Raw genomic sequence first — 55,725 nt, 5'->3', positions numbered from 1 at the left:
GCGCAGGAATCCATCATGGCCAACATCGACGAACTCAAGAATACCGGCCTCAAGGCCACACTGCCGCGACTGAAGATCCTCGAGATCTTCCAGACCGGGAGCCAGCGCCACATGACGGCCGAAGACGTGTTTCGGGTGCTCCTGAACGAGCACTCCGACATCGGCCTGGCCACCGTCTACCGCGTGCTGACGCAGTTCGAGCAGGCCGGCATCCTCGAGCGCAGCCACTTCGAAAGCGGCAAGGCCGTGTACGAGCTCAACGAGGGCACGCACCACGACCACCTGATCTGCACCTCCTGCGGCAAGGTCGAGGAGTTCTACGACGCCGAGATCGAGCGCCGCCAGCAGATGATCTCCAAGGACAAGGGCTGGATCCTGCAGGACCACGCCATGTCGCTCTACGGCCTGTGCGCAGATTGCGCCAGTAGAAGGTAAAGCCCCCCCGACGCGGTCTCTTCCGCGAAGCAGCTCAGTCCTGGCCGGCTTCCATGGCCTTGTGGTGGCGGGCGACGAAATCGGCGTACGTGTCGATGCCGCGCAGCTGCAGGATCGAATTGCGTACCGCGGCCTCCACCAGCACCGCGATGTTGCGCCCGGCCACCACCTGGATGATGACCTTGCGCACCGGAATGCCGAGCACGTCCTGCGTGAGCGGGGCCGAGGGCATGCGTTCGTAGTCGCGCTCGAAGCTGTCGCGCCGTACCAGGTGCACGATGAGCTTGAGCCGCATCTTCCGCCGCACCGCGGTCTCGCCGAAGATCGCGCGGATGTCGAGCAGGCCGATGCCGCGCACCTCGAGCAGGTTCTGCAGCAGGTCGGGGCAGCGCCCCTCGATGGTGTTCTGGTTGATGCGGTAGAGGTCGACGGCGTCGTCGGCCACGAGGCCGTTGCCGCGCGAGATCAGTTCGAGCCCGAGTTCGCTTTTGCCGAGCCCCGATTCGCCGGTGATCATGACGCCCATGCCGAGAATGTCCATGAACACCCCGTGCATCGAGGTGCGTTCGGCGAAGTGCTTCGACAGGTAGGCGCGCAGCAGGTCGATCACGAAGGCCGAGGACTCGCGCGTGGCGAACAGCGGCAGCTGTGCGCGCTCGCAGATCGACAGCAGCTCGTCGGGCGCGGCCTGGCCGTCGGCCAGCACCAGCATCGGCGGCTCCAGCGTGACGATGCGGGCGATGCGCCGGGCGCAGTCTTCCTGGCTGCCGCGCGTGAGATAGGCGACCTCGCGCGCACCGAGGATCTGCACGCGGTAGGGATGGATGTAGTTGAGGTAGCCGACCAGGTCTGCCGCCGACTGGGCGCGGCTGATGACGTCGGGGTCGAACTGGCGCTCCGAGGCGCCGAGGCCGGCGAGCCATTCCCAGCGGAGCGAGCCGCGGAACTCCTCGAACATGGCGTCGGCGCTGATGACGGTGGGCTTCATGCGTTCAGGGCAAGGCGCTCATCGGCGCTGCGGTGGGGGGCCGGCCAGAATACCAAGGAACCGACCGGGCGGGCCGGCGCGGCTCACGCGACTTGCGTCGACTGCCAGCTGGCAATGAGCCCGTGCAGCTCGGCTGCGTCGGTGCTCGACTTGATCCGCTCGCGCAGCGACGCGTCGCTGAGCAGTTCGGCAATCTCGGAGAGGATCTCGAGGTGCTTCTGGGTCGCGGCCTCGGGCACCAGCAGGAAGATCAGCAGCCCGACGGGTTGCTCGTCGGGTGCGTCGAAACCGATCGGATTCGCCAGCTGGAACACCGCGGCCATGGGCGCCTTGAGGCCCTTGATGCGCCCGTGCGGGATCGCGACGCCATGCCCCAGGCCCGTGGAACCGAGGCGTTCACGCGCGAAGAGGCTGTCGGTGATGAGCGCGCGGCCCAGGCCATGAAGGCCCTCGAACAGCAAGCCGGCTTCCTCGAAAGCACGTTTCTTGCTGGTGGCGTCGACGCTCACGAGCACTTGAGCGGGCGGCAGGATGGACGCGAGTCGGTTCATAGTGGGAGCGGGGGCGATTATGCACCCGCTCGGTGAAAACCCCCAGTCCCCCTGGTTACTTTCTTCCTACAAATCGTCGAAAGTGGGCGCGGATTGTGTAAAGAATCCCTTCAAGCCGACAGCAAAAAGCCGCCCGGAGGCGGCTCGGCGACACGGGCCGCGGGCCCGTTTGCGCAGGACTACATCAGGCGCTTGGGCGCAGCGTGATGGTGGTCCTGCAACCGGTCCTTGTGGCGCACGACCTGGCGGTCGAGCTTGTCGACCAGATCATCGACGGCCGCATAGAGATCAGCATGGCTCGACTCCGCGAACATGTCACTGCCCTTGACGTGAATGTTGCACTCCGCCCGTTGGCGGCGTTCCTTTTCCTTCTGCTTTTCCACCGTGAGGATCACCTTCACGTCGACCACCTGGTCGAAGTGCCGCGTGATCCGGTCCAGCTTGCTGGTGACGTAGGTGCGCAAGGCAGGCGTGACGTCGAGGTGATGACCGCTGATCGTCAAATTCATGAAAGACCTCCTGAGAATTGACGGTTGGGAAAATGGCCACGCTGCGGAATGAAGCGTGACCGACGGAAATGAGTTAGGTGCGGGAGTCGGGAAAGAGAAGAAGGTCGATTCACTATGCCGAAGCTGTCACACCATTGCAATAGCAGAGTTGCCCGGGTGGCGGTCTGGCGCCGGCCGTGGCCCAATCCGCTATGGATCGGATAGCTGCCAAGCCTGCCGCCCCAACGCCGCGGCGATCGGCAGGTCACGTGTTTCAAGCTGTGAGAGGGTGCTCAGTGACCCCTGCGCACGAAGGGCCAAAAGCGCGCCAGCCCCGCGACGCTCACTGCCAGGCGGCCCGCATGCGGTTGCGCAGATCGATCACGGCCGCGGGCGGGGGCACAGCGGGCGGGCGCACCGGCGGCGGGGGCCAGGTCTGCTGCTCGAAGCCTTCGAGATCGCGGTCGGAGATGAAGCGCGTTCGGTTGGCGTAGAGATGCCGATCGCCGCGCACGGCCTGCTGCGTGACGTAGAAGCGCTGCGGCACCAGCAGGTGCAGGTGGTCGCGGGCCCGGGTCATGGCCACGTAGAGCAGCCGCCGTTCCTCTTCGAGTTCGTGCGCGCCCTGCGCCACATCGGCAGGCAGGCAGCCGTCGACGACGTTGAGCACATGCACCGAGTTCCATTCCTGCCCCTTGGCCGAATGGATGGTCGACAGGATCAGGTAGTCCTCGTCGAGCAGGGGCGGACCGGGCCGGTCGCTCGTGGCCTCGGGCGGATCGAGCGTGAGCTCGGTCAGGAAGCGTTCGCGCGAGCCGTAACCCGACGCCAGCCGCGCCAGCTGCTCGATGTCGGCGCGCCGCACGCCGGACGGGTCGTCATAGAGCCGCTCGAGATGCGGCAGGTACCAGCGCGCCGCCAGGTCCACGTCGGCAGGCCAGGACAGCGACGGATCGCGCAGGGCCGCGTAAGCCTCGGCGAACACGGCCCATTCGGCGCGCGCGGCGGCCGGCGGCACGAAGCCGCGCACCACCGCCGCCGGATCGGCCGCGCCCTCCATCGCGTCGAGCAGCCGGGCGCCCGTGGCGGGCCCGATGCCCGGGATAAGCTGCGTGACGCGAAAGCCCGCCATGCGCCCGCGCGGGTTCTCGGCGAAGCGCAGCACCGCGAGCAGGTCTTTCACATGGCCGGCCTCGAGGAACTTGAGGCCGCCGTACTTCACGAACGGAATGTTGCGGCGCGCAAGCTCGAGTTCGAGTGCCGCGCTGTGCGTGGAGGTGCGAAACAGCACCGCCTGCGACTTGAGCGCGAGCCCGCCCTCGCGGTGTTCGAGCACCTTGTCGGCCACCCACACCGCCTGCTGCGCCTCGTCGGGCACGAGCACCAGCTGCGGCCGCCCGGCCGAGGGCTTGTCGGTCCAGAGCGTCTTGGCATGCCGCTCGGCGGCCTGCGCGATGACGCGGTTCGACACGTCGAGGATCGGCTGCGTCGAGCGGTAGTTGCGCTCCAGCGTGACCACGCGCGCGGCCTGCGAGAACTGCGACGGGAAGTCGAGGATGTTGCGCACCGTGGCGCCGCGGAACGAGTAGATCGACTGCGCATCGTCGCCCACCACGGTCACGCCGCGCCCGTCGGGCTTGAGCGCCTGCAGGATCGAGGCCTGCAGCAAGTTGGTGTCCTGGTACTCGTCGACCAGCACATGGTCGAAGCGTGCGCCGATCAGCACTGCGAGCGAGGGCTCGGCCACCATCTCGGCCCAGTAGAGCAGCAGGTCGTCGTAGTCGAGCACGTTCTGCTGCTGCTTGGCCTCGACGTAGGCACCGAACAGGCGCTTGAGCTCTGCCTCCCACTCGGCGCACCAGGGAAAGGCCTCGGCCAGCACGCGCTCGATCGGCGCACGCGTGTTGACGCAGCGCGAGTAGATCGACAGGCAGGTGCCCTTGCGCGGAAATCGGTTGGCGGTGGACGACAGGCCGAGCGCGTGGCGCACCAGGCCCATGAGGTCCTCGGCATCGCCGCGGTCGTGGATCGTGAAATGGTCGTCCAGGCCGACGTGGGCCGCATATTCGCGCAGCAGCCGCGCGCCGATGCCGTGGAAGGTGCCGGCCCAGGGCAGCGCGGGTGGCTTTTCGGAACGCAGGCCGAGCACGCGCGCCAGCACCTGCCCGGCGCGCCGTTCCATTTCCTGCGCCGCACGGCGCGAGAAGGTCAGCAGCAGCAGGCGCTGCGGATCGACCCCATCGGCGATCAACCGCGCCACCCGGTGCGCGAGCGTGCTGGTCTTGCCGGACCCGGCGCCGGCGATCACCAGCAGCGGCCGGTCGTCGCGCCCCGCGACGGCGCCGACGCCGTGCTCCACCGCGGCGCGCTGCGCGTCGTTGAGGGCCGACAGCGCGGCAGCGAGGCGCTCGGCCTGGGTGGCGGCGGTGGCGGGGAGGACGGGAGGCGCAGTGGTCTGCATGGGTGCAACTCTACTGTATGTCCATCCAGATCGCCCGCGTCGTGACACAGGGCCGATGACATAATCGCGGCCTTGCTGCCACCCGAGACCGCACCATGGAAACCGCTCCGTCTCTGCAGCTTTCAACTCCCACCTGCTGACGCCTTCTGCGAAGCGCCGGCGCGGGGCCGGGATTTGAAAGCGCCCCTTCCCTGCCCCTCCGCCACAGCCATTTCAAGGGAGTGAGCCCATGCTCAATATCTTCACGCTCGCCAACGGCCGCCTTGTCCAGGAAGAGATCGAGGCCCTCGAGGAGCTGTCCAAGTTCCAGCCCATCTGGGTCGACCTCGAGTCGCCCACGCTCGAGGAAAAGCGCTGGATCAAGCAGTACTACGGCCTCTCGATTCCCGAAGACGCGATGGACGAGGACATCGAGGAGTCCGCGCGCTTCTACGAGGAAGACAACGGCGAGCTGCACATCCGCTCCGACTTCCTGATCGACGACGACGAGGATCCGCGCTCGGTGCGCGTGGCCTTCATCCTGAACCAGCACAACACCGAACTCCGCAGCTGCGGCGTGCTGTTCTCGATCCACGACGAGGACGTGCCGGTGTTCCGCCTGCTGCGCATGCGCGCGCGCCGGGCGCCGGGCCTGATCGAGGACGCGAAGGAAGTACTGCTCAAGCTCTTCGACGCCGACGCCGAATACTCGGCCGACACGCTCGAGAACATCTACGACGAGCTCGAGATCGCGGGCAAGAAGGTGCTCGAAGGCAACGTCAGCGACGAGCTGGCCGGCGAGGTGCTCGGCGCCATCGCGCGCCAGGAAGACCTGAACGGCCGCATCCGCCGCAACGTGATGGACACGCGCCGCGCAGTGAGCTTTTTGATGCGCAGCCGCATGCTCAACGCCGAGCAGTTCGAGGAAGCGCGGCAGATCATGCGGGACATCGAATCGCTCGACAACCACACGGCCTTCCTGTTCGACAAGATCAACTTCCTGATGGATGCGACCGTCGGTTTCATCAACATCAACCAGAACAAGACCATCAAGATCTTCTCGGTCGCGAGCGTCGCATTGCTGCCGCCGACGCTGATCGCGAGCATCTACGGCATGAACTTCAAGTTCATGCCCGAGCTCGACTGGGCGATCGGCTACCCGTATGCGCTCGCGCTGATGGCCGCGAGCGCGCTGGGGCCGATGTGGTACTTCCGCCACCGCGGCTGGCTCAAGTAGGGCCTGCTAACCCTGGGCAAGGGGTCGCGCTGCGAGCCAGCCGCTGACGAGCGCGAGGCTGTAGCGGCTCGCCACCTCGGCGACGAAGCGCGCGAAGTCGCCATGCGCCGCGTCGTCGGCGCGGTCGGATATGGTGCGCACCGCTGCGAAGGGCACGCCGTGGTCGTGGCACGCCTGGGCCATCGCTGCGCCCTCCATCTCCACCGCCAGCGCCTCAGGCAGGTCGCGGCGCAAGGCGGCGCTCTCGGCGCTGGTCGACACGAAGCGGTCGCCGCTCACGACCAGGCCGCGGTGCAGTTTCGGCGCACGCAGGCCGAAGGCATCGACCGCATGCCGCCCCAGCAGCGCCACGGGGTCGCGCAGCATGCCCTCGGCCGCCGCGGCAATGCCGTCGCTGATCGACGCATCCGCGGCGAAGCGCGACAGCCCCATGAGCGGCACTTCGTACTTCGGGAAGATCGGCGAGGCATCGAGGTCGTGCTGCAGCAGTTGCGTGGCGACGACCACGTCGCCCACCGCCACGCCCGGTGCCAGCCCGCCCGCCACGCCCGTGAACACGATCGCGCGCACGCCGAAGCGCTCGATCAGCACCGTCGCGGTGATCGCCGCGGCCACCTTGCCGATGCGCGACAGCACCGCGACGACCGGTTGGCCGTGCAGATGGCCGAGCCAGAAATCGCGCCCGGCCGCGCGCACGCGCTGTTCATCGGGCATCTGCGCGAGCAGCGCGCCGAGCTCCTCGTGCATGGCCGCGACGATGGCGACGGGGCCGCTCATCGGTCGGCGGCTACTTTTTCGCGTCGCGCAGCTCGCGGCGCAGGATCTTGCCGACGGGCGTCTTCGGCAGGTCGGTGCGGAACTCGATCACCCGCGGCTGCTTGTAGCCCGTGAGGTTGGCGCGGCAGTAATCGCGCACCTGCGCCTCGGTCAGCGACGGGTCCTTCTTGACGATCACGAGCTTCACGGCCTCGCCGGTCTTCTCGTCGGCCACGCCCACGGCCGCGCACTCGAGCACACCGGGTATCTGCGCCACCACGTCTTCGACCTCGTTCGGATAGACGTTGAAGCCCGAGACCAGGATCATGTCCTTCTTGCGGTCGACCACCTTGAAATAGCCGCGCTCGTCGACCATGCCGATGTCGCCGCTCTTGAAGTAGCCGTCGGCCGTCATGACCTTGGCCGTCTCGTCGGGACGCTGCCAATAGCCCGCCATCACCTGCGGGCCCTTGATGGCGATCTCGCCGGGCTGGCCCGGCGGTACTTCGCGGCCCTCGTCGTCGAGCAGCTTGAGCCAGGTGGCCGGCAGCGGCAGGCCGATGGTGCCGGTGAAGGCCTTGCTGTCGGTCGGGTTGCAGGTGGCCGAGGGCGAGGTCTCGGACAGGCCGTAGCCCTCGCAGATCGGACAGCCGGTCTTCTCGAGCCACAGCTTCGCGACCGCGGCCTGCACCGCCATGCCGCCGCCCACCGACACCTTGAGGTTCTTCCAGTTGACGGTGTTGAAGTCGGGGTGGTTCGCGAGCCCGTTGAACAGCGTGTTGACGGCCGGAAAGCTGTGGACCGTGTGCTTCGAGAGTTCTTTGAGCACGCCCGCGAGGTCACGCGGATTCGGGATCAGGATCAGCTTGCCGCCCGTGCGCATGCTCAGCATCATGCCCACGGTGAACGCGAAGATGTGATACAGCGGCAACGCGCAAACGCCCGTGGGCTGCTCGCCCGCCGGCACCTGCGCCATCACGGGCTCGTTCCAGGCTTCGGACTGCAGCACGTTGGCGATCACGTTGCGGTGCAGCAGCACGGCCCCCTTCGAGACGCCCGTGGTGCCGCCGGTGTACTGCAGCACGGCCACGTCGTCGGGCCCGATGGCGGGCACCTGCAGCGTGCGGCTCGCGCCCTGGTCGAGCGCGTCGTTGAAGCGCACCGCGCCGGGCAGGCTGAAGTGCGGCACGAGCTTCTTCACGTTGCGCACGACGTAGTTGACGATCGCGCCCTTCAGGAAGCCGAGCCGGTCGCCCATGGCGGCCAGCACGATGTGCCGGACCGGCGTGGCCGCGATGCACTGCTGCAGCGTGGTGCCGAAGTTCTCCATGATGACGATGGCTTTCGAGCCCGAATCCTTGAGCTGGTGCTCAAGCTCACGCGGCGTGTAGAGCGGATTCACGTTCACCAGGATCAGGCCCGCGCGCAGGATGGCCGCCACGGCCACCGGGTACTGCGGGCAATTGGGCATCATCACGGCCACGCGGTCGCCCTTGGCGAGCCCCAGGCCCTGCAGGTAGGCCGCGAAGGCCTTGCTGAGCTTGTCGGTTTCGCCGAAGCTGACGTCCTTGCCCATGAAGCTGTAGGCCGTGCGGTCGGCGTACTTGGTGAAGCTCTCTTCCATGAGCGCCACCAGCGACGGGTACTGCGAAGCATCGATATCGGCAGGCACGCCTTGCGGGTAGCTGCTGAGCCAGGGACGGTCGGACATGGACTTGTCTCCTCCAAATCGGGTTATCTGAGATGGCAACGAAAAGCGGCGCACTGGAGTGCGCCGCAAAGATCTTGCGCGGATGGGCCTATTCGATGGCCTTGCCCATATCTTCCACTACTTTCTTCGCGTCCCCAAAGACCATCATGGTCTTGTCCATGTAGAAGAGCTCGTTGTCCAGGCCCGCATAACCTGCCGCCATCGAGCGCTTGTTCACGATCACGGTCTTGGCCTTGTAGGCCTCGAGGATCGGCATGCCATAGATCGGGCTGCCCTTGGTGTGGGCGGCCGGGTTCACCACGTCGTTGGCGCCGAGGATGATCGCGACGTCGGCCTGGCCGAACTCGCCGTTGATGTCTTCCATCTCGAACACCTGGTCGTAGGGCACCTCGGCCTCGGCCAGCAGCACGTTCATGTGGCCCGGCATGCGACCCGCGACCGGGTGGATCGCGTACTTCACGGTGATGCCCTTTTCGGTGAGCTTGGCCGCGAGTTCCTTCACCGCGTGCTGCGCGCGTGCCACCGCCAGGCCGTAGCCCGGCACGATCACGACCGTCTCGGCATTGCCGAGCACGAAGGCCGCGTCGTCGGCGCTGCCGGTCTTCACGGGGCGCTGTTCCTTTGCGCCGCCCGTGGCGGCTGCGGCATCGCCGCCGAAGCCACCGAGGATGACGTTGAAGAACGAGCGGTTCATGGCCTTGCACATGATGTAGCTCAGGATCGCGCCCGAGGAGCCCACCAGCGAGCCGGCCACGATCAGCATCGCGTTGTTCAGGCTGAAGCCGATGCCCGCCGCCGCCCAGCCCGAATAGCTGTTCAGCATCGACACCACCACCGGCATGTCGGCGCCGCCGATCGGGATGATGATCAGCACGCCCAGCACGAAGGCCAGTGCCAACATCGCGAAGAATGCGGGCCAGTTCTCGGTGAACATGAACACCAGGCCCAGGGCCACCGTCGCGAGCCCCAGCACGAGGTTCAGCATGTGCTGGCCCGCGAACTGCACCGGGGCGCCCTGGAACAGGCGGAACTTGTACTTGCCCGAGAGCTTGCCGAAGGCGATGACCGAGCCGCTGAAGGTGATCGCGCCGATCGCCGCGCCGAGGAACAACTCGAGCCGGTTGCCCGCGGGGATCGGGTCGCCGCGCAGCGTGATGCCGAAGGCGTACGGCTCGGCCACGGCCGCAACCGCGATGAACACCGCGGCCAGGCCGATCATGCTGTGCATGAAGGCGACCAGTTCGGGCATCTTGGTCATCTCGACCTTGTTGGCCATGAAGGTGCCGAGTGCGCCGCCGATGACCAGCGCGACCAGCACGTAGCCCAGCCCGCCGAGGTTGCCCGCCGAGAGCTTGTAGATCAGCGCACCGGTGGTCAGCATGGCGATGGCCATGCCGGTCATGCCGAAGACGTTGCCGCGGATCGAGGTGGTGGGATGCGACAGGCCCTTCAAGGCCTGGATGAAGCAGACGCTGGCAACGAGGTACAGCAGCGTGACGAGGTTCATGCTCATTGGGCGGCTCCCGACTCGGCCTTGGGCGCCGCGGGCGCGACCTTCTTTTCCTTCTTCTTGAACATCTCGAGCATGCGCCGCGTGACCAGGAAGCCACCGAACACGTTCACTGCCGCGAGCGCCACCGCCAGCACGCCCATGGTCTTGCCGAGCGGGGTTTCGGTCAGCGCGGCCGCGAGCATGGCGCCCACGATCACGATCGCCGAGATGGCGTTGGTCACCGCCATGAGCGGCGTGTGCAGCGCGGGCGTGACGGTCCAGACCACGTGGTAGCCCACGTAGATGGCCAGCACGAAGATGATCAGGTTGATGACGGTATGGGAAACGATGTCCATGGGCTTCTCCTGGGCCGGCGTTGTTGTTTACTTCTTCGTGACCTGGCCGTCGTGCGCGACGCGGCAGGCAGCGACGATGTCGTCCTCGAGGTCGATCTTGAGCGCGCCCTCCTTGGTGACGATCAGCTTCAGGAAATCGAGCACGTTGCGCGCGTAGAGCGCCGAGGCATCCGCCGCCACCAGCGCCGGGAGATTCGTCTCGCCCACGATCGTGACGCCGTGCTTGACCACCGTGCGGTCGGCTTCCGAGAGCGGACAGTTGCCGCCCACGCCGTCGGCGCCCTTGCCGGCGGCGATGTCGACGATGACCGAGCCGGGCTTCATCGACTTCACCATCTCTTCGGTAATGAGCGTCGGTGCCGCGCGACCGGGGATGAGCGCCGTGCTGACGACCACGTCGGCCAGCGCCACGCGCTTGGCGACCTCGGCCTGCTGGCGCGCGAGCCAGCTCGGCGGCATGGGCCGCGCGTAGCCGCCCACGCCTTCGGCCGCGTCCTTTTCTTCCTGCGTCTCGTAGGGCACGTCGATGAACTTGCCGCCGAGCGACTCGATCTGCTCCTTGACGCTCGGACGCACGTCGGAGGCCTCGATCACGGCGCCGAGGCGCTTGGCCGTCGCGATCGCCTGCAAGCCCGCGACGCCGACCCCCAGAATGACGACGCGCGCCGCCTTCACGGTGCCCGCGGCGGTCATCAGCATCGGGAAGAAGCGCTGGTACTTGTCGGCCGCGATCATCACGGCCTTGTAGCCCGCGATGTTGGCCTGCGAGCTCAGCACGTCCATGCTCTGCGCACGCGTGGTGCGCGGCGCGGCCTCGAGCGCGAAGGCCGTGAGGCCGGTGGCCGCCAGGCGCTGCAGGCCGGCCGCGTCGAACGGGTTGAGCATGCCGATCACGACCGTGCCCGGCTTCATGAGCGCGGCTTCGTCGTCGCCGGGCGAACGCACCTTGAGCACCATCTCGGCGCCGAACGCAGCGGCGCGGTCGACGATCTCGGCGCCGGCGGCCTGGTAGGCCGCATCGGTGACGCTGGCCGCCACCCCGGCCCCTGACTGCACCCGCAGGGCATGCCCCGCAGCGACTAGTTTCTTCACCGTCTCGGGCGTGACGGCCACGCGGGTTTCGCCGGCCGTCGTTTCGGCTGGCACGCCTATCAGCATAGAGATCTCCTCAGGGCAGGGGGCAATACGGAACGCGGGCTGAGCTTACAGCAAGATTACACCGATCACTGTCGCTTAAATCTGCCGTCTGTTCCCGCGTTGATGACCGCAGTCATTGCGTTTGCAGCTACATAAATGCTAGCGACTTGATGCGCGCGACGACCGCCGAGGTGCCGCCCAGGCCTGCGCTGCCATCAGCCCCGGGGGCGCGAGTTGAACTGCGCATTTGTTTGCAGTGATATGCAAAAACTCTGTTACCGAGGCCGAAATTCCCGAAATTGCGAATTAGTTGCGGGCCGCATTTACCCCTCCAGATGCAGATAGATACACTCCGCGCTGAAAAGCCCGTAGAGGCAGGATTGCACTAGAAAAGGGGACGGAATGCGCATCGCAGTACTTGACCAAGAGTCCGATCAGCGCCAGCTGATCAACGAGGCTATTGGCGGCCTCGGGCACGAATGCCACAGCTACAGCGAAGGCGGGCAGTTGCTGCAGATCCTTCGGCGACAGACCTTCGATCTCATCATCCTCGAGCGGTGTCTGCCCGATATCTGCGGACTCGAAGTCGTCCGGATCGCGCGCACCGAACTCAAGAGCCGCGTCCCGGTCCTCGTCGTGACCAGCCGCTGCGGCGAGGCCGATGTGGTCGAAGGCCTCAATGCAGGCGCCGACGATGTCATGGCCAAGCCGGTGCGCGCGCACGAGCTCGAGGCGCGGGTCACGGCCCTGCTGCGCCGCTCCTATCCGGCGCAGCACGAGCCCGAGCTCGTGTTCGGCCCCTACCATTTCTACCCGCCCTCGCGCACCCTCAAGGTCAGGGGCCAGCCAGTGGCACTCAAGAACCGCGAATACGAACTCGCGCTGTTCCTGTTCCAGAACCTCGGGCGATTGCTGTCGCGCGAATACCTGCACGAAGCGGTCTGGGGCGTCGGCGTGGAGGCGCTCTCCCGGTCGCTCGACACCCATGTCTCGCGCCTTCGGACCAAGCTCGGCCTGCGCCCGTCGAGCGGATTCCTGCTGCTGGCCATCTACGGCCTGGGCTACCGGCTCGAGATGGTCGACGCCAAGTCGCTGCCCGGCAGCTTCGCGCGCTGAGCGCGCCACGTCCGGCCTGCAGCCGGCATCTCCGCCGCGAATGGGTTCCAATCGGTTTCGGCCACGGGGGCCACCAAGGAACGGAGCCGAAATGACATCGCGCTGGAAACCCAACGTCACCGTCGCGGCGGTGATCGAACAAGACGGCCGCTTCCTGCTGGTCGAGGAACACACCGCCGACGGGCTGCGGCTCAACACGCCGGCCGGACACCTCGACCCCGGCGAATCGCCAGCCGAGGGCTGCGCGCGCGAGGCGCTCGAGGAAACCGCCCACGCCTTCGAACCGACCGCGCTGATCGGCATCTACATGGCCCGTTCGCGCCGTGCCGGCGACGAAGAAGACGACGAAAACCCCGTGGACGTGACCTACATGCGCTTTGCCTTCACCGGCAACCTGGGCCCGCGCGAAGCGGGCCACGAGCTCGACACCGGCATCGTGCGCACCCTCTGGATGAGTGCCGACGAGATCCGCGCCAGCGTGGCGCGCCACCGCAGTCCGCTGCTGCTGCAATGCGTCGAGGACTACCTGGCCGGCCGGCGCTTTCCGCTCGACCTGGTGCACGTCGACCCGTCGGTGCGCTGAGGGACCCGGCGCCCGCGCGTCAGACGATCACGCCGCCGCCCAGGCAGCGCTCGCCGTCATAGAGCACCGCCGACTGACCCGGCGTGACGGCCCACTGCGGCGCGTCGAAGCGCAGCATGAAGCCCGCCGCAGCCTCGCCACCCTGGGGCGCCGCATCCATTTCGCATCCCGCGTCCGCCTGTCGATAGCGTGCCTTCGAACCGTAGCGGCCCGGCGCGGGCGGCTCGCCCGCGGTCCAGCTGACGTCGCCCGCCACGAGCGACGACGACAGCAGCCAGGGATGGTCGTGGCCCTGCACCACCCAGAGCGTGTTCTTCTCGACGTCCTTGCGCGCCACGAACCACGGCGAGTGATCGCCCGCACCGCGCTGTGCGCCCTTCTCCTTGACGCCGCCGATGCCCAGCCCCTGCCGCTGGCCCAGCGTGTAGAAGCTCAGGCCCTGGTGCTCGCCGAGCTTGCGGCCGCGGTCGTCCTTGATCGGGCCCGGTTCTTTCGAGATGTAGCGGTTGAGGAATTCGCGGAACGGCCGCTCGCCGATGAAGCAGATGCCGGTCGAATCCTTCTTCTTCGCATTGGGCAGGCCGATCTCCTCGGCGATGCGGCGCACCTCGGTCTTGTGCAGTTCGCCGACCGGGAACAGCGTCTTCGACAACTGCGCCTGGTTCAGGCGATGCAGGAAGTAGCTCTGGTCCTTGGCGGGGTCGAGTCCCTTCCGCAGTTCGTGGCGTCCCGAAGCCGCATCGAAGCGCACGCGCGCATAGTGGCCGGTGGCGATCTTCTCGGCGCCCAGGCGCATCGCATGGTCGAGGAAGGCCTTGAACTTGATCTCGGCGTTGCACAGCACATCGGGGTTCGGCGTGCGGCCCGCCTTGTATTCGCGCAGGAACTCGGCAAACACCCGGTCCTTGTAGTCGGCCGCGAAGTTGACGTGCTCGATCTCGATGCCCAGCACGTCGGCCACGCTCGCGGCGTCGACGAAGTCGATGTTCGACGAGCAGTACTCGCTGTCGTCGTCGTCTTCCCAGTTCTTCATGAAGATGCCGACCACCTCGTGCCCCTGCTGCTTGAGCAGGTGCGCCGTGACGGCGGAGTCGACCCCGCCGCTGAGTCCCACCACGATGCGTTGCTTTGCTGCTGCCATAAGCGCGCCATTGTCCCAGCCCTGCGCCAGGGCCGGCGGCGTGGGGGAAATCAGCCTTGCGCGCGCAGGTCGGCCAGCAGCTCGTAGGAGCGCAGCCGCGCCGCATGGTCGAAGACCTGCGAGGTGATCATCAGCTCGTCGGCCCCCGTGCGCTCGATGAAGGCGCGCACGCCCTCGCGCACCGTGGCGGGCGATCCGACGGCCGAACACGACAGCACCGAGTCGAGCAGCGCGTTCTCGGCCGGGCCCACCTTCTGGCGGTAGGCTTCCACCGGGGGCGGCAGGCGCCCGGGGCGGCCGCTGCGCAGATTCACGAAGGCCTGCTGCCACGAGGAGGCGCGGAATTCGGCTTCGGCATCGGTGTCGGCCACGAACACGTTGAAGCCCAGCATCACGTACGGCTTCTGCAGCTGTGCCGATGGCTTGAAGGTCTCGCGGTAGATCTGGATCGCCTGCATGAGCTGCTGCGGCGCGAAGTGCGACGCGAAGGCGTAGGGCAGGCCCAGGTGCGCGGCGAGCTGCGCGCCGAAGGTGCTCGAGCCGAGGATCCACACCGGCACCTCGAGCCCCGCGCCCGGCACGGCGCGCACGGGCTGCTGCGGATTCTTCGACATGAAGTCCATCAGCTCGACCACGTCCTGCGGGAACTGGTCGGCGTCGGATTCGAGGTTGCGCCGCAGCGCGCGCGCGGTGCGCTGGTCGGAGCCCGGCGCACGGCCCAGGCCGAGATCGACGCGGCCCGGGTACAGCGACTCCAGCGTGCCGAACTGCTCGGCGATCACCAGCGGCGAATGGTTCGGCAGCATCACGCCACCGGCGCCGATGCGGATGGTCGAGGTGCCCGCGCCGATGTACGACAGCAGCACCGCCGTGGCCGCGCTGGCGATGCCGGGCATGCCATGGTGCTCTGCGAGCCAGTAGCGCGCGTAGCCGAGCGCTTCGCCATGCCGCGCGAGCGAGAGCGAGTTGCGGAACGACTGCGCGGCGTCGCTGCCTTCGGTGATGGGCGAGAGGTCGAGGATCGAGAACGGGATCATGCGCCCGATGATCGCGCGAACGCGCGACCCTTGCTGGCGCAGGCCATTGCCGCTGCGCCCGCAAGGGCCACGCTCAGGCCCGCGGGCTGCGCTTGCGCCACTGGCCGAGGTCGGCTTCGATGCGCTCGCTGACGTTGCCGCTCCAGCGCGCCTCGAAGCCCGCCGACTGCAGCAGCTCGACGATGCGCCGGCCAACCGCCACGGTGTTCGCCTCGCGCTGCTCGAGCTCGGGGATCATGCCGCCGCTGAACGCCAGGTGGAGCCTTCCTGTGCGTACCGCCGTATCGAGGTCCTGCGCGTGATAGAAGCAGCACCCGCGGATGCCGGAGTCCATGCGCCCCGCCGCGCGCCACTGCTCGCGCACGTCGTCGTGGCCGTCGGACAGCGTGTTGCCCGCGCGGTGCAGCGCGATGATCTTCTCGGCGCGCAGCTGCGCGAACACGGCCTCGAGCCGGTCGTGCTCGGTCTGGGCGGGCCAGCCGGCCTCTGCAGCGTGCTTCTCGGCGCAGGCGCGCGCGGCCTCGGCCTTGATCCAGGCGCGGTCCTCGACCGTGAGCTCGTCGGGATCGAGGTACTCGTCGGTGACCATCCACTCGACGTCGGCATCGGGATGAAAGCCGCACCACACCAGGTCGTGGATGCGCGCGCGTGTGTCTTCGGGGTCGAGAGTGAGTGCCATGCGTGTCGGAGCGCCACCGGTGCGGCGACGGATCATGCTTTCTTTCTTTTTTCGCAGCGGAAGCAGTCCGGCATTCTCGCGTGAGCCGGGCACCACGGCCTATAAGGCGAAAGCATGCTTTGCGCGATACCCAGCGGCGCACAGGCATGAAAAAGCCGGCCCCGCTTACGCAAGGGCCGGCTTTCGGGGGCGGGCAGCAGGTGCCCGGGCCTGCCGTGGATTACAGCGGCAGCGCGTCGCCGTGAGCGGCAGCGCGGGCTGCGGCACGGACCGTGGCGCGGTCGACGGTGCTGGCGACGAGCGGTGCCACGCCGGACGAAGCGCCTTCGGCATACGGGTCGGCGCTGCGTGCGGCGGCCACGGCTTCGGCGCGGACTGCGTCGACGCTGGCGGTCGAGACGAAGGCGCGGGCCGGGCCGGACTGGGCACCGGTGGCGTACGGGTCGGCGCTGTGCGCAGCGGCCACGGCTTCGCTGGCGACTTCGGCGCGGCTGACGCCCGAGGTCAGGGGGTGCACGCCTTCATAGGTTTCGGCGTGGGCGGAACCGGCAACGGCCATGAGGGCAACGGCAACGGCGGAGAGGATCTTGGAGGCGGTCATTTTGATTTCCTTCAGTTCAGTTCAGTTTTCGTCTGGATGATTCGAACCGGTCTTGGGTAGGTCACCGCCCCTTGCCGGGGCAGGCACCTCGCTCGGGGGCCTTGTTCACCCAGGTCAGCGGGTGGCTGGCCTGTGAGATGAATTGTGCGCCGATCCCTAGGTAAAAACCCTCATCAGAAGGAACCACGGCGTTCACGGAATCGAAACAATCACAGCAAAAGGAAGGGGCGATGCGGTCCAGCTTAGAGTCTGGCCATGTCATCGGCTTCCTTATCGACTTCCGCGGCCTGGGGTGCGCCCGACCAGATCTTCGACCGCCTGGAGGGTCTCTGGACGCTGGGCCGCACCATCGTGGGCCAGGCCACGATGCAGGGACAGGCCGACTTCAGGCGCGATGCCACCGGCCGGTTGGCCTACCGTGAGGCCGGGCGGGTGCGGTTGCTCGCCACCGGGCAAGCCTTCGAAGGCCACCGCGACTACCTGTTCGAGCGCAGCCCCGACGGCTTTTCGGTGTTCTTCGCCGAGACGCCGCCTCGGCTCTTCCACCGCATCGCGCTCGCGCCCGATGGCGACGCGCTCGCCGGATCGGCCGGGCACCTTTGCGTGGCCGACCAGTACGACAGCCGCTACCGCTTTCGCGCCGACGGCACCTTCGAGGTCGAGCACACCGTGGCCGGCCCGCGCAAGGACTATCTCTCGCGCACCGTCTTCACGCGCGTCGGATAACCGCGAATACAACCCAGTGCACCCGTGGATCGGGCTCCGCCCGTCCACCGGGTGCGCCCCCCAGTGGGCGGAGGCGCCGCAGGCGCTTCGGGGGGCGTCTCAGTCCTTGTCGAGCCGCCAGTGCGGCAGGCCGCGCAACACGGTCTGCACGAGCAACGCGCAGAGGCCGCACTTGATCAGGTCGCCGGGAACGAAGACCAGCACCGCAAGCGCCGCCTGCGACAGTGACATATGGGCCACGAGCGAGAGCCCCGCGATGCCGAAGGCATAGACCACGAGGATGCCGCCGACGAAGGCCGACAGGAAGGCCGCGGCCAGCAGCCCCTTGCCGGTCGCGCCGGCCATGCGGCGCATCAACAGCCCGCAGGCGAAGGCGCCGAACATCCAGCCGAACAGAAAGCCCGAAGCCGGCGCCACGAACACGGCGAGGCCGCCGCGGCCGCCCGGCAGGAGCGGCAGGCCGAGCGCCACCGCGAGCAGGAACAGCGCCATGGCCAGGAAGCCGCGCCGCGGCCCGAGCAGGCAGCCGGCGAGCATGACGCCGAGCGACTGCAGCGTGATCGGCACCCCGAACGGCAGGTCGACCTTCGGGATCAGGCCGAACACCGCCATCAGTGCCGCGAACAGCGCGATGTACGACAGGGAACGGGACGAGTGGGCGGAACCGGAAGAGGTCATGGCAAGGCGGTGTGGATTGGATGGATGGAGAAAGCGACGGTGCCTCGCGCGGCCGGTCAGCGGCCCATGCGGGCCGCGAGGGCATCGGCCACGCGCTCGGCGGTCTGCAGCGTGCGGATCGTCAGCGGTGCCAGCAGCCGCAGCCCGCCGCCCTGCCCGCTGCGGGCGCGGTGGGCATCGTCGAGGCGCTGCCACTGCACGTAGAAATTCTCGGCGAAGCGCAGCATCAAACCGATGCCGAGCGCGATCCGCTCGGTCGGCACGCCGAAGCGCTGCAGGGGCTGCATCAGCGTTTCGAGCAGCGCCAGCAGGTCCTCGAAGCGCGTGGTCAGCGTCAGCATCAGCGCGAGCACCGCGGCGCTCGCGAGCCGCAGCGCGCTCGCGACGCCGAGCGGCAGCGAGCCCAGGAACGCATGGAACGCGACGATCAGGGCACCCGCCACCGCAATGCCGCCGAGCATGCGCACGCGGCGCCAGGCGACCTGCCCGAGCGATGCAAAAAGCAGCAGCACCACGGCGCATGCCGCGGCCAGGAAAAGCGGACTGTCGACCAGCACCAGCAAGGTGCCGCAGGCCGACAGCGCCGCGAGCTTGCACCAGGCGGGCAGCGCGTGCATCCAGGTGGCGTGCGACGAGTAGAGGCTACGCATCGGCGGCCCCCGCCTGCTGCGCCTGCGCGCGCCGGCGCACGTCCTCGGCATAAGCCGCGCAGATCTCCCGGCCCGGGCCGTCGCCGCGCACCCGGCCACCGTCGAGCCACAGCACGCGCTCGAAGCCATGCACATGCGCGAGCAGGTGCGTGGAAAGGATCACCTGCTGGTCGGTGGCCGCCAATTGCGCCGCGAGCCGCGCCTGGCTCGGCAGGTCGAGGCTTGCGAATGGCTCGTCGAGCAGCAGCGTGGCGGGCCGGCCGATCTGCAGCGCGAGCAGGCAGACCTGCTGGCGCTGGCCCTGGCTCAGTTCGCCGACGGCGCGCCCGGCCCAGGCCGCGAGGCCGTGCTGCGCGAGGAAGTCGTGCGCCAGGCGGCGCGCCGCCTGGCGCGATTCGCCGCGCGCGCTCAGGCTGAACGCGAGCTCCTCGGCAACGGTCGGGAAGATGATCTGGTCGTCGGGGTTCTGGAACATCAGCCCGACGTGCTGCGGCAGTTGCCGGCGCTCGGCGCGCGTGTCGCAGCCATGCACCACGACCCGCCCCTGCTGCGGCGCATCGAGCCCCGCGAGCAGGCGGAACAGGCTGCTCTTGCCGGCGCCGTTGTCGCCGACGAGGCCGATGCGCGCTTCGTCGAGGCGAAGCGTCAGGCCGTCGAAGACGCGTTGGTCGCCGCGGACCAGCGTGACCGCCTCGAGGCGGATGCTGCGCGGTGCGGCAGAAGAGGGAGCGGTGGGTGTCGGCAGCGGCAAAGGGTCGTCAATGTACCCGAACGCGCTGCAGCGGCAGCCACAGCGTGAAGACGGTGCCCTGCGGCCCCGATTGCCACGAGACGCTGCCGCCGACCGCCAGCGCGCGGCGCATCTGGTTGTGCATGCCGCGCCCGCCGCTGCCGCTCAGCGCCTTCTCGACATCGAAGCCTTGCCCGTTGTCCTCGACCGTCACGCGCACGCCCGAGGCCTCCGGCGTGGTCGAAAGCCGGACCTCGGTCGCGCGGGTGTGGCGCAGGATATTGCCGATGCCCTCCTGCACGATGCGCAGGATGTGCAGCGCGCTCGACGGATCGAGCCAGTCGAGCGGCGGCAACTCCTGCACGTTCCACTGCAGCGCCACGCCCGAGCTCTCGAGGCGCGGCGCGAGCCGGTAGCGCAAGGTGGCGAGCAGCAGCAACAGGTCGTCCTCGAGCGGCTCCATCGAGTCGATGGTCAGCTTCAGGTCCTCGAGGCAGCTCTTCAGGAGCTCGGACACCTGCTCTTCCTTCATGCCGCCGCCCTCCACCGAGCGGATCGCGCTGATCAGCGAGGAGCCGAGGCCGTCGTGCATGTCCTGCATCAGGCGCCGGCGCTCGGTGCCGATCGTCTGCAGCCGCTCGACCTCGCGCAGCCGCTCGTGGCTCGCATCGAGCTCGGCCTCGCGGACCTGCAGGCGCTCGGCCAGGCCGGCGTTGACGCGTTCCACCTCGCCGATGGCATTGACGTAGCGGCGGTACATGAGCACGCCGAAGACGCTGAAGGTCACAGCGTTTGTGTAGGCCCCCATGTACCAGCCCTCGGGGCTCGAGAAGTTGTTCTGCAGCAGCCAGTCGGACGCGCCCAGCAGCACGCACAGGGCGATGCCGACGGCCACCAGTCGCCCCTCGTTGGAGCGGCGCCATGCGCTGATGCCGCCCACGAGCGCTACCGCGGCGCCCATCGCGCCGCCGGCGAAATAGATCAACGGCGTGACCTGCGGCGGATGCCGCAGGACCGCAAGCGCCGGGAGGGTCAGCACGCCGACCAGCACGGTGAGCACCACCACGGCGGCCGTCAGCCAGCGCAATCGCCGCCCATGCAGCTGGCGCAGCGCGAAGTGCACCACCGCCACGAGCCAGAACAGCGAGTTGACCGTGAGCCAGGCAAACCAGTCGTTGGCGATCGGAACCGCCACGTAGAAGTGCAGCCCACGCAGGAAGGAGGTGATCGCGAGGTTGAAGAACAGCAGGTAGATGGTTTCGCGGCGGCGCCGCAGCCACACGAACAGCGCGAACATGCCCATGGCCAGGAAGGCCGCGTTGAGCATGGCCGGCAAATCCTGCTGCAGCCACTGCCGCCTCTCGTAGCGGTCGCTCAGCGCTTCCTCGGGCCCGGCCCACAGCGACGAGACCGCCACCTGGGTGTTGCGCGTGTGCTCGAGTCGCAACAGGATCTCGCCGAGCGGTGCCTCGCCGGGCATGCGCTCGATCACGACCCAGAGCGGCGTGCGGGTGCTGTTCCAGAGCGGACCGTCCTCCTGCGCGCGATGGACCAGCTGCCCGTTGGCGTAGACCGCCACGGTGCCGTCGGTCTTGATGCGCCGCGCGAACAGCGCGATCGCCCCCGCGCCCGCGGGCAGGTCGGGCGCGGCGATGCGCAGCCACGAAATGCGGGTTGCACCGGGCAACGATCTGTCGCTCGCTTGGCGGACCAGCGCGATCGGCGGCGCGAACGGCAGTTCGGCCGGCTGCCACGCGCCGGGCAGCGTGCGGCTATCGACGGTGCGCGGCGGCTCGCTGAAGCCGTCGGCCTCGGCCAGCAGCCACTCGGCCTGCGTGAGGCGTGGGGCTGCGGATTCGCGCGCGAAAGGCTGCACTGCAAAGTACGCGATCATGGCGACGAGCAGCGCCAGCGAAACGACGAGCACCAGGAGGGTCCATAACCGTGCAGCGCGATGTCGCGCGAGACTGCCGAACAGGCCGCCGTGGCGCCGTGGCGCCCGGCGGTCGGTCATCGAGGCGCCCCCGCGCCCGCATGCCCGTCAGGCACGACACTGCGCCGGATGAGTGGGCCAATGGTCAGACCCTGCACAAGGATCGAGAACACCACCACGCAGTAGGTCAGGGCCACGATCGTGTCGCGCGCAGGGCCCGCTGGCAGCGACAGGGCGAGCGCCACCGAGATGCCGCCGCGCAGGCCACCCCAGGTCAGCACTTGCGCAGAGCCGGCGGGGAGCCGGAAGAAGCCGCGCAGCATGCTCACCGGGACACCCACGGTGAGCGCCCGCGCGGCCAGCGTGACCGCGATGGCCACGGCGCCGCCCAGCAGAAGCTGCCCCGTGAAAGCGATCAGCAGCACCTCCATGCCGATCAGCACGAAGAGCACCGCGTTGAGTATCTCGTCGAGCAGTTCCCAGAACATGTCGATGTAGCGGCGCGTGGTGCTCGACATCGCGATAGCGCGCCCGCGGTTGCCGATGATCAGCCCCGTGACCACCATGGCCAGCGGTCCCGAGATGTGCAGGTGGGTCGCGAGCGCATAACCGCCGAGCACCGCCGCCAGCGTGAGCAGCACCTCGACCTGGTACTGGTCCACGCTCTTGAGCAGCCGGTAGGTCGCATAGCCGAGCACCAGGCCGAAGGCAATGCCCCCGCCCGCTTCGCGCAGCAGCAGCTCGAACGCGACGCCGGGCGTCGGCGAACTTCCGCTGGTGACCATGCCCAGGATCAACGCGAAGATCACGACGCCGATGCCGTCGTTGAACAGCGATTCGCCGGCCACCACGAGTTCGAGATTCTTCGGTGCGCCGGCCGACTTCAGGATGCCCATCACCGCGATCGGATCCGTCGGAGAGATCAGGGCACCGAACAGCAGGCAATACAGCAGCGGCAGTTCCACGCCCACCCAGGGAAGCACCATGGCCATCGCAAAGCCCACGACCAGGGTCGAGGCGAGCGTCCCCCCGAGCGCCAGCGCGCCGACCTGCCACCGGTAGCTCCGCAGGGCGCTGAGGTCCACATGCAGCGCACCCGCGAACAACAACAGCGACAGCATCCCCTGCATCAGCACTTCCGAGAAATCGATCGAGCGCAGGAAGGATTCCTCGTACTGCCGCAGGCCATGGTCCAGCCCCAGCCTGTCCAGCAGCACGATCCCGAGCGACAGCACCAGCGCGATCACCATCACGCCGATGGTGGTCGGCAGCCGGATGAACCGGTGGTTCAGGTACGCAAAGAGGGCAGTGGCGACCAGGCAGGTCGCGGCGATGTCGAGCATGGACGGCGCTTTCCTCGCGGCAAAGACCGCATTGTCGCCAGAGCCTGGCGCGGGTCCAAGCGCCGGAAAACGAGTCCGAATGAAAAAAGGCCAGCCCTCGAAAGAGCCGGCCCTTGCCTGCGAAACCGAGCGGTCGACTTCAGAACGGAATGTCGTCGTCCATGTCGTCGAAGCCCGACGACGACTTGGCCGGCGCCTGGCGTGGCGCGGGTGCCGGCGCGCGGGGTGCCGCAGCGGGCGCGCGCGGCGCGTAGCCACCGCCGCCACTGCCGCCACTGCCGCCTTGCGAATAGCCGCCACCGCCCTGCTGCGAATAGCCGCCGTCGTCGTCGCCGCCGCCCGACGCAGGGCCGCCCTGGCCCTGGCGGCTGCCGAGCATCTGCATCTGGTCGGCGCGGATCTCGGTGGTGTATTTCTCGATGCCGTCCTTGTCGGTCCACTTGCGCGTGCGCAGGCTGCCTTCGACGTAGACCTGCGAGCCCTTGCGCAGGTACTGGCCGGCGATTTCGGCCAGGCGGCCGTTGAAGACGATGCGGTGCCATTCGGTGGCTTCGCGCATCTCGCCGCTCTGCTTGTCTTTCCAGCGATCGGTGGTCGCCACGGTGACGTTCGCGACCTGGTCGCCGCTCGGGAAGGTACGCATTTCGGGATCGCGACCCAGATTGCCGACGACGATGACTTTGTTGACCGATGCCATATGCACTGCCCCTGATGAGTAGATGAAGGAGAAGGAAAAAAAGAACCCTGGATTGTGCCCGATGCCCGCTCCGGGCGAAGCCCCCCGCTCGACGCGATGCCAGAATGCATTCGCATGAATCGCGAACCGGACTTCCTCGAGCATCTGCGCGCCGAACTGTCGAGCGGGCGGGTCTGGCTGGACCGGGCCATCGTGCTGGGCTACGCCATCGCGGCGGGGCTGTTCGTGGTGGGCTTCACGATCGCGAGCGACTGGATCTTCGAGCGCTTCCACCATGTCTACAGCGAATGGCCGTGGGCCGTGCTGCTGACGACACCGCTGATCACCGTCGCCATCGTGTGGTGCACGCTGCGCTTCTTCCCCGGCGCAGGCGGCTCGGGCATTCCACAGATCAAGGCGGCGCTGCATCCGGCACTGCCCGAAGAACGACGCTTCCTCTTCGCGTCGCTGCGGCTCACGGTCGCCAAGATCGGCCTCGGCGCGGCGGGTTTTGCCGCCGGCCTGTCGATCGGGCGCGAAGGACCGTCAGTACAGGTGGCGGCCGGGGTGATGCAGCATGCGCGGCGCTGGCTCTCGCCCGGCACCACCATCGACAGCCGCGCGCTGCTCGTGGCGGGCGGTGCCGCGGGCATCGCCGCCGCCTTCAACGCGCCGCTCGCGGGCGTGGTGTTCGCGATCGAAGAACTGTCGGGGCGCCTCGAGGCGCGCTCCAGCGGCCTGATCATCACCGCCATCGTGTTGGCGGGCCTGGTGGCGGTGTCGGTCTTCGGCAACGTCAGCTACTTCGGCGTGATCCATGTTCCGCGGCTCGGCTGGGACGCGCTCGGCCCGGGCCTGGTGGTCGCACTGCTGAGCGGCGTGGCGGGCGGACTGTTCGCGCGGCTCCTGATCGCCTCGCTCACCGGCAGCGCCGGGCGCATCCAGCAATGGCGCGCGCGCCATCCGCTGCGCTTCGCGGCCGCGGCCGGCTTCGCGATCGCCGTCATCGGCCTGGCCACGGGCGGCGTGACCTTCGGCGCCGGCTCCGAGTCGGTCAAGCAGATGCTGCAGGGGCATAACGAGCTCACGCCGCTCTACACGGCGCTCAAATTCATCGCCACATGGCTCACCGCCTGGTGCGGGGTGCCGGGCGGCATCTTCGCGCCGTCGCTGTCGATCGGCGCGGGCATCGGCGACGCGGTGGCCGCCTTCGCGAGCAGCGACCTGGGGCCCGCGCTCATCGCGATGGGCATGGCCGCCTTCCTGGCGGCCGTCACCCAGGCGCCGCTCACGTCCTTCATCATCGTGATGGAGATGGTCAGCGGCCATGCGATGGTGCTGAGCCTCATGGCCGCCGCGATGCTCGCGAGCCTGGTCTCGCGCATGATCAGCCGACCGCTCTACGACACGCTGGCCGAGCACATGGTCGGGCGCGCCATCGGCAGCACCGAACCGGTGCATCCGGCGCCGGAAGCCCCCGCGCCGGAGCCGCCGCAACCCGGCCGCTCGCCATGAAATCGACGGCGGTCTATCATGTCCGGTTGCCCTCGGACGATCGCCCCCTTGAACCAAAGAGCCACTGACACAGAAGAAGCAGAGCGCGACGCCTACCTCGGCGCGGTGCTCGCGCAGCAGCGCATCAGCATCCGCGGTGCGCGCACCCACAACCTGAAGAACGTCGACCTCGACATTCCGCGCAACAAGCTGGTGGTGATCACCGGCCTGTCGGGCTCGGGCAAGTCGAGCCTGGCCTTCGACACGCTCTATGCCGAAGGGCAGCGGCGCTACGTCGAGAGCCTGTCGGCCTATGCGCGGCAGTTCCTGCAGCTCATGGACAAGCCCGACGTCGACGTGATCGAGGGCCTGTCGCCCGCGATCAGCATCGAGCAGAAGGCCACGAGCCACAACCCGCGCTCGACCGTGGGCACGGTGACCGAGATCCACGATTACCTGCGGCTGCTGTACGCACGCGCCGGCACGCCCTTCTGCCCCGAGCACCAGCTGGCGCTGCAGGCGCAGACGGTGTCGCAGATGGTCGACGCCACGCTGGCGATCCCGAACGAGCCCCGTTTGATGATTCTGGCGCCCGTGGCGCGCGAGAAGAAAGGCGAGTTCCTCGAGCTCTTCGCCGAGATGCAGGCCGCCGGCTACGTGCGCTTTCGCGTCGACGGGCAGACCTACGAATACAACGACTTGCCCAAGCTCAAGAAGACCGAGAAGCACGACATCGACGTCGTCATCGACCGGCTGCGCGCGCGCCCCGACATGCAGCAGCGCCTGGCCGAGAGCTTCGAGGCCGCGCTGCGCCTGGCCGAGGGCCGCGCCATCGCGCTCGAGCTCGGCGCCGAGGGCACGCCCGACCGCGAGCATCTGTACAACGCCAAGTTCGCGTGCCCGATCTGCCACTACTCGCTGTCGGAGCTCGAGCCGCGCCTCTTCTCCTTCAACTCGCCAGTGGGCGCCTGCCCGAGCTGCGACGGCCTCGGCCACCGCGAAGTGTTCGACCCGGTGCGCGTGGTGGCCTTCCCGTCGCTCTCGCTCGCGAGCGGCGCGATCAAGGGCTGGGACCGCCGCAACGGCTACTACTTCAGCATGATCGAGAGCGTCGCGAAGCACTACAGGTTCGACGCCGACGCGCCCTGGGAATCGCTGCCCGCATCGGTGCAGCAGGTGCTGCTCTACGGCTCGGGCAGCGAGGAGATCAAGTTCAACTACACGATGGAGTCGGGCAACTTCGCGGGCAAGAAGCTCACGAAGAAGCACCCTTTCGAAGGGATCATCCCGAACATGACGCGGCGCTACCGCGAGACCGATTCGGCCATGGTGCGCGAAGACCTGGCGCGCTTCCGCAACCTGCAGCCCTGCCCGGATTGCGGCGGCTCGCGCCTGCGCCCCGAGGCGCGCAACGTGTTCCTGGTCGACGAGGCGAGCCGTCCCGCCGACGGCGGTGATCCGCCGCGCATGGCGATCTTCGAACTGAGCCACCTCACGCTGCGCGAAAGCCATGCCTGGTTCCAGGGCCTGAAACTGCGCGGCGCCAAGGCCGAGATCGCCGACAAGGTGGTGCGCGAGATCGGCCTGCGCCTCAAGTTCCTCAACGACGTGGGCCTCAACTACCTGAGCCTCGACCGCAGCGCCGAGACCCTCTCGGGCGGCGAGGCGCAGCGCATCCGGCTGGCGTCGCAGATCGGCTCGGGCCTCACGGGCGTGATGTACGTGCTCGACGAGCCCAGCATCGGCCTGCACCAGCGCGACAACGACCGCCTGATCGGCACGCTCAAGCATCTGCGCGACATCGGCAACAGCGTGATCGTGGTCGAGCACGACGAGGACATGATCCAGGCCGCCGACCACGTGATCGACATGGGCCCGGGCGCCGGCGTGCACGGCGGGCGCGTGATGGCGCAGGGCACCTGCGCCGAGGTGGCGGCCAATCCGGGCTCGCTCACCGGCCAGTACCTCTCGGGCACTAAGAAGATCGAGGTGCCCAAGCACCGCACCGCCTGGCTGCCGGTGGTGAAGCAGCCCGCCTTCAACGAAGGCAAGAAGGCCTCGCGCTTCCCGCCGAGCCCGGCGGCCGAGCGCCGCGCGGCACGCGAGGCCGCGCACCTCGCCACGCAGAGCGTGCTGCAGGAGATCCGCGTGGTCGGTGCCACCGGCAACAACCTGCGCAACGTGAGCGTCGCCTTCCCGGTCGGCCTGCTGACCTGCGTGACCGGCGTCTCGGGCTCGGGCAAGTCCACGCTCGTGAACGACACGCTCTATGCCGCCGTGGCGCGCACGCTCTACCGCGCGCACGAGGAGCCCGCGCCGCACGAGGCGGTCGAGGGCATCGAGTACTTCGACAAGGTCATCAACGTCGACCAGTCGCCCATCGGCCGCACGCCGCGCAGCAACCCGGCCACCTACACGGGCCTGTTCACGCCGATCCGCGAACTGATGGCCGAGACCAACACCGCGCGAGAACGCGGCTACGGCCCGGGCCGCTTCAGCTTCAACGTGGCGGGCGGGCGCTGCGAGGCCTGCCAGGGCGACGGCGTGGTCAAGGTCGAGATGCACTTCCTGCCCGACGTGTACGTGCCGTGCGAGGTGTGCCACGGCCAGCGCTACAACCGCGAGACGCTCGAAGTCCAGTACAAGGGCAGGAACATCGCGCAGATCCTCGAGATGACGGTCGAGACAGCGCACGAGTTCCTGAAGGCCGTGCCGACCATCGAGCGCAAGCTGCGCACGCTGCTCGACGTGGGCCTTTCCTATATCAAGCTCGGCCAGTCGGCCACCACGCTGTCGGGCGGCGAGGCGCAGCGCGTGAAGCTCGCACTCGAGCTCAGCAAGCGCGACACCGGCCGCACGCTCTACATCCTCGACGAGCCGACCACCGGGCTGCACTTCGCCGACATCGAGCTGCTGCTCAAGGTGCTGCACCAGCTGCGCGACGCGGGCAACACCATCGTCGTGATCGAGCACAACCTCGACGTGATCAAGACCGCCGACTGGCTCATCGACATGGGCCCCGAAGGCGGCGCGGGCGGCGGCCTGGTGGTGGGCGAAGGCACGCCGGAAGACATCGCGACGAACGCGGCGAGCCACACGGGGCGATACTTGAAGCGGCTGTTGTAGCCGCGGGCGCTGCACGATTGCGCGCACCGCGCCACAATCGCGCCCCATGCCCTCCTTCACCCCGCGCCAGTTCGCCCTGCTCGTCCTCCTGACCCTGGCATGGGGCCTCAACTGGCCGGTGATGAAGCTCGGCGTGGCCGACCATCCGCCGCTGGCTTTTCGCGCCATCTCGATCTGGCTCGGCCTGCCGGTGCTGGCCTTGGCGCTGGTGTGGATGAAGGTGCCGTTCCGCGTGCCGCGCAGCGCCTGGCCCGAACTGCTGTGGCTGGCCGCGACCAACATGTTCGTCTGGCATGCCTGCATCATCCTGGCCGTGAAGGCGCTGTCGGGCGGGCGCGCGGCGATCCTGGGCTACACGATGCCGGTGTTCTCGGCGGTGATCGGTGCGTTGCTGTTCTCGGCGGTGCTCACGCGGCGCACGTGGGTCGGCGTGGGCGCCTGCGCAATCGGCGTGGGCCTCTTGCTCTGGCACGAACTCACCGGTCTGGCGGGCCGGCCCGGCTACGTGGCGCTGGCGCTCGTGGCGGCCGCCACCTGGGCGCTCGGCACCCAGCTGCTGCGCCACACGCGCATCGGCCTGCCCACGCTCACGCTGTCGTTCTGGATGACGGCACTTACCGCCGTGGTGATGACGGTGCTATCGCTGCTGTTCGAGCAAGAGCCGCTGCGCTGGCCGAGCGCGGTGGCCTGGGGCGCGATCGGCTACAACGCGGTGCTGATCTTCGGCTTCGCGCATGCCGCATGGTTCTACCTCGCGCGCGGCCTGCCGCCCGTGGCCTCGACGCTGAGCGTGATGTTGATTCCGGTGCTCGGCGTCTTCAGCGGCGCGCTGTGGCTCGGCGAGTTCGTGCACTGGCAGGACGGCGTGGCCGTGGCGCTGATGATGGTGGCGATCGCGTCGGTGCTTTGGCCGGCGCGCGCTGCGAAGGCCTGAGCGTCCGGCGCGATCAAGCCAGCGCTTCGTCCGCCGCCTGACGGCCGCGATAGTGCCCCGGCGCCTGGCCGGTCCACTTGCGGAAGGCCTTGCGGAAGTTGGACGCCTCCGAGAACCCCACGCGCTGCCCCACCTCCTCGACCGACAGCGTGGTCTGGGTCAGGAACTCGATGGCGAGGGAGGCGCGCACCTCGTCGACGATGTCGTGGTAGCGCCGGCCCAGCTCCGTGAGGCGGCGCTGCAGTGTGCGTGGCGAGAGCCCCAGCCGCACGGCCATCTCGTCGAGCCCCGGAAAGTCGCCGCAGCTGTTGAAGCAGGCGGTGCGGATGCTGCGTTCCAGGTCCGATTCCTCGGGCAGGCTGCGTGACAGGCGCTCGCACATCTGCACGCAAAGCTCGGCCGTGATCGGGTTCGCGTTGGGACACGCCGCGCCGAGCACCGCAGCATCGAAATGCCACTCCATCGTGCCGGCGCCGAAGCGCACCGGGCAACCGAACAGCCGCTCGTACGCCTGCGCATGCGCCGGGCGCGCATACGGCAGCATCAGCAGGCGCGAGGGCAGCGGCGCCTCCAGCACGCAGGTGCATAGCTTGTGCACCGACGCGAACCAGTACTCGGTGACCATCGGCAGCAGCTCGCCCAGGTCGACCACGTCGTGCCCCTCGAAGATGGCGGTATCGCCCTCGACGCGGAAGCGCTTCTCGAGCACCGGGCCGGCCAGCTTGATGTGGCTCACGCCCAGCGCCACCGCGGCGCCGAAGGTGGGGCTGCTGGCCAGCGCATAGCCGTAGATGCCGAAGTCGCTGAGCCGCTGGCGGGCGCCGGCGCGCAGACCGAGGTCGGGCACCTGCGAGAGGCGACGCGCGTTGCGGAAGATCGTGATCTTCTGTGCCTGTGACATCAGCGCCAGCGGGTCGACGAGCTGCCGTGCGGTGAGCCCCGTGCCCTGCAGCAATGCCTCGGGCGCCACGCCATGGCCACCCATCTCGGCCACCAGCGCGCCCAGGCCCAGCATGCTGTGCGCCGCGGCCTGCCAGTCGTGGCCATGGCCATGGCCGTGGGCAGATTCGGAAGCCGTCAGGTCCATCGGGTTTTCACTAGTTTTGGCGGTGTTGGCGCATTTTCACCTGCCGTTGGCGCACATCAACCTCGTGAAAGCACGAGGCCCACGCGCACACTGCGCCACCATGAACGACCGCTCCCTCCCCACGCAGTCCACTGCCGAAGCCGCCTCCCGCCTGCATGCCCTGTTCGCGGCCCAGAGCGCGGCCTGTGCGCTCGCGCCCTACCCCGGCGCGAGCGAACGCCAGGCCGGCCTGCGGCGCCTGAGGCGGCAGCTGCACCGCTACCAGGACCTGCTGGCCGAGGCGATGAGCAGCGACTTCGGCTTCCGCTCGCCGGCCGAATCGAAGATGCTCGACGTGCTCGGCGCGACGCTCGAGATCAACCATTCGCTGTCGCACCTGGCGCGCTGGATGCGGCCGCGCCGGCGCCGGCCCGAGCTGCTCTTCCTGAGCAACAGCCTGAAGGTCACCTACCAGCCCAAGGGCGTGGTCGGCGTGATCGTGCCGTGGAATTTTCCGGTGTACCTGGCGCTCGGCCCGCTGGCCGCGGCGCTGGCGGCGGGCAACCGCGTGATGATCAAGATGCCCGAGGTCACGCCGGCCACCAATGCGGTGCTGCGCCGCATGCTGGGCGAAGCCTTTTCCGAGGACGAGGTGGCGCTGGTGGGCGAAGAGCTGGAAGACCCCAACGCCTTCACTGCGCTGCCGTTCAACCACATCGTCTTCACCGGCTCGCCGGCGGTGGGCCGCATCGTGATGCGCACCGCGGCCGACAACCTGACGCCGGTGACGCTGGAACTCGGCGGCAAGTCGCCGGCGCTGGTGGCGCGCGGTTTTCCGCTGGCCGAGGCGGCGCGCCGCGTGGCGCACGGCAAGAGCACCAATGCCGGCCAGATCTGCGTCGCGCCCGACTACGCGCTGGTGCCGCGCGAGGGCGTGGGCGAATTCGTCGCGCAGGTGAAGGCCAGCTTCACCGCGATGTTCGGCGCCAGCCTCGCGGGCTCGCACGACTACACCGCGATCGTCAACGACCGCCAGGCCGCGCGCCTCGAGGCACTGCTCGACGACGCACGCGCCAAGGGCGCCCACGTCGAGGTCTGCGCCCTGCCCGGCGCCGGCCGCCAGATGCCGCTGCACATCGTCACCAACCTCGCGCCCGGCATGCGCCTGATGCAGGAGGAGATCTTCGGGCCCATCCTGCCGGTGCTGCCGTACGACGAACTCGACGACGCCGTGGCGCACATCAACGCCGGCCCGCGTCCGCTCGCGCTGTATTGCTTCAGCCACGACGCGGCCGAGCGCGAGCGCGTGCTGCAGCGCACGCACTCGGGCGGCGTCACGCTCAACGACTGGGGCTGGCACACCATCAACCACGACGCGCCGTTCGGCGGCATCGGCAACTCGGGCATGGGCACCTACCACGGCGAAGAGGGCTTTCGCGAGCTCTCGCATGCCAAGACCGTGTTCAAGCGGCACCGCTTCTATCCGATCGCCCTGTTCTATCCGCCCTACGGCAACTGGGTCCAGCGCCTGGCGCTGAAGTACTTCCTGGGCCAGGCCGATCCCGCGCTGACATCCGTTGCGCCAACACCACCACAACAACAAGCGGCCAAGCCGCTGAAGGAGACCGCACCATGAGCCATCCCGAGGAAGCGTTCGACTACGTCGTGGTCGGCGCCGGCTCCGCCGGCTGCGTGCTCGCCGCGCGCCTGAGTGCGCACCCCGGCATCAGCGTCTGCTTGCTGGAGGCCGGCGGCCCGGATCGCAGCGTGCTGATCCACGCGCCGGTGGGCGTGGTGGCGATGATGCCCACCAAGATCAACAACTGGGGCTTCGAGACGGTGCCGCAGGCCGGCCTCAACGGCCGCCGCGGCTACCAGCCGCGCGGCAAGACGCTGGGCGGATCGAGTTCGATCAACGCGATGCTGTACGTGCGCGGCAACGCCTGGGACTACGACCACTGGGCCTCGCTGGGCAACCCCGGGTGGTCGTACGACGAAGTGTTGCCGTACTTCAGGCGCTCGGAGCACAACGAGACCTTCGGCAGCGACGCGCGTCACCACGGCACCGGCGGTCCGCTCAACGTGGGCTATGCGCAGCACGTGAGCCCGCTCAACCAATGCTTCCTCGATGCCGCGGCCACGCAAGGCATCGCGCACACGCCCGACTACAACGGCGCGCGGCAGGAAGGCGCCTTCATCTACCAGGTGACGCAGAAGAACGGCGAGCGCTGCAGCGCGGCCAAGGGCTTTCTCACGCCGCACCTGTCGCGCCCCAATCTCGACGTGCGCACCCGCGCAGTGTCGGCGCGCATCCTCATGGAGGATGGACACGCCGCCGGCGTGGCCTACCACCAGGGCGGCGAACTGAAGCAGGTGCGCGCCCGACGCGAGGTGATCGTGTGCTCGGGCGCCTTCGGTTCGCCGCAGCTGCTGATGCTGTCGGGCATCGGGCCGGGCGAGCATCTCCGGCAGATGGGCATTCCGGTGCTGCAGGACCTGCCCGGCGTGGGCCAGAACCTGCAGGACCACATCGACTACGTGCAGAGCTGGCGCGTGGCCAGCCACACTGCGAGCTTCGGCGTCTCGGCACGCGGCGGCGCCAGCTTCGCCTCGGCCATCCTCGAGTGGAAGAGGAAACGCACCGGCATGGTCACCAGTCCTTTCGCGGGCGCGGGCGCGTTCATCTGCTCGAGCCCCGACGTGAAGGTGCCCGACCTGCAACTGGTGTTCGTGATCGCCATCGTCGACGACCACGCGCGCAAACTGCACCTGGGCCACGGCATCTCGTGCCACGTGGACGTACTGCGCCCGCACAGCCGCGGCGAGGTTCGCCTGCGCAGCACCGATCCGCGCGACGCGCCGCACATCGACCCACGTTTCCTCAGCGACGAGCGCGACCTCGAGCTGCTCGTCAGGGGCGCGCAGATCCAGCAGCGCATCATCGAGTCGCGTCCGTTCGACGGCGTGCGCGGCAAGCAGCTCTATCCGACCCGCGCCGACGATCCGGCGGGCCTGGCGCGCGACATCCGCCAGCGCGCCGACACGCAATACCACCCGGTGGGCACCTGCCGCATGGGCAACGACGGCATGGCTGTGGTCGATGCCCGGCTGCGCGTGCACGGCGTGCGGGGCCTGCGCGTGGTCGATGCCTCGGTGATGCCGACCGTGATCGGCGGCAACACCAATGCACCGACCCTCATGACCGGCGAGAAGGCGGCCGACATGATCCTGGAGGATGCGCGCACGGCCGACAGCGCCATGCCAGCCTCCCAGCCCACGGCCACGTCCGTGCCGATGCACGCACTCGCCTGACCTGTCGCACGCACCACGACTCTTTTCCGTTCCGATCACAGAGACACCATGTCCATCAAGCCCATCGCCTTCGCCGCAGCCCTGTGCGCCGCACTGTCCGCGCAAGCGCACGATCCCAAGCCGGCCACCGCCACCACCGCCCAAGCCAACCGGCAGTTCGGTGCGGCGCTGTCCCTCGCCGACCCGCAGGACTTCGAGGACGCCGCGCGCGGCCTCGTCGCGCGCCTGCCCGACACGCTCGTCAAGGACGCCCAAGGCAACACCGTCTGGGACGGCAACCAGTTCGGCTTCATCCAGGGCGAAGCGCCGGCCTCGGTCAACCCGAGCCTGTGGCGCCAGGAGAAGCTCAACAACGAGGCGGGCCTGTTCAAGGTCACCGAGGGCATCTGGCAGGTCCGCGGCTACGACCTCGCCAACATGACGCTGGTCGCCGGCAAGACGGGCTGGATCGTCATCGACCCGCTGCTCACGGCCGAGATGGCCAAGGCGACGCTTGCGTTCGCGATGGAGAAGCTCGGCAAGCGGCCGGTGGTGGCCGTCATCTACACCCACAGCCACGTCGACCACTTCGGCGGCGTGCGCGGCGTGGTCGACGAGGCCGACGTGAAGGCGGGCAAGGTGCCGGTCATCGCGCCCGAGGGCTTCATGGACCATGCGGTGGCCGAGAACGTGCTGGCCGGCAATGCGATGTCGCGGCGCGCGCACTACCAGTTCGGCACACCGCTGCCCTTCGGCGAGCGCGGCGGCGTCGGCAGCGGTCTCGGCAAGGGGCTGAGCATCGGCAGCATGGGCCTGATCGCGCCCACCGACTACGTCAAGAAGACCGGCGAGGAACGCGTGGTCGACGGGCAGCGCATCGTGTTCCTGATGGCCAACGGCTCGGAGGCGCCATCCGAGTTCGCCTTCTACTTCCCCGAGCTGAAAGCACTGTGCCTGTCGGAGGTGGTGACCGCCAACATGCACAACATCTACACGGTGCGCGGCGCCAAGGCGCGCGACGCGCTCGGCTGGAGCAAGTACATCAACGAGATGATCGACTTCGCACCGGAAGCGGCGGTCGCGTTCCGCAGCCACCACTGGCCCGTGTGGGGCCCGGAGCGCATCCGCAAGCACCTGGCGAACCAGCGCGACATCTACCGCTACATGCACGACGCCGCGCTGAACCTGGCGAACAAGGGCGCCAAGATGAACGACCTGGGCAACGTGGGCTACATCCCGCAGGGGCTGCGCAACGACTTCTCCACGCGCGGCTACTACGGCACGCTGAGCCACAACCTGCGCGGCGTCTACAACTACTATCTCGGCTACTACGACAGCAACCCCGCCACGCTCGACCCGCTGCCGCCGGCCGAGAACGCGAAGCGCTACGTCGCGGCCATCGGTGGCGCCGAGGCCGTGATGGCCAAGGCCCGCAGCGCGTATGACGCAGGCGACTACCGCTGGGCCGCCGAGCTCAACAACAACGCCGTGATGGCCGAGCCCGGCAACGAGAAGGCGCGCCTTCTGCAGGCCGACATCCTCGAGCAGCTCGGCTACCAGGCCGAGTCGGGCGTGTGGCGCAACGCCTACCTCGTGGGCGCGCAGGAGCTGCGCAACGGCATCCGCAAGATCCGCCTGTCGAGCCAGGGGCCCGACATGGTGCGCGGCATGACGCCCGAGCTGATCTTCGACTTCCTCGCGGTGCGGTTGAACCACCGCAAGGTCGACGGACTGAACTTCGGCGTGCAGGTGAACTTCACCGACAGCCAGGAGACCTATGCGCTCGAGCTGTCGAACGCCGTGCTCAACAACACCAAGGGCCGCAAGCTCGCGGCGCCGCAAGCCACGCTGTCGCTCACGCAGCCGGCCTTCTTCAAGATGCTGCTGGCCAAGGTGCCCCTGCCCAAGCTGGTCGAAAGCGGCGAGGCGCGGCTCGAAGGCGATCCAAAGGCGCTCGGTGCAATCTTCACGAACCTCGAGGAGTTCGATCCGCTGTTCGGTATCGTCACGCCCTGAAGACAGAAAACAATCCGAAGGAGACATCCCATGCAACAACGCCCCTGGCTCGCGACCTACCGAGAGTTCGGCATCCCGGCCGAGATCGCTCCCGAGACCCACGCCAGCGTCACCGCGATGATGGAGTCGGCCATGACCCGCCACGCCGCGCGGCCGGCGTTCCGCTCGCTGGGCCAGACGCTCACCTACGGCGAACTCGACCGGCTGTCGCGCAACTTCGCGGCCTGGCTGCAGGCGCAGGGCGTGAAGCCAGGCGACCGCGTGGCGGTGATGACGCCCAACATCCTGGCCTTTCCGGTGATGCTGATCGGCATCCTGCGCGCGGGCGCAGTGCAGGTGAACGTCAATCCGCTCTACACGCCGCGCGAACTCGCGCACCAGCTCGCCGATGCCGATGCGCAGACGCTCGTCATCTTCAATGGCGCCACGCCCACATTCGCCGAGGTCGCGAGCGCCACGCCGGTGCGCCGCGTGGTCACCGCGGGCCTGGGCCTTGCCGCCGACAGCCCGCTGCCGAGCCCGCCGGTCGATGCGCGCCTGACCGATGCAGCGAGCCTCGCCGAAGTGCTCGCCGCTGGCGAGACGCTGCCGTTCACGCCCGTGAAGGCCGCGTCCGACGACCTGATCTTTCTGCAGTACACGGGCGGCACCACCGGCGTGTCGAAGGGGGCGGCGCTCTCGCACGGCAACCTGCTCGCCAACTGCGCGCAGTTCGCGCTCTTCATGCCGGCCGCGCGCGCCGAAGGCGAAGAGGTTGTCGTCACGGCGATCCCGCTCTATCACATCTTCGCGCTGATGGTGAACTTCATCAGCTACTTCAGCATCGGTGCCGAGAACTGGCTGGTGGCCAATCCGCGCGACATGGACGGCTTCGTCGCCACGCTGCGCGCTGCGCGGCCCACGGTGATCACCGGAGTCAATACGCTCTACGCCGGGCTGACGCTTCATCCGCAACTGCCCGAGGTCGACTGGTCGCGCCTGAAGCTCGCGGCCGGCGGCGGCGCGGCCATCGTGCCCACCGTGTCGGCGCGCTGGCAGGCGATCACGGGGCAGTTCATCCGCGAGGGCTACGGGCTGTCGGAGACCTCGCCGATCGTCACGTTCAACCCGGCCGCGGTGAACGAGTTCACGGCCACCACCGGCCTGCCACTGCCCTCGACCGACGTCAAATTGCTCGACGACGCGAGCCGCGAGGTGGCCGGGGGCGAGGCCGGCGAGGTCTGCGTCAAGGGCCCGCAGGTGATGCGCGGCTACTGGGAGAAGCCCGAGGCGAACGCCGAGGCCTTCACCGCCGACGGCTACTTCCGCACCGGCGACGTGGGCGTGTTCGACGCGCGTGGTTTCCTCAAGATCGTGGACCGCAAGAAGGACATGATCCTGGTCTCGGGCTTCAACGTGTACCCCAACGAGATCGAGGCCGTGGCCAGCGCCTGCCCGGGCGTGGCGGAATGCGCCTGTGTCGGCGTGCCCGACGAAAAGATGGGCGAGACGGTCAAGCTCTTCGTGGTGCGCACGCCGGGCGCCAGCGTGACCGAGGACGAGGTGGTCGCCTTCTGCCGCACGCAGCTCACCGGCTACAAGCTGCCGCGCCAGGTGCAGATCGTGGAGGCACTGCCCAAGTCGACGGTCGGCAAGATCCTGCGGCGCGAACTGCGCGGCAGCTGACCGCGCCGGTCAGCCGGTTTTCTTCATGCGAGGCATGACCTCGCAGGTCATCGATTCGGTGCGCCGATTGCGCGACAGTCGGTCCATCGATCAACCACCCAGGAGAAAACACCATGACCACCGGCTTCAACATCCTCCCGCTCGCCGTCGCGCTGCTGATCGGCATTGCCGCGCTCGGCTCATGCATCGGCATTGCCCTCGTCGGCCAGAAGTTTCTCGAAGGCACGGCGCGCCAGCCCGAGATGGTCGACCTGATGCAGACCAAGTTCTTCCTCGTTGCAGGCGTGACCGACGGCGCCTTCATCATTGCGACCGGCATCGGCCTGTGGTTCGCGACCGCCAGCCCCTTCGGCTGAGCCGGGCGTGGCGGCGCCCCGATCGGGCTCAGACCGAGCGCGTGATGCCGCCGTCGACGCGCAGGTTCTGCCCCGTGATGTAGCCCGCGCCCTCGGAGGCGAGAAAGCCGATGGTCGCGGCGATCTCTTCGCTGCGGCCGTAGCGCCCCATCGGGATGCGCGCACGGAACGCCTCCTTCTCGGGCAGGCTGTCGATGAAGCCCGGCAGGACGTTGTTCATGCGCACGTTGTGCTGCGCGTACTGGTCGGCGAAGAGCTTGGTGAAGGCCGCGAGCCCGGCGCGGAACACACCGGAGGTCGGGAACACCGGATCGGGCTCGAAGGCCGCGAAGGTCGAGATGTTGATGATCGCGCCGCCGCCCTGGCGCACCATGTGCGGCGCCACGAGCCGGCTCGGGCGCACCGCGCCCAGCAGGTACACGTCCATGCCGCGGTGCCAGTCCTCGTCGCTGATGTCGAGGATCGCGGCGCGCGGGCCGTGGCCTGCGCTGTTGACCAGCACGTCGATGCGGCCCCATTCGGCCACAACGCGGTCGACGAGCTTTGTCAGGTCGTCGTTCGACTGGTTGGAACCGGTCACGCCGATGCCGCCGAGCTCGGTGGCAAGTGCCTCGCCCTTGCCCGAAGACGACAGGATGGCAACGCGGAAACCGTCCGCTGCGAGCTTGCGCGCCGCGGCGGCGCCCATGCCGCTGCCGCCGGCCGTGACGATGGCGACCTTCTGCTGTGGCTGTTCGGATTTCATAGGGGTGTCCTTCTCGGGGGGATGGCCGGTGTCGGGCTTCAGCGCCGCACGCGCACCATGCCTTCCTGGACGGCCGAAGCCACCAGCCGGCCATCGCGCGTGTAGAGCGTGCCGCGGCACAGGCCGCGCGCGCCGCCCGCGCTCGGCGAGTCGATCACGTACAGCAGCCAGTCGTCCATGCGGAAATCGCGGTGGAACCACATCGCGTGGTCGAGGCTCGCGGGGCGCACCTTGCCGCTCATGAAGCTCAGCCCGTGCGGCAGCATCGCGGCGCGCAGCAGGCCATGGTCGGACGCATAGGCCAGCAGCGCACGGTGCACCGTCGGATCGTCGGGCAGCGGCGCGATGGCGCGCATCCAGATTGCGCTCTGCGCGGCGACCGGGCGCCGCTGCGGCGTGATCAGGTCTTCGGGGTCGACGCGCCGGTACTCGATGCCGTGCGGCTGCGTGCCCTTGTCGCGCCAGCGCTCGGGCAGGCGGTCGCCGAGCGCGATGCGCAGGTCGAGTTCGCTGACGAGCCCCTCGGGGCCTGGGAAAGACGGCATCTCGAACTGATGCTCGACGCCCTCGTCCACGGTCTGGAACGAGGCCGACATCTCGAAGATGATGCGCTCCTGCTGGCGCGCCACCACATGCCGCGTGGTGAAGCTGCGGCCATCGCGGACGCGGTCGACGCTGTACTCGATCGGCGCGTGCTCGCCCGGCAGCAGGAAATACGCATGCATCGAATGCACCGGCCGGTCGGCCGCCACCGTGAGGCTCGCGGCCATGAGCGACTGCCCGAGCACCTGGCCGCCGAAGACGGCCGGCGTGCCGAGGTCTTCGCTCTGCGCAAGAAAGCGGTCGTCGCCGAGCGGCGCGAGCTGCATGAGCGCGACGAGTTCGTCGATGAGGCGGGCGGCGGTTGCGGTATCGGTCGTCATGGGCGTGCAGGGAACATGGGAGCCGCTGACGATAGCAAACATGCGGCGGGCGGGGTGTCGCGCGTGAACGCGACAGCGCCCACCATCGGCTTCATCAGCGGTCCAGGTCGGCGCCGTCCGCCACGAGCTTCTGCTGCAGCGCCGGCACGTCGACCGCGGCGAACCGCCCGCCGCCGAGCGACGCCGCGGCCGTGCCCGCAGCCTGGCCCATGACGAAGCAGCCGCCGCTTGCGCGCGCGGCCGACTGGCCCTCGTGCGTCATCGCGGCGCAGCGGCCGGCGACGAGCAGGTTGTCGACGGTGCGCGGCACCAGCATGCGCCACGGCAGCTGGTTGTAGGTGCGGTTTTCGTCGCGCGGGAAGGCCCATTCGATACGGCCATCGGCATGCATCTCCATCGGCCAGGCGTTGATGCCGATGCTGTCGTCGAAGCGCGCCGACGACAGGATGTCCTCGCCCGTGAGCGCATAGAGGCCGTCGATGCGGCGGGTCTCGCGGATGCCCACCTGCGGCGCGATCTCGACGATGGCCGATTGCGCGAAGCCCGGCACCTCGGCCTTCATGAAGCGGAAGTACTCGGCGATCTGGCGCCGGCCTTCGAGCTCGCCCTCGGTGAGCTCGCGTGCGTCCACGCCGTTCATCGCGCGGCCCGCGGCATTGCGGATCTGCGTGACGTTGGCACGCCATTCGCGCGGATCGATGTTGGGCCGCAGGATCGCGCCTTCGCGCGGAAAGCGGTAGGCGCCGGGCTTTTGCTGCTGCACGCGCGCCATCAGGTCGTTGATGGCCTTGAACTCGCCCACGGCCTCGAGCGCCGGCTTCGCATCGACCTGGCCGACGCGGAACATGGTGGTCGGGAACAGCCCGCTGCCATGGCCGTCGCCGACCTCGAACGGCACGCCCGCGAAGGCCGCGACGTCGGCGTCGCCGCTCGCATCGACAAAAGCATTGGCGCGGATCGCTTGCCGGCCCGACTTGGTCTCGACCACCAGCGCCGCGATGCGGTCGCCGTCGCGGACCACCGCCGCGGCCCAGGCATGGAACAGCAGGTTCACGCCGGCATCGAGCAGCAGCTGGTCGGCGGCGATCTTATAGGCCGAGGTGTCGTAGGAGCGCACGCGGATGCGGCCCTGCATGCCGTCCTGCGGCTTGTTGAGGCCGCCGAGTGCGTCGATGCGCGCCAGCAGTTCGTCGGCGACGCCGCGCACCAGCAGCGTCATCTCGCCATCGCGCTTGCCGTACAGTCCCGCAAAGTTGGTCACGCCACCCGCGGTGCCCATGCCGCCGAGGAAGCCGTAGCGCTCCACCAGCAGCGTGTTCGCGCCGTGGCGCGCCGCGCTGACGGCGGCGGCAATGCCGGCGGGGCCGCCGCCGACCACCACCACGTCGTATTCCCCGAACACCGGCAGCGCGCGCGCCGGCTCGTTCACGGTCATGGTCGAAGTGCTCATTGCAGCTTGATGCCGCGCGTGGAGATGATCCTGGTCATGATCGCGGCCTCTTCCTTCACGCGCAGGCGCATGCCGTCGGGCGAAGTGCCCACGGCCTGCCAGCCCTGCTCGAAGAGCCTGCGGCGCACGTCGGGGTCCTTCATGACGACGGCGAGTTCGCGGCTGATGCGCGACTGCGCCGCCTGCGAAAGATTGGCCGGGCCGAGCAGGGCCACCCACACTTCGAGATTGAAGTCCTTCACGCCGGCATCGGCCAGCGGTGCGAGCTCGGGCACCAGCGCGCTGCGTCCGCCCGTGAGGCCGATGGCCTTGAGCTTGCCGGCGCGAACCTGCGGCATGGCCACGCCCGGGGGAATCAGGCCCATCTGGACCTGGCCGCCGAGCATTGCGGTGACGACCTGCGGGTTGCCCTGGTAAGGGACGTGCTCGGGGTTGAAGCCCGCGACGCGGCTCTTGAGCAGTTCCATGCCGAGGTGCCCGACCGAGCCCACGCCCACCGAGCCGTAGTTCCACTTGTCGCCGCCCTTGCGCGCCGCGTCGAAGAAGGCCGTGCCCGAAGGCAGGTCGTTCGGCGCCACCAGCACCAGCGGCGCGGTCGCGATCAGCGAAAGGTAGGTGAAGTCCTTGACGGGGTCGTAGGGCAGCTTCGGGTAGAGCATCTTCGACGAGGTGAGATTGCCGTTGATGACGATGCCGATCGTGTGGTCGTCGCTGGCCTTGGCCACCTGGTCGGCCGAGATGTTGCCCGAGGCGCCGGGCTTGTTGTCGACCACCACTGGCTGGCCGAGCGCCTTGGAGAGCGGCTCGGCGATGGTGCGTGCGGCGATGTCGGGCGTGGAGCCGCCCGGGAAGCCCACGAGCAGGCGGATGGGACGGGTCGGCCAGGCGGCGTCTTGGGCACTGGCAGCGAGGGGCAGCGCCGCGGCGGCGGCCAAGCCGCAGGCGATCAGGAGGGCTCTCTTGGTGGCTTGCATGGTGAAGGTCGAAGTGTGAAAAAACGTAATGATGACAGCCGAACGTGTTCGTTCTACGAACAGCTGCGGCTATTCGAGGCTGATGTTGCCGCGGCGCACCAGATCGCCATAGATCTTCGACTTGGCCTCGGCGTTGCGCTGGATCTCTTCGGGCGACCAGGCCAGCGGCTCGAAAGCGAAGGTGTCGAAGCGCGCGCGAATCTCGGGATCGGCGATGACCTTGGCGACGTCGGCGTTGATTTTCGCCTTCACTGCCGCGGGCACGCCCTTGGGCGCGAGCAGCGAGACGAAGGAGTTCACCTCCAGCGACGCCGGGCCACCCGCTTCGGCCATGGTCGGCACGTCGGGCAGCTGCGGAATGCGCTTTGGCGCCGCCACCGCGATGTAGCGCAGCTTGCCGGCCTTGTAGATGCCCTGGCTCGACGGAATGCTCGCGAAGGCCCATGGCACGTCGCCGGTGCCCACGTTCGAATAGAGCTGCGAGACCTCGCGGTACGGTGCATGGCGCATGCGGATGCCCGTGAGCGCCTCGAGCTGCTGCGCGCCGAGATGGCCGGGGCTGCCGACGCCCCACGAGCCGTAGACGATGGCCTCGGGCTCGGCCTTGGCCGAGGCGATCAGGTCGCCCATGGTCTTCCATTTCGAGTCGGTGCCCACGGCCACGAAGAACGGCGTGCGGAACAGCGAGGCCACCGGATCGAAATGCTGCAGCGTGACGAAGTTGCGCGACTTGTACAGGTGCGGCAGCGCGGCGACGTGCTCGCTGTCGAGCTGCAGCAGCGTGTAGCCGTCGGGCGCGGCGCGCCGTGCCTGGTCGATGGCGATGAAGCCGCCGCCGCCGGGCTTGTTGTCGACCACCACGCGCTGGTTCCACAGCCGCGAGAGCTTGTCGGACACGAGCCGCAGCACCGCGTCGGGGCCGCTGCCGGCGGCGAACGGCGTGACCAGCGTCACCGGCTTGCGCGGGAAGTCGGCCTCGGCCTGCGCCAGGGCGGCGGTGGCGGCGCCGAGGCCGAGCACGGTGGCCAGCAATGTGCGCGAAAAGTTGTTCATGGTGTCTTGTCTCCTGGGCCTTGGGCCTCGAATGGTGTTGTCAGTGCGACGACGCCGCGGCAGCCGCATCGTCGAGGCAGCGCTCCGGCCGCCAGGCATAGAGCCACTCGACCGCATCGTAGAAGCGTTCGGGCGTGCGGCCGGCCCAGAGGCTGTTGCGCACCAGCCGCTCCACGCCCTTGGCATGGTAGAGCCGGCCCATCTCGCGCACCGACAGCACCACGCGCGCGGTGCGCGCGGTGCGCGCCGATTCGTAGAGCCTGAAGGCGGCGGGCATGTCGAAGCCGCAGGCCTTCACGGCCTCGCCGAGCGTCACCGCATCTTCGAGCGCCATGCAGGCGCCCTGTGCGAGGTACTGCATCATCGGATGCGCGGCGTCGCCGAGCAGCGTGGCGGGGCCGTCGCTCCAGCGCTCGACCGGATCCCGGTCGGCCGTGCTCCAGCGGCGCCACGAGGTCGGCCGGTCGAGCAGTTGGCGCGGGCGCGCATGCACGCCCTCGAAGTACGAGAGCACCTCGTCCTTGCTGCCGTCGGTCACGCCCCACTCCTCCTGCTCGCGGCTGTGGAAGGTGACGACCAGGTTGTACTGCTCGCCATGGCGCAGCGGGTAATGCACCAGGTGGCAGTTGGGCCCGGCCCAGACCACGGGCGCGTTCCAGCGCAGGTCGGCCGGCATGTCGGCCACCGGCACCACGGCGCGGTAAACCACATGGCCCGACACCCGCGGCGCATCGCCCACGATCTGCGCGCGCACCACCGACTTGACGCCGTCGCAGCCGACGATCGCGTCGGCCTGGAAGCGCCGGCCGTCGCGCGTGACCGCGGTCACGCCGCGCGCGCCGCTGTCGATGGCTTCGACCTGCGCCGAGGTGTGGAAGCGGATCAGCGGATGGCGTTTCACCGCCTCGTGGATCGCGCCGTGCAGGTCGGCCCGGTGGCTCACCGCGTACGGATTGCCGAAGCGCGCGCGGAACCCCTCGCCCACCGGCACCGAGGCGACTTCGCTGCAGTCGACGGCGTCCATCATCACCAGCCGGTCGGTGAACACCGAGTCGCGCCGCACCGCCTCGCCCACGCCGAGTGCGTCGAGCGCCGCAAACGCATTCGGGCCGAGCTGCAGGCCGGCGCCGATCTCGCCGATGGTGGCGCTCTGCTCGAGCAGGTCGATCGACACGCCGAGCCGCGCGAGCGCCAGCGCCGCGGCCATGCCGCCGATGCCGCCGCCAACCAGCAGCACGGTGGGAGGGTTCTTCTGCGAGCGGGTCATGGCCGGTCAGTCGATGCGCACGGTGAGCGAGGGCAGGCGGTCGATGCCGACCTTGATCGTCTGCCCGGGCTTCACCGCACCCACGCCTTCGGGCGTGCCTGTGAAGATCAGGTCGCCGGGCTGCAGGGTGAAGAGCGTCGACAGATTGGCGATCACTTCGTTCACCGACCAGATCAGGTGCGTGATGTCGCTCTTCTGGCGCACCTCGCCGTCGACCTCCAGCACGATGGCGCCATCGTTGATCTCGCCCACGTCGGCCAGCGTGCGCAGCGGCGCGATGGGTGCCGAGAAGTCGAAGGCCTTGCCGATCTCCCACGGGCGGCCCTGTTCGCGCATCTTCATCTGCAAGTCGCGGCGCGTCATGTCGAGGCCCACCGCATAGCCGTGGATGTGGCTCGCGGCCTGCTCGACCGGAATGTCGCGGCCGCCCTTGCCGATGGCGACGACGAGCTCGGCCTCATAGTGGTAGTTGCTCGTGAGCGGCGGATAGGGAATGGCGCCCGTCTGGCCTTCGGCCACCGGCACCACCGAGGCGTCGTCATTGGGCTTGCAGAAGAAGAACGGCGGCTCCCGGTCGGGGTCGAAGCCCATCTCGCGCGCGTGCGCCGCGTAGTTGCGGCCCACGCAGTAGACGCGGCGCACAGGAAACTGCTGGTCGCTGCCCACGATGGGCAGGCCGACGATCGAAGGGGGCGTGAAGACGAAGGACATGGGGAACTCCTGCCGCTCGGGGCGGCACACGGTCGAACAAGAAAATAACGGAAGCGGTCGCCGCGCTTCAGGCGTCGTCGAGGAAGGCTTCGCGCAGCACGCCCATGGCCTGCTGCACCGGACGGTCCGAGAAGCTGAACAGCACCACGTCTTCGCCCGGCGCCAGCAGGCGCAGCGGCGCCCACGAGGGCACGACGAAGGTGTCGCGCGGCGCGAAGTCGAAGCGCTGGCCCGCGATCTCGGCCGTGCCGCGGCCCTCGACCACGCTGTAGACGGTGCCGTCGGTCGTGCGATGCGATCGGCCCGCAAAGCCCTTGGGCAGCAGCTGCAGCTGGGTGCCGATGGTCGGCATCGGCGCGCCGCCGGTCAGCGGGTTGATGTAGCGCAGCTTGTGGCCGAGCCAGGCGTCGGGCGCTTCCTGCTTCTGCAGCAGGGCCAGCGCCTCGCGGCTGCGGGCGTAGGGATAGTTGAAGATCGGCGAGGTCGGCGACACATGGTCGTGGCGCACCGGCACCATGTTGTGGCCGAAGCGCGCGAGGCTGTTGCCCTCGGGGCGTGCCACATGCTGCACCTTGGCATCGTCGTTCTCGGCGAAGCCGGCATCGAAGAAGCGCAGCATCGGGATGTCGAGGCCGTCGAGCCAGACCACCGGCTCCACCGTGCCGCCGATGCCCTCGTTGCCATGGTCGTGCCAGGCCCACGACGGCGTGATGATGAAGTCGCCCGGGAACATGGTGGTGCGCTCGCCGCCCACGGTGGTGTAGGCGCCCTTGCCGTCGACGATGAAGCGCAGCGCCGACTGCACATGGCGGTGCGACGGCGCGACCTCGCCCGGCATGATGAGCTGCAGGCCGGCGTAGATCGACTGCGTGATCGACGAGTTGCCGGGCAGCGCGGGGTTCTCGAGCACGAGCACGCGGCGCACGGCCTCCTCGGCGGTGATGAGCTCGGCCGACGCCATCAGCAGCGGCCGGATCTCCTCGTAGCGCCAGAGCGCGGGCACGCACGGCGTAGCGGGCTCGCGTGGCACCAGCGCATGCAGCGACTCCCACAGCGGCGTGAGGTTCAGTGGGCGAATGCGCTCGTAGTAGGCACGGCGCTCGGCCGCATTGGCGGGAGCCGGGGCGGCCGGCTTGCTGGCAGTGGGGTTCATTCGTGGTCTCCGGCGGCGTGTGGCCGTGGCTCCTGGGCAAGCGGCGATCTTGCGCCGGCACTACTATTGGCGCAACAGGTCTCGGGCGATAGGCCCGATCGCATTTTTCGATAATGGTGGCTTCACACGACGCACAGGAGTGGCGACATGGCCCAGCTCGATCTCGAATGGCTGCTGGTGTTCGACGAGGTCTACAAGACGGCCAACGTGTCGAGCGCCGCCGAGCGGCTCGGCCTTTCGCAGTCGGCCGCAAGCACCGCGCTGGCGCGGCTGCGCACGCATTTCGGCGACCGGTTGTTCGTGCGCACCTCGCGCGGCATGGAGCCCACGCCCTATGCGCGGCAGATCCAGCCGCTGGTGCTCGACATCCTCGACCGGCTGAACCGCGCCAAGGGCGGGCGCGCCAGCTTCGATCCGGCCACCGCGCAGCGCAGCTTCCGCATCTGCATGACCGACATCAGCGAGGTGGTGCTGCTGCCGGGCCTGCTCGACCACCTGCGGCTGGCCGCGCCCGGGGTGCGCATCGAGACCGAGATCATCTCGACCGAGAGCGCGCGCCGGCTCGAGGACGGCGCGGTCGACCTGGCGGTGGGCTTCATGCCGCAGCTCGACGCGGGCTTCTACCAGCAGACGCTCTTCATGCAGAGCTTCGTCTGCCTCGCGGCGCGCAACCATCCGCGCATCGACGCGCGCCTCACGCAGAAGCGCTTCGAGACCGAGGCGCACGCGGTGGTGGCCTCGTCGGGCACCGGCCATGCCATCGTCGACAAGACCATCGCGCGGCTCGGCCTGCGGCGCCACGTGGTGGTCAGCCTGTCGAGCTTCCTGAGCGTGGCGCGCATCGTGGCACACACCGAGTTGATCGTGATCGTGCCGGCGATCCTCGGCAAGGTGCTCGTCACGCAGGAGCCGGTCAAGTTGCTGGAGCCGCCGTTCGAACTGCCGGCCTACGCGGTCAAGCAGCACTGGCACGAGCGCTTCCATGCCGATGCCGGCAATGCCTGGCTGCGGCGCACGCTGGCCGAGCTGTTCGGCCGCGGCTGAACGCGCCTGCCGGGCCGACCGGCGGTGCATTCCGGCGGCGGGCGCCTCGCATAATTGCGCTCCCCAGATTTAACAGTTGCAAAGGCGGCGCATGTCTTCCATCACCCTCCGGTTCCTGGCCGAGCCCAGCACCGTGAACTTCGGCGGCAAGGTCCATGGCGGCACCGTCATGAAGTGGATCGACGAGGCGGGCTACGCCTGCGCCACCAGCTGGGCCAAGCGCTATTGCGTGACGGCGTTCATCGGCAGCATCCGCTTTCACCATCCGATCATGATCGGCGACCTGGTGGAGGTCGAAGCGCGGCTGGCCTATACCGGCAAGACCAGCATGAACATCTCGGTCGAGGTGCGCAGCGGCGACATGAAGGGCGGCTCGATGGACAAGACCACCGAATGCCTGATCGTCTTCGTCTCGGTCGATTCGCATGGCCGTCCGCTGCCGGTGCAGCCCTACATCCCGCAGACGCCGGGCGAGATGGCGCTGGCCGAGCGCGCGAAAACCCATCTCGAAGCGAGCCGCGCCGCTGGAGGATAGGTGCGCGGCTCTAAAGGTGGAGGCGGCTTGCGGCTAGAGTGGCCCGACCCTTTGCTTTCACAGGAACACGCCATGGCGACCCAGGACGACGACGAACAAGGCGGCAAGAACGCCGACCGCATCAAGGATTCCGCGCAGCAGATCTGGCTCGCAGGGCTCGGCGCCTTCGCCAAGATGCAGCAGGAAGGCAGCAAGGCCTTCGAGGCGCTGGTGAAGGACGGCACCGGCATGCAGAAGAAGACGCAGCAGGCCGCCGAGGAAACGCTTGCGCAGGCCCAGGCACGCATGTCGGGCTTTGCCAACGAGTTCGGCACGAAGGCAGCGGGCCAGTGGGGCAAGCTCGAGAACATCTTCGAAGAGCGCGTGGGACGCGCCCTCGAAAAGATCGGCTATCCCACGCCGGCCGAGCACGCCGCACTGCAGGCGCGCGTGACAGCGCTCGAGGCCGAACTGCAGCGCGCCGGCAAGGCCGCCGCACCGGCGCGCGGGGCGAGCCGCAAGACGGCGGGCCGCAGCGCAGCCCCGGCGGCCACGGCCGCCAAGAAGACCGTGCGGCGCGGCACCGGCAAGGCCGCGTAGGCGACCGTCTTCTTCTTTTTGCGGCGGTGCACAAAATGCGCGCTGCCGCAAAACATGGCCCTGCCGGTTCATGCTGCAGCGCACATGCGCTAGAGTGTTCCCAAGAGACAAACCTGGGGACCGACATGGCCAAGAAGGCGCCACGCCGAACCGCGCAACGCATCCTCGAAGCCGCACTCGCGCTTTTCAACAGATTCGGCGAGCCGAACGTCTCCACCACGCTCGTGGCGGGCGAACTGAACATCAGCCCGGGCAATCTCTACTACCACTACCCCGCCAAGGAAGAGCTGATCAACCGGCTCTACGAAGGCTATGAAGCCGAGCTCAACGAGCTGCTGCACGCGAGCGAAGGCGTGCACGACGTGGAGGACGCCTGGTTCTTCATGCACAGCCTGTTCGAGCTGATCTGGCGCTACCGCTTCCTCTACCGCGACCTCAACGACCTGCTGAGCAAGAACCGGCATCTCGAGACGCAGTTCCAGCTCGTGCTCAAGAACAAGGCGCGCGCGATCCGCACGCTGGTCGAGGGGCTCGGACGGTCCGGCCACCTCGACATCGATGCCGACGAGATCGACACGCTGGCGCAGAGCATGGTCGTGGTGCTGACCTACTGGCTCAGCTACGAATACGTGCGCAATCCGCGCGAGGCGCTCGAACCGAGCCATGCGCAGGGTGCGCTGATGCGCGGCGCTCAGCACACGCTGCACCTGCTCGCGCCCTACCTCGGACGCGAACAGCGGCGGCATTTGCTGACACTGAGCCACGCCTACGGCGGCGAAGATCACGACGAGAACGCCGCCGCCGCGCGGCCCTCGGCAGCCTCCTCCCGCGTGGCTGCCTAGCGCAAGTGAAAGCCATGCCCGACTTCAAGCCGCTCTCGCTGATGTCCGCCGCTCCGGTTGCTGCTGCGGCGGCGGAACCCTGGACGCCGCTGCCCTACCCCGACGTGCCGCGCTACGACGCCCACAGCCTGCTCGACCACTGGCACCGGCTGCATGCCGGCCATGCGCTACCGCCGCCCGCCGCGGGCGACCCGCTGGCCGAGGGCTGGGCGCTGTACCACAGCGGCCAGTTCGAGCTGGCTGCCGCGCTCGGCCTCGCGCACGGCGCCGACGGGCTGCTGCTCGCCAACCAGGCCACGGCCGTCTACGCCAACTACCTGGAGCCGCGCGAATCGGTGCGGCTCGCGATGTTCCGCCATGTGATCGAGCGCGCGAGCGCGCAGGCCGAGGCCGAACCCGACAACTGCCATGCGCTCTACTGGCAGTCGTATGCGCTGGGCCGCTACAGCCAGGGCATCAGCGTGGCGCGCGCGCTGGCGCAGGGGCTCGGCAGCAAGCTCAAGCATGCGCTCGAGCGCGTGATCGAACTGCAGCCCGCCCATGCCGACGCGCATGTGGCGCTCGCCGCCTTCCATGCCGAGGTGATCGACAAGGTCGGTGCGCTGGTGGGCCGCATGACCTACGGCGTGCGTGCCGAGACCGCGGTCGAGCTGTTCGAGCGCGGTCTCCAGCTGAACCCGCATTCTCCGGGCGCGCTCATGGAATACGGCCGCGCGCTGCTCATGCTGCACGGCGACGGCCGCATGGGCGAGGCCACGCGGCTGTACGAGAAGGCCGCGGCATTGACGCCGGCCGATGCCAAGGAACGCCTCGACGTGGAGCTGGCCCGCGCCGGGCTGTCCGAGTGAACCACGGCGCGGTACCAAGGCGTACCGCGCCGTAAGATGCGCCATCCGACCCAACTTCTTCAGATTGACCGCCAATGTCCGACGACCTCAACGCCCGATTCGAAGCCGCCCAGGCCAATTCCAAGCTCCTGGCCGAGCGCCCCGACAACCCGACGCTGCTCAAGATCTACGGCCTGTTCAAGCAGGCGACCGAAGGCGACAACACCGCCAAGAAGCCCAGCTTCAGCGACATCGTCGCGCGCGCCAAGTGGGACGCCTGGACCGCCAACAAGGGCACCGGCAGCGACGAGTCCAAGCAGAAGTACATCGACCTGATCGAGTCGCTGCGGGGCTGAGGCCCGCCTTCAGCCGACGATGCCGCGCGCATGCAGCGCGGCGATCTGCTCGGCGCTGAGCCCGATCTCCTTCAGCACCGCGTCGGTATCGGCACCGAGCGCCGGTGCGTTGCGCCGGTGGCTGGCCGGCGTGAGCGACAGCTTGGGCACGAAGCCGGGCACCGCGAGCGCGCTGCCGTCGGGCATGCGCACCTGCTGCAGCATGCCGCGCGCCGCATAGTGCGGATCGGCCGCAATGTCGGCGATGGTGTAGATGCGCCCGGCCGGCACCTGCGCCGCCTCGAGCGCGGCGAGCACCTCGTCCACCGTTCGCGCGGCGGCCCAGTCGCCGATCGCGGCATCGAGCATCTCGACCTGCGCGACCCGGCCCGCGTTGCTCGCCAGGGCCGGATCGGCCGCCAGGTCGGGCCGGCCGATGCAGGCCATGAGGCGGCGGAAGATGCTGTCGCCGTTGCCCGCCACGATGGCGTAGCCGCCGTCGCCGCAGCGGTAGGCATTCGTCGGCGCAATGCCCGGCAGCGCGCTGCCGGCCGCCTCGCGCACCGCCCCGAAGGCGCTGTACTCGGGCAGCAGGCTTTCCATGCAGTTGAAGACGGCTTCGTAGAGCGCCACGTCGACCACCTGGCCGCGGCCTTTCGGATGCGCGGCACTCACGGTGGCATGGCGGTGCTGCAGCGCCATCAGCACGCCGATGACGCCGTGCAGCGACGCCAGGGTGTCGCCGATCGACACGCCCACGCGCACCGGCACGCGGCCCGGCTCGCCCGTGAGGTGGCGCAGCCCGCCCATGGCCTCGGCCACCACGCCGAAGCCGGGCCTGTCGCGGTAGGGGCCGGTCTGGCCGTAGCCGCTGATGCGCAGCATCACGAGCGCGGGGTTGGCGCCCAGCAGCGCGTCGGGGCCGAGCCCCCAGCCTTCCATTGCGCCGGGCCGGAAGTTCTCGACCAGCACATCGGCCTCGGCCGCGAGCTGCCGCACGATCGCCTGGGCCTCGGGCTGACGCAGGTCGAGCGCGAGCGAACGCTTGTTGCGCGACTGCACCTGCCACCAGACCGAGGTGCCGTCCTTCAGCAGCCGCCAGGTGCGCAGCGGGTCGCCCGCGCCGGGAGGCTCGATCTTGATCACGTCGGCGCCGAAGTCGGCCAGCGTGCGCGCCGCGAACGGCCCGGCGATCAACTGGCCGAGCTCGACGACCTTGAGGCCGGCCAGCGGACCCGCAGGGGAAGAAGAGGAATCGGGATGGGTCATGGCACGAGAGTGTGCCCGGCCCGTTCAGGCAAAGTGCGTGGCGCCGGGGCTGCCCAGCAGCGCGTCGAGCTTGCCCGCGATCTTCTGCTCGATCTGCTGGCTGAAGCTGCTGAACAGGAAGCCCAGCGTGGCCTCCAGCCGCAGGCTGTCGGCCGTGACCTCGACCTTGCCGTCGATGCCGGCGCGGCTGAACGCCGCGACGTCGCAGGTCTCGCCCTCGGTGTAGCTGCAGGCCAGGCCGTACTCCTGCTCGACCTGCCGGATCCACCGGCGCGCGACCCTGCGAGCGCCCGCGATGCCGAGCGCGTGCTTTCTTTCGATTTCAATGTCAGGCACCGTGCTGATCTCCGTGGTTGTGCTCTTCATGTCGTGTCTGTTGCACGCCGCTCGCGGCCTGCAGGGCCTGGCGGCGCTCGGCGTCGGTGGGCAGCGCGGCGATGCGGCGCACCTCCTGGTAGAAGCGCGGCCACTGCCGGCCCTGGCGCTCGAACAGCGCCTCGAAGGCCGGCACCAGGTCGTCGTAGGCGCCCTGCGCCGCAAAGGCCGCGTTGTTCGCGCGCGCCACCCAGCCGTCGTAGGCGCCCTGGCGCGGGCCCTGCCAGCCGGCGCGCAACTGCGCATAGCGTGCGCGGAAGTCGTCCATGGCCGCCTTCTTCATCGCGTCGACGGCCACCCAGTCGCCCGCCTTGGCTTCGGCCGAGGCGTACACCGCGTTGAGCGCGCGCCGCGTCGAGAGCGCCAGCGCGCGGAATTGCTGGCGCTGCGCGTCGAAGCGCGCGTATTCGGTACGCGCCGCCTCGCCGGCCTCGCGCGCGAGCCAGGCCGCGCCGCCGATGCGCTCGACGGCCGTGGCATACGACTCGTTGAAGACGGTGTCGCCCGGCACGTAGAGCACCTGGTGCGCAAGCTCGTGGAACACGATGCGCGCCAGCTCGCCCTCGGGATAGCCGATGAAGGTGGACAGCAGCGGATCGCCGCCCGCCCAGTTCATCCAGCCGAGCGTGGAATAGGCCGGCACCGGGTACACGGCGGCCTCGAGGCCCTTCGCGCGCTGCGCCTCGGCTTCGGCGCTTGCCGCGGCCTCGTCGTAGTAGCCGCGATAACCCACGCAGCCCGCCACCGGGAAGCACCAGGTCTCGAGCGTGAGCGAGTACGGCGGCGCGGCCACCACGTTCCACACCGCGGCCCGGCGTTGCAGGTCGGCGTACGAGGTGTAGCTCGGGTTGTCGGGCAGCGCCAGCTCGGTCACCGCGAAGCGGCGGATGCGCTGCGCGAGTGCGAGCTTGGCCTTGAGCGCCTCGGAAGCGGCCGGGTCCGCGAGCCATTCGGGCACCGGCCTGGCGGCCCGCATGATGCCGAGGTGGCCGCTCGCCGACTGCCAGTAGTAGCCCATGTCGGCGCAGCCCCCGAGCAGCAGCGTGCCGGCGAGCGCGACGGCGGCAGCAGCGACCGGCCTCACGCGCGCTCCACCTCCACGAGGCAGTCGTAGAAGGTCGGGCCGCGGCCGATGTCGGTCAGGCGCTGGCTCGTGAGCTGGTTGACGTTGGTGCCGTCGAGGCCGAACTTGCGCCACCAGATGCCCATGCCGTGCACCACCCCGGGCCGCGCCCGGCGCGAGACTTCGGCGCGGCAGCGGTGCTCGCCGCGCTGGTTGAACACGCGCACGATGGCGCCGTCCTCGATGCCGCGCGCGGCGGCATCGGCCGCATGGATCTCGAGCAGCGGCTCGCCCTCGATCGCGCGCAGGCTCCTGACGTTGACGAAGGTCGAGTTGAGGAAGTTGCGTGCGGGCGGCGAGATCATCGCGAGCGGGAACGCGGCCGAACTGCCCGCCGGTTCATGGTTGGGCACATGGTCGGGCAGCCCGTCGAGCCCTTGCGCTTCGAGGCGCGCACTGAAGAACTCGCAGCGGCCCGACGGCGTCGGGAAGCGGCCTTCGGCGAAAGGCGCCTCGGTCAGCGCGAGGCTCGCGAAGCCCTTCGCGTGCAATGCGTCCTGGTCGATCGCGCCGGGCGCGAAGGCCATGCGGCACAGCGCCTCGTCGTCGTCCGAGAAACAGGGCTCGTCGAAGCCCATGCGGCGCGCCAGCTCGCGGAACACCCAGGCGTTGCTGCGCGCCTCGCCGCGCGGCGCCACCGCGGGGCGGTTCAGCAGCACGTCGGTGTGGCCGTAGCTGCAGTGGATGTCCCAGTGTTCGAGCTGCGTGGTGGCGGGCAGCAGGTAGTCGGCGTAGTCGGCGGTGTCGGTGCGGAACTGCTCGAGTACCACGGTGAACAGGTCTTCGCGCGCGAAGCCCGCCACCACCTTGCCCGACTCGGGCGCCACAGCGACCGGGTTGCTGTTGTAGACCACGATGGCCTTGATGGGCTTCTCGCGGTCGGAGAGCGCATCGCCGATGGTGCTCATGTTGATGGTGCGCGGCCGGCGGCCCGCCAGCAGGTCGGGCCGCTGCAACGCTGCGCGGTCGGCCGGAAAGTGGCCCGAGCTGCTCAGCAGCAGCCCGCCCGCGCGATCGCGCCAGGCGCCCACGAGCGCGGGCAGGCACGCGATGGCGCGCGCCGCGTTGCCGCCGCCGTGCACGCGCTGCATGCCGTAGTTGAGGCGGATCGCGGCTGGCCTGGTGGTGCCGTAGTCGCGCGCCAGCGCGACGATCTGCGCTTCGGGCACGCCGCACACGGCCGCCGCGCGCGACGGCGGCCATTGCAGCGCGCGCTCGCGCAGTTGTTCCCAGCCGAGCGTGTGGCGAGCGATGTAGTCGTGGTCGAGCCAGTCGTGCACGATGAGTTCGTGCATCAGGGCCAGGGCCAGCGCGGCGTCGGTGCCGGGCAGCAGCGCGATGTGCTCGTCGCACTTGTCGGCGGTCTCGGTGCGGCGCGGATCGATGCACACCAGGCGTGCCCCGGCGCGCTTGGCGGCCTGGGCATGGCGCCAGAAATGCAGGTTGCTGGCAATGGAATTGCTGCCCCAGATCAGGATCAGCCTGGCCTCGGCAAAGAACTCGATCCGCATGCCGACCTTGGCGCCGAGCGTGTAGACCATTGCCTCGCCCCCCGCCATGGAGCAGATCGTGCGGTCGAGCAGCGAGGCACCGAGCTTGTGGAAAAAGCGCCGGTCCATCGATTCGCCCTGCACCAATCCCATCGTGCCTGCGTAACTGTAAGGCACAATTGTTTCTGGATCTGTCTGAAATGTGCGGAGTTGCGCGGCGATGGCGTCGAGTGCGCTGTCCCAGCTGACCGGTTCGAACTGGCCGCTGCCCTTGGGGCCGGTCCGTTTCATCGGCTGGACCAGACGTTCGGGATGGTCGTTGCGCTCGATGTAGCGCGACACCTTGGTGCAGAGAACGCCCGCCGTGTGCGAATGGGCCGGATTGCCCTGCAGCTTCACGGCCACGCCGTCCTGCACGGTGGTGACCAGGGCGCAGGTGTCCGGACAGTCGTGCGGACAGGCACCAAGCACCGTGGACGTGGCGGGGAGAACAGCAGCAGTGGGACCAGAGACCGGGGCATCGACCATCCGGCGAGTCTAAAGTTTTCCAGCTTGTGGCGCGGGGGCGCGCAGAAGAGGTTTTTCACCATGATGAATCGCAGACATTTTTCCGTGGCAGCCGGTGCGGCGGCGCTGGGCGTCACCCACTGGGCGCGGGCCCAGGGCGAAGCGCCGCTGGTGCTGGGCCAGTCGGCCGCCTTCACGGGGCCGGCCGCGCAGCTCGGCATCCAGTTCCACCAGGGCGCCAAGCTCTTCCTCGACCAGTACAACGCGCAGCCGGGACGGCGCAGCGTGGTGATCAAGAACCTCGACGACGGCTACGAGCCCGACCGCTGCGCGGCCAACACGCAGAAGCTGATCGAGGAAGACGTGTTCGCGCTCTTCGGCTACATCGGCACGCCCACGAGCATGGCGGCGCTGCCGCTGGCGGTGAAGGAGAAGGTGCCGTTCATCGCGCCGTTCACCGGCGCGATGTCGCTGCGCGAGCCCTTCCACCGCAACGTGTTCCACCTGCGCGCCTCATACAACGACGAGACCGCGCTGATCGTGAAGCAGCTCACGCACCTGGGCCTGAAGAAGATCGCGGTCTTCTACCAGAACGATGCCTACGGCAAGGCCGGGCTCGACGGCGTGACGCTGGCGCTGTCGCAGCAGCAGCTCCAGCCGGTGGCGCTCGCGACGGTGGAGCGCAACTCGGTGGACGTGGCGCAGGCGGTCAAGAGCATCACGGCCGCGCGCCCCGACGCGGTGGTGCAGGTGGGTGCGTACAAGGCCTGCGCCGCCTTCATCCGCGAGGCACGCAAGGCGGGCTACGGCGGCACCTTCTTCAATGTGTCGTTCGTCGGTACGCAAGCGCTGGCCGACGAACTCGGCAAGCAGGGCGCGGGCGTCATGGTGACGCAGGTGGTGCCGTCGCCCTACAACCCGGCCAACGCGATCACGCGCGAATTCAGCGAGGCGGTGAAGAAGGCCGGCGCGGGCGCGAGCGTCAATTTCTCGAGCCTGGAAGGCTACCTCGCGGCCAAGGTGCTGGTCGAAGGCCTGCGCCGCGCACCAGGCAAGCCCACGCGCGAGGGCCTGATTGCCGGGCTCGAAAG

The 55,725-nt window shown here is 68.8% G+C and carries 52 protein-coding genes (1 of these 52 only partly in view); 20 read left to right on the top strand and 32 right to left on the bottom strand.

What is annotated here, in order from left to right; genetic code table 11:
* Positions 1–15: 15 nt before the first annotated feature.
* Entirely contained in the window at positions 16–435 is a 420-nt protein-coding gene (gene fur / locus AC3A6R_RS19505) for a ferric iron uptake transcriptional regulator (RefSeq protein ID WP_487861247.1), read from the top strand.
* Between the two features lie 34 nt (positions 436–469).
* On the opposite strand, the gene hprK is transcribed toward fur, so the two are convergent.
* From hprK to AC3A6R_RS19485, 4 genes are all read right to left on the bottom strand, one after another.
* On the bottom strand, positions 470–1,423 hold the full coding sequence (hprK, locus tag AC3A6R_RS19500) for an HPr(Ser) kinase/phosphatase (protein WP_487861246.1): 954 nt from the start codon (positions 1,421–1,423) through the stop codon (positions 470–472).
* 83 nt (positions 1,424–1,506) lie between these two features.
* On the bottom strand, positions 1,507–1,974 hold the full coding sequence (locus AC3A6R_RS19495) for a PTS sugar transporter subunit IIA (RefSeq protein ID WP_487861245.1): 468 nt from the start codon (positions 1,972–1,974) through the stop codon (positions 1,507–1,509).
* Between the two features lie 179 nt (positions 1,975–2,153).
* On the bottom strand, positions 2,154–2,483 hold the full coding sequence (gene hpf / locus AC3A6R_RS19490) for a ribosome hibernation-promoting factor, HPF/YfiA family (protein WP_435438958.1): 330 nt from the start codon (positions 2,481–2,483) through the stop codon (positions 2,154–2,156).
* Between the two features lie 322 nt (positions 2,484–2,805).
* Positions 2,806–4,923 carry an ATP-dependent helicase gene (locus AC3A6R_RS19485; protein WP_487865300.1) on the bottom strand — a complete coding sequence of 706 codons (2,118 nt, stop codon included), beginning with the start codon at positions 4,921–4,923 and terminating at the stop codon, positions 2,806–2,808.
* Positions 4,924–5,152: 229 nt separating this feature from the next.
* Between AC3A6R_RS19485 and corA the strand changes: the two genes are divergently transcribed.
* Positions 5,153–6,139 (top strand): magnesium/cobalt transporter CorA, encoded by a 987-nt coding sequence (corA, locus tag AC3A6R_RS19480; RefSeq protein ID WP_487861243.1) that lies wholly within the window; start codon positions 5,153–5,155, stop codon positions 6,137–6,139.
* Positions 6,140–6,145: 6 nt separating this feature from the next.
* Here the strand turns inward: corA and AC3A6R_RS19475 are convergent, their stop codons facing one another.
* From AC3A6R_RS19475 to AC3A6R_RS19455, 5 genes are all read right to left on the bottom strand, one after another.
* A complete protein-coding gene (locus AC3A6R_RS19475; RefSeq protein ID WP_487861242.1) occupies positions 6,146–6,916 on the bottom strand; it encodes a 5'-methylthioadenosine/adenosylhomocysteine nucleosidase in 771 nt (256 codons plus the stop codon).
* A gap of 10 nt (positions 6,917–6,926) precedes the next feature.
* Complete coding sequence (locus AC3A6R_RS19470; protein WP_487865299.1) at positions 6,927–8,606, bottom strand: long-chain-fatty-acid--CoA ligase; 1,680 nt, start codon at positions 8,604–8,606, stop codon at positions 6,927–6,929.
* Positions 8,607–8,694: 88 nt separating this feature from the next.
* Positions 8,695–10,119 carry an NAD(P)(+) transhydrogenase (Re/Si-specific) subunit beta gene (locus AC3A6R_RS19465; RefSeq protein WP_487861240.1) on the bottom strand — a complete coding sequence of 475 codons (1,425 nt, stop codon included), beginning with the start codon at positions 10,117–10,119 and terminating at the stop codon, positions 8,695–8,697.
* Positions 10,116–10,454: an NAD(P) transhydrogenase subunit alpha part 2 gene (locus AC3A6R_RS19460; protein ID WP_487861239.1), complete on the bottom strand. Its 339-nt coding sequence runs from the start codon at positions 10,452–10,454 to the stop codon at positions 10,116–10,118. Before AC3A6R_RS19460 ends, AC3A6R_RS19465 begins: the two co-directional genes overlap by 4 nt.
* Positions 10,455–10,481: 27 nt before the next feature.
* Positions 10,482–11,612 carry a Re/Si-specific NAD(P)(+) transhydrogenase subunit alpha gene (locus AC3A6R_RS19455; RefSeq protein ID WP_487865298.1) on the bottom strand — a complete coding sequence of 377 codons (1,131 nt, stop codon included), beginning with the start codon at positions 11,610–11,612 and terminating at the stop codon, positions 10,482–10,484.
* A gap of 381 nt (positions 11,613–11,993) precedes the next feature.
* Between AC3A6R_RS19455 and AC3A6R_RS19450 the strand changes: the two genes are divergently transcribed.
* Both AC3A6R_RS19450 and AC3A6R_RS19445 read left to right on the top strand, forming a co-directional pair.
* Positions 11,994–12,707: a response regulator transcription factor gene (locus tag AC3A6R_RS19450; protein ID WP_487861237.1), complete on the top strand. Its 714-nt coding sequence runs from the start codon at positions 11,994–11,996 to the stop codon at positions 12,705–12,707.
* 91 nt (positions 12,708–12,798) lie between these two features.
* Complete coding sequence (locus AC3A6R_RS19445; RefSeq protein WP_487865297.1) at positions 12,799–13,290, top strand: NUDIX hydrolase; 492 nt, start codon at positions 12,799–12,801, stop codon at positions 13,288–13,290.
* 19 nt (positions 13,291–13,309) lie between these two features.
* On the opposite strand, the gene mnmA is transcribed toward AC3A6R_RS19445, so the two are convergent.
* The 4 genes from mnmA to AC3A6R_RS19425 all read right to left on the bottom strand — a co-directional run bounded on the left by mnmA (position 13,310) and on the right by AC3A6R_RS19425 (position 16,748).
* Positions 13,310–14,431 (bottom strand): tRNA 2-thiouridine(34) synthase MnmA, encoded by a 1,122-nt coding sequence (gene mnmA / locus AC3A6R_RS19440; protein WP_487861235.1) that lies wholly within the window; start codon positions 14,429–14,431, stop codon positions 13,310–13,312.
* Positions 14,432–14,481: 50 nt separating this feature from the next.
* Complete coding sequence (locus AC3A6R_RS19435) at positions 14,482–15,468, bottom strand: LLM class flavin-dependent oxidoreductase (protein WP_487865296.1); 987 nt, start codon at positions 15,466–15,468, stop codon at positions 14,482–14,484.
* A gap of 73 nt (positions 15,469–15,541) precedes the next feature.
* Complete coding sequence (locus AC3A6R_RS19430; RefSeq protein ID WP_487865295.1) at positions 15,542–16,147, bottom strand: DUF6891 domain-containing protein; 606 nt, start codon at positions 16,145–16,147, stop codon at positions 15,542–15,544.
* 220 nt (positions 16,148–16,367) lie between these two features.
* Positions 16,368–16,748 (bottom strand): helicase SNF2, encoded by a 381-nt coding sequence (locus AC3A6R_RS19425; RefSeq protein WP_487865294.1) that lies wholly within the window; start codon positions 16,746–16,748, stop codon positions 16,368–16,370.
* A 255-nt stretch (positions 16,749–17,003) separates the two neighbouring features.
* Here AC3A6R_RS19425 and AC3A6R_RS19420 point away from each other — a divergent pair, with 255 nt between their 5' ends.
* On the top strand, positions 17,004–17,474 hold the full coding sequence (locus AC3A6R_RS19420) for a DUF6314 family protein (RefSeq protein ID WP_487865293.1): 471 nt from the start codon (positions 17,004–17,006) through the stop codon (positions 17,472–17,474).
* 99 nt (positions 17,475–17,573) lie between these two features.
* Here the strand turns inward: AC3A6R_RS19420 and AC3A6R_RS19415 are convergent, their stop codons facing one another.
* The 6 genes from AC3A6R_RS19415 to ssb form a co-directional block, all read right to left on the bottom strand.
* Positions 17,574–18,152 carry a biotin transporter BioY gene (locus AC3A6R_RS19415; protein ID WP_487865292.1) on the bottom strand — a complete coding sequence of 193 codons (579 nt, stop codon included), beginning with the start codon at positions 18,150–18,152 and terminating at the stop codon, positions 17,574–17,576.
* Between the two features lie 56 nt (positions 18,153–18,208).
* Entirely contained in the window at positions 18,209–18,802 is a 594-nt protein-coding gene (locus AC3A6R_RS19410; protein ID WP_487865291.1) for an energy-coupling factor transporter transmembrane component T family protein, read from the bottom strand.
* On the bottom strand, positions 18,795–19,553 hold the full coding sequence (locus AC3A6R_RS19405; protein WP_487865290.1) for an energy-coupling factor ABC transporter ATP-binding protein: 759 nt from the start codon (positions 19,551–19,553) through the stop codon (positions 18,795–18,797). The genes AC3A6R_RS19410 and AC3A6R_RS19405 overlap by 8 nt, the downstream gene beginning before the upstream one ends.
* A gap of 7 nt (positions 19,554–19,560) precedes the next feature.
* On the bottom strand, positions 19,561–21,546 hold the full coding sequence (locus tag AC3A6R_RS19400; protein ID WP_487865289.1) for a sensor histidine kinase: 1,986 nt from the start codon (positions 21,544–21,546) through the stop codon (positions 19,561–19,563).
* Positions 21,543–22,808, bottom strand: a complete 1,266-nt coding sequence (locus AC3A6R_RS19395; protein ID WP_487865288.1) for a cation:proton antiporter — start codon at positions 22,806–22,808, stop codon at positions 21,543–21,545. Before AC3A6R_RS19395 ends, AC3A6R_RS19400 begins: the two co-directional genes overlap by 4 nt.
* A gap of 139 nt (positions 22,809–22,947) precedes the next feature.
* Positions 22,948–23,505, bottom strand: coding sequence for a single-stranded DNA-binding protein (gene ssb / locus AC3A6R_RS19390; protein ID WP_487865287.1), 558 nt, complete (start codon positions 23,503–23,505; stop codon positions 22,948–22,950).
* A gap of 114 nt (positions 23,506–23,619) precedes the next feature.
* Between ssb and AC3A6R_RS19385 the strand changes: the two genes are divergently transcribed.
* Genes AC3A6R_RS19385 through AC3A6R_RS19375 form a run of 3 tightly spaced genes read left to right on the top strand, consistent with a single transcriptional unit; the run spans position 23,620 to position 29,038 of the window.
* Positions 23,620–24,999 (top strand): chloride channel protein, encoded by a 1,380-nt coding sequence (locus AC3A6R_RS19385; RefSeq protein WP_487865286.1) that lies wholly within the window; start codon positions 23,620–23,622, stop codon positions 24,997–24,999.
* A gap of 18 nt (positions 25,000–25,017) precedes the next feature.
* Complete coding sequence (uvrA, locus tag AC3A6R_RS19380; protein WP_487865285.1) at positions 25,018–28,104, top strand: excinuclease ABC subunit UvrA; 3,087 nt, start codon at positions 25,018–25,020, stop codon at positions 28,102–28,104.
* A 46-nt stretch (positions 28,105–28,150) separates the two neighbouring features.
* On the top strand, positions 28,151–29,038 hold the full coding sequence (locus AC3A6R_RS19375) for a DMT family transporter (RefSeq protein WP_487865284.1): 888 nt from the start codon (positions 28,151–28,153) through the stop codon (positions 29,036–29,038).
* 13 nt (positions 29,039–29,051) lie between these two features.
* Here AC3A6R_RS19375 and AC3A6R_RS19370 read toward each other — a convergent pair whose 3' ends face one another.
* The gene (locus AC3A6R_RS19370) at positions 29,052–30,125 is read right to left on the bottom strand and encodes an AraC family transcriptional regulator (protein ID WP_487865283.1); all 1,074 of its coding nucleotides are present in this window, start codon (positions 30,123–30,125) and stop codon (positions 29,052–29,054) included.
* A gap of 100 nt (positions 30,126–30,225) precedes the next feature.
* On the opposite strand from AC3A6R_RS19370, the gene AC3A6R_RS19365 reads away from it, so the two are divergent.
* The 5 genes from AC3A6R_RS19365 to atpE all read left to right on the top strand — a co-directional run bounded on the left by AC3A6R_RS19365 (position 30,226) and on the right by atpE (position 37,432).
* Positions 30,226–31,740 (top strand): coniferyl aldehyde dehydrogenase, encoded by a 1,515-nt coding sequence (locus tag AC3A6R_RS19365; protein WP_487865282.1) that lies wholly within the window; start codon positions 30,226–30,228, stop codon positions 31,738–31,740.
* Positions 31,737–33,416 carry a GMC family oxidoreductase gene (locus AC3A6R_RS19360; RefSeq protein WP_487865281.1) on the top strand — a complete coding sequence of 560 codons (1,680 nt, stop codon included), beginning with the start codon at positions 31,737–31,739 and terminating at the stop codon, positions 33,414–33,416. Before AC3A6R_RS19365 ends, AC3A6R_RS19360 begins: the two co-directional genes overlap by 4 nt.
* A gap of 48 nt (positions 33,417–33,464) precedes the next feature.
* Positions 33,465–35,411 (top strand): alkyl/aryl-sulfatase, encoded by a 1,947-nt coding sequence (locus tag AC3A6R_RS19355; RefSeq protein WP_487865280.1) that lies wholly within the window; start codon positions 33,465–33,467, stop codon positions 35,409–35,411.
* Between the two features lie 30 nt (positions 35,412–35,441).
* Positions 35,442–37,076, top strand: a complete 1,635-nt coding sequence (locus tag AC3A6R_RS19350; protein WP_487865279.1) for an AMP-binding protein — start codon at positions 35,442–35,444, stop codon at positions 37,074–37,076.
* A 113-nt stretch (positions 37,077–37,189) separates the two neighbouring features.
* On the top strand, positions 37,190–37,432 hold the full coding sequence (gene atpE, locus AC3A6R_RS19345) for a F0F1 ATP synthase subunit C (protein WP_487861219.1): 243 nt from the start codon (positions 37,190–37,192) through the stop codon (positions 37,430–37,432).
* A 28-nt stretch (positions 37,433–37,460) separates the two neighbouring features.
* Here atpE and AC3A6R_RS19340 read toward each other — a convergent pair whose 3' ends face one another.
* The 8 genes from AC3A6R_RS19340 to gtdA all read right to left on the bottom strand — a co-directional run bounded on the left by AC3A6R_RS19340 (position 37,461) and on the right by gtdA (position 45,708).
* Entirely contained in the window at positions 37,461–38,177 is a 717-nt protein-coding gene (locus tag AC3A6R_RS19340; RefSeq protein WP_487865278.1) for an SDR family oxidoreductase, read from the bottom strand.
* A 38-nt stretch (positions 38,178–38,215) separates the two neighbouring features.
* Positions 38,216–39,100 carry an acyl-CoA thioesterase gene (locus AC3A6R_RS19335; RefSeq protein WP_487865277.1) on the bottom strand — a complete coding sequence of 295 codons (885 nt, stop codon included), beginning with the start codon at positions 39,098–39,100 and terminating at the stop codon, positions 38,216–38,218.
* Between the two features lie 94 nt (positions 39,101–39,194).
* A complete protein-coding gene (locus AC3A6R_RS19330; RefSeq protein WP_487865276.1) occupies positions 39,195–40,550 on the bottom strand; it encodes an FAD-dependent oxidoreductase in 1,356 nt (451 codons plus the stop codon).
* Positions 40,547–41,524, bottom strand: a complete 978-nt coding sequence (locus AC3A6R_RS19325; protein ID WP_487861215.1) for a Bug family tripartite tricarboxylate transporter substrate binding protein — start codon at positions 41,522–41,524, stop codon at positions 40,547–40,549. The genes AC3A6R_RS19330 and AC3A6R_RS19325 overlap by 4 nt, the downstream gene beginning before the upstream one ends.
* 69 nt (positions 41,525–41,593) lie before the next feature.
* Positions 41,594–42,577 (bottom strand): Bug family tripartite tricarboxylate transporter substrate binding protein, encoded by a 984-nt coding sequence (locus AC3A6R_RS19320; protein WP_487861214.1) that lies wholly within the window; start codon positions 42,575–42,577, stop codon positions 41,594–41,596.
* Positions 42,578–42,617: 40 nt separating this feature from the next.
* The gene (locus tag AC3A6R_RS19315; RefSeq protein WP_487865275.1) at positions 42,618–43,844 is read right to left on the bottom strand and encodes a 3-hydroxybenzoate 6-monooxygenase; all 1,227 of its coding nucleotides are present in this window, start codon (positions 43,842–43,844) and stop codon (positions 42,618–42,620) included.
* A gap of 6 nt (positions 43,845–43,850) precedes the next feature.
* The gene (locus AC3A6R_RS19310) at positions 43,851–44,555 is read right to left on the bottom strand and encodes a fumarylacetoacetate hydrolase family protein (RefSeq protein WP_487861212.1); all 705 of its coding nucleotides are present in this window, start codon (positions 44,553–44,555) and stop codon (positions 43,851–43,853) included.
* 67 nt (positions 44,556–44,622) lie between these two features.
* On the bottom strand, positions 44,623–45,708 hold the full coding sequence (gene gtdA / locus AC3A6R_RS19305; protein WP_487861211.1) for a gentisate 1,2-dioxygenase: 1,086 nt from the start codon (positions 45,706–45,708) through the stop codon (positions 44,623–44,625).
* Positions 45,709–45,855: 147 nt separating this feature from the next.
* Here gtdA and AC3A6R_RS19300 point away from each other — a divergent pair, with 147 nt between their 5' ends.
* From AC3A6R_RS19300 to AC3A6R_RS19275, 6 genes are all read left to right on the top strand, one after another.
* Complete coding sequence (locus AC3A6R_RS19300; protein ID WP_487865274.1) at positions 45,856–46,752, top strand: LysR family transcriptional regulator; 897 nt, start codon at positions 45,856–45,858, stop codon at positions 46,750–46,752.
* A 91-nt stretch (positions 46,753–46,843) separates the two neighbouring features.
* Complete coding sequence (locus tag AC3A6R_RS19295) at positions 46,844–47,287, top strand: acyl-CoA thioesterase (RefSeq protein ID WP_487861209.1); 444 nt, start codon at positions 46,844–46,846, stop codon at positions 47,285–47,287.
* A gap of 72 nt (positions 47,288–47,359) precedes the next feature.
* Positions 47,360–47,866 (top strand): phasin family protein, encoded by a 507-nt coding sequence (locus AC3A6R_RS19290; protein WP_487865273.1) that lies wholly within the window; start codon positions 47,360–47,362, stop codon positions 47,864–47,866.
* Between the two features lie 125 nt (positions 47,867–47,991).
* Positions 47,992–48,708, top strand: coding sequence for a TetR/AcrR family transcriptional regulator (locus tag AC3A6R_RS19285; RefSeq protein ID WP_487861207.1), 717 nt, complete (start codon positions 47,992–47,994; stop codon positions 48,706–48,708).
* Between the two features lie 41 nt (positions 48,709–48,749).
* Complete coding sequence (locus tag AC3A6R_RS19280) at positions 48,750–49,556, top strand: hypothetical protein (RefSeq protein ID WP_487865305.1); 807 nt, start codon at positions 48,750–48,752, stop codon at positions 49,554–49,556.
* 74 nt (positions 49,557–49,630) lie between these two features.
* Positions 49,631–49,891, top strand: a complete 261-nt coding sequence (locus AC3A6R_RS19275) for an acyl-CoA-binding protein (protein ID WP_487865272.1) — start codon at positions 49,631–49,633, stop codon at positions 49,889–49,891.
* A gap of 9 nt (positions 49,892–49,900) precedes the next feature.
* Here AC3A6R_RS19275 and AC3A6R_RS19270 read toward each other — a convergent pair whose 3' ends face one another.
* From AC3A6R_RS19270 to AC3A6R_RS19255, 4 genes are all read right to left on the bottom strand, one after another.
* Positions 49,901–51,139, bottom strand: a complete 1,239-nt coding sequence (locus tag AC3A6R_RS19270) for a CaiB/BaiF CoA transferase family protein (protein WP_487865271.1) — start codon at positions 51,137–51,139, stop codon at positions 49,901–49,903.
* A gap of 24 nt (positions 51,140–51,163) precedes the next feature.
* Complete coding sequence (locus AC3A6R_RS19265; RefSeq protein WP_487865270.1) at positions 51,164–51,475, bottom strand: polyhydroxyalkanoic acid system family protein; 312 nt, start codon at positions 51,473–51,475, stop codon at positions 51,164–51,166.
* On the bottom strand, positions 51,468–52,532 hold the full coding sequence (locus AC3A6R_RS19260) for an aminopeptidase (protein ID WP_487865304.1): 1,065 nt from the start codon (positions 52,530–52,532) through the stop codon (positions 51,468–51,470). Before AC3A6R_RS19260 ends, AC3A6R_RS19265 begins: the two co-directional genes overlap by 8 nt.
* A 62-nt stretch (positions 52,533–52,594) precedes the next feature.
* The gene (locus AC3A6R_RS19255) at positions 52,595–54,655 is read right to left on the bottom strand and encodes a molybdopterin-containing oxidoreductase family protein (RefSeq protein WP_487865269.1); all 2,061 of its coding nucleotides are present in this window, start codon (positions 54,653–54,655) and stop codon (positions 52,595–52,597) included.
* 60 nt (positions 54,656–54,715) lie between these two features.
* Between AC3A6R_RS19255 and AC3A6R_RS19250 the strand changes: the two genes are divergently transcribed.
* On the top strand, positions 54,716–55,725 hold the 5' portion of the coding sequence (locus AC3A6R_RS19250; protein WP_487865268.1) for an ABC transporter substrate-binding protein. 115 nt of this gene lie beyond the right edge of the window; only the first 1,010 of its 1,125 coding nucleotides appear in the window; its start codon is at positions 54,716–54,718; the stop codon falls past the right edge of the window.

Source organism: Variovorax sp. Soil_C_19 (genome assembly GCF_057657255.1).
Note: the sequence above shows the minus strand (reverse complement) of the source record. Positions and strands in the feature narration are given on the sequence as shown.

Coding starts and splice junctions, on each gene's coding strand:
- atpE (WP_487861219.1), top strand. CDS start 37,190: ATGACCACCGGCTTCAACATCCTCCCGCTCGCCGTCGCGCTGCTGATC.
- AC3A6R_RS19315 (WP_487865275.1), bottom strand. CDS start 43,844: ATGACCCGCTCGCAGAAGAACCCTCCCACCGTGCTGCTGGTTGGCGGC.
- AC3A6R_RS19410 (WP_487865291.1), bottom strand. CDS start 18,802: ATGCGTAGCCTCTACTCGTCGCACGCCACCTGGATGCACGCGCTGCCC.
- AC3A6R_RS19475 (WP_487861242.1), bottom strand. CDS start 6,916: ATGAGCGGCCCCGTCGCCATCGTCGCGGCCATGCACGAGGAGCTCGGC.
- ssb (WP_487865287.1), bottom strand. CDS start 23,505: ATGGCATCGGTCAACAAAGTCATCGTCGTCGGCAATCTGGGTCGCGAT.
- gtdA (WP_487861211.1), bottom strand. CDS start 45,708: ATGAACCCCACTGCCAGCAAGCCGGCCGCCCCGGCTCCCGCCAATGCG.
- AC3A6R_RS19375 (WP_487865284.1), top strand. CDS start 28,151: ATGCCCTCCTTCACCCCGCGCCAGTTCGCCCTGCTCGTCCTCCTGACC.
- AC3A6R_RS19395 (WP_487865288.1), bottom strand. CDS start 22,808: ATGCTCGACATCGCCGCGACCTGCCTGGTCGCCACTGCCCTCTTTGCG.
- uvrA (WP_487865285.1), top strand. CDS start 25,018: ATGTCCGGTTGCCCTCGGACGATCGCCCCCTTGAACCAAAGAGCCACT.
- AC3A6R_RS19385 (WP_487865286.1), top strand. CDS start 23,620: ATGAATCGCGAACCGGACTTCCTCGAGCATCTGCGCGCCGAACTGTCG.
- AC3A6R_RS19450 (WP_487861237.1), top strand. CDS start 11,994: ATGCGCATCGCAGTACTTGACCAAGAGTCCGATCAGCGCCAGCTGATC.
- AC3A6R_RS19255 (WP_487865269.1), bottom strand. CDS start 54,655: ATGGTCGATGCCCCGGTCTCTGGTCCCACTGCTGCTGTTCTCCCCGCC.
- AC3A6R_RS19310 (WP_487861212.1), bottom strand. CDS start 44,555: ATGTCCTTCGTCTTCACGCCCCCTTCGATCGTCGGCCTGCCCATCGTG.
- AC3A6R_RS19360 (WP_487865281.1), top strand. CDS start 31,737: ATGAGCCATCCCGAGGAAGCGTTCGACTACGTCGTGGTCGGCGCCGGC.
- AC3A6R_RS19280 (WP_487865305.1), top strand. CDS start 48,750: ATGTCCGCCGCTCCGGTTGCTGCTGCGGCGGCGGAACCCTGGACGCCG.
- AC3A6R_RS19460 (WP_487861239.1), bottom strand. CDS start 10,454: ATGGACATCGTTTCCCATACCGTCATCAACCTGATCATCTTCGTGCTG.
- AC3A6R_RS19320 (WP_487861214.1), bottom strand. CDS start 42,577: ATGAACAACTTTTCGCGCACATTGCTGGCCACCGTGCTCGGCCTCGGC.
- AC3A6R_RS19295 (WP_487861209.1), top strand. CDS start 46,844: ATGTCTTCCATCACCCTCCGGTTCCTGGCCGAGCCCAGCACCGTGAAC.
- AC3A6R_RS19325 (WP_487861215.1), bottom strand. CDS start 41,524: ATGCAAGCCACCAAGAGAGCCCTCCTGATCGCCTGCGGCTTGGCCGCC.
- AC3A6R_RS19270 (WP_487865271.1), bottom strand. CDS start 51,139: ATGACCCATCCCGATTCCTCTTCTTCCCCTGCGGGTCCGCTGGCCGGC.
- AC3A6R_RS19400 (WP_487865289.1), bottom strand. CDS start 21,546: ATGACCGACCGCCGGGCGCCACGGCGCCACGGCGGCCTGTTCGGCAGT.
- AC3A6R_RS19420 (WP_487865293.1), top strand. CDS start 17,004: ATGTCATCGGCTTCCTTATCGACTTCCGCGGCCTGGGGTGCGCCCGAC.
- AC3A6R_RS19485 (WP_487865300.1), bottom strand. CDS start 4,923: ATGCAGACCACTGCGCCTCCCGTCCTCCCCGCCACCGCCGCCACCCAG.
- AC3A6R_RS19260 (WP_487865304.1), bottom strand. CDS start 52,532: ATGGGCTACTACTGGCAGTCGGCGAGCGGCCACCTCGGCATCATGCGG.
- AC3A6R_RS19415 (WP_487865292.1), bottom strand. CDS start 18,152: ATGACCTCTTCCGGTTCCGCCCACTCGTCCCGTTCCCTGTCGTACATC.
- mnmA (WP_487861235.1), bottom strand. CDS start 14,431: ATGGCAGCAGCAAAGCAACGCATCGTGGTGGGACTCAGCGGCGGGGTC.
- AC3A6R_RS19275 (WP_487865272.1), top strand. CDS start 49,631: ATGTCCGACGACCTCAACGCCCGATTCGAAGCCGCCCAGGCCAATTCC.
- AC3A6R_RS19445 (WP_487865297.1), top strand. CDS start 12,799: ATGACATCGCGCTGGAAACCCAACGTCACCGTCGCGGCGGTGATCGAA.
- AC3A6R_RS19335 (WP_487865277.1), bottom strand. CDS start 39,100: ATGACGACCGATACCGCAACCGCCGCCCGCCTCATCGACGAACTCGTC.
- AC3A6R_RS19465 (WP_487861240.1), bottom strand. CDS start 10,119: ATGAGCATGAACCTCGTCACGCTGCTGTACCTCGTTGCCAGCGTCTGC.
- AC3A6R_RS19355 (WP_487865280.1), top strand. CDS start 33,465: ATGTCCATCAAGCCCATCGCCTTCGCCGCAGCCCTGTGCGCCGCACTG.
- AC3A6R_RS19430 (WP_487865295.1), bottom strand. CDS start 16,147: ATGGCACTCACTCTCGACCCCGAAGACACACGCGCGCGCATCCACGAC.
- AC3A6R_RS19285 (WP_487861207.1), top strand. CDS start 47,992: ATGGCCAAGAAGGCGCCACGCCGAACCGCGCAACGCATCCTCGAAGCC.
- AC3A6R_RS19435 (WP_487865296.1), bottom strand. CDS start 15,468: ATGATCCCGTTCTCGATCCTCGACCTCTCGCCCATCACCGAAGGCAGC.
- AC3A6R_RS19470 (WP_487865299.1), bottom strand. CDS start 8,606: ATGTCCGACCGTCCCTGGCTCAGCAGCTACCCGCAAGGCGTGCCTGCC.
- AC3A6R_RS19340 (WP_487865278.1), bottom strand. CDS start 38,177: ATGAAATCCGAACAGCCACAGCAGAAGGTCGCCATCGTCACGGCCGGC.
- AC3A6R_RS19290 (WP_487865273.1), top strand. CDS start 47,360: ATGGCGACCCAGGACGACGACGAACAAGGCGGCAAGAACGCCGACCGC.
- AC3A6R_RS19300 (WP_487865274.1), top strand. CDS start 45,856: ATGGCCCAGCTCGATCTCGAATGGCTGCTGGTGTTCGACGAGGTCTAC.
- AC3A6R_RS19350 (WP_487865279.1), top strand. CDS start 35,442: ATGCAACAACGCCCCTGGCTCGCGACCTACCGAGAGTTCGGCATCCCG.
- AC3A6R_RS19425 (WP_487865294.1), bottom strand. CDS start 16,748: ATGACCGCCTCCAAGATCCTCTCCGCCGTTGCCGTTGCCCTCATGGCC.
- corA (WP_487861243.1), top strand. CDS start 5,153: ATGCTCAATATCTTCACGCTCGCCAACGGCCGCCTTGTCCAGGAAGAG.
- AC3A6R_RS19370 (WP_487865283.1), bottom strand. CDS start 30,125: ATGGACCTGACGGCTTCCGAATCTGCCCACGGCCATGGCCATGGCCAC.
- fur (WP_487861247.1), top strand. CDS start 16: ATGGCCAACATCGACGAACTCAAGAATACCGGCCTCAAGGCCACACTG.
- AC3A6R_RS19365 (WP_487865282.1), top strand. CDS start 30,226: ATGAACGACCGCTCCCTCCCCACGCAGTCCACTGCCGAAGCCGCCTCC.
- hprK (WP_487861246.1), bottom strand. CDS start 1,423: ATGAAGCCCACCGTCATCAGCGCCGACGCCATGTTCGAGGAGTTCCGC.
- AC3A6R_RS19495 (WP_487861245.1), bottom strand. CDS start 1,974: ATGAACCGACTCGCGTCCATCCTGCCGCCCGCTCAAGTGCTCGTGAGC.
- AC3A6R_RS19330 (WP_487865276.1), bottom strand. CDS start 40,550: ATGAGCACTTCGACCATGACCGTGAACGAGCCGGCGCGCGCGCTGCCG.
- hpf (WP_435438958.1), bottom strand. CDS start 2,483: ATGAATTTGACGATCAGCGGTCATCACCTCGACGTCACGCCTGCCTTG.
- AC3A6R_RS19455 (WP_487865298.1), bottom strand. CDS start 11,612: ATGCTGATAGGCGTGCCAGCCGAAACGACGGCCGGCGAAACCCGCGTG.